The sequence below is a fragment of the Allobosea vaviloviae genome (genome assembly GCF_001298265.1).
Lineage (GTDB): Bacteria > Pseudomonadota > Alphaproteobacteria > Rhizobiales > Beijerinckiaceae > Allobosea > Allobosea vaviloviae_B.
The window spans coordinates 109,088-166,758 of the sequence record NZ_LGSZ01000078.1; the positions used below are offsets into that span (position 1 = coordinate 109,088).

Annotated in this window: 47 protein-coding genes and 3 tRNA genes (1 of these 50 cut by a window edge); 24 read left to right on the forward strand and 26 right to left on the reverse strand. The window is 67.4% G+C overall.

The window, feature by feature from the left end; genetic code table 11:
* The 8 genes from AE618_RS24570 to AE618_RS24605 form a co-directional block, all read right to left on the reverse strand.
* On the reverse strand, positions 1-30 hold the beginning of the coding sequence (locus AE618_RS24570; protein ID WP_054211699.1) for a DUF7684 family protein. 402 nt of this gene lie to the left of the window's left edge; the window shows 30 of its 432 coding nt (coding positions 1-30); the start codon lies at positions 28-30; its stop codon lies beyond the left edge, outside the window.
* A gap of 81 nt (positions 31-111) precedes the next feature.
* Entirely contained in the window at positions 112-498 is a 387-nt protein-coding gene (locus AE618_RS24575) for a type II toxin-antitoxin system VapC family toxin (protein ID WP_054211700.1), read from the reverse strand.
* Positions 498-752, reverse strand: a complete 255-nt coding sequence (locus AE618_RS24580; RefSeq protein ID WP_054211701.1) for a type II toxin-antitoxin system VapB family antitoxin — start codon at positions 750-752, stop codon at positions 498-500. The genes AE618_RS24575 and AE618_RS24580 overlap by 1 nt, the downstream gene beginning before the upstream one ends.
* A 149-nt stretch (positions 753-901) precedes the next feature.
* On the reverse strand, positions 902-1,675 hold the full coding sequence (locus AE618_RS24585) for an NAD kinase (protein ID WP_054211702.1): 774 nt from the start codon (positions 1,673-1,675) through the stop codon (positions 902-904).
* A 156-nt stretch (positions 1,676-1,831) separates the two neighbouring features.
* Positions 1,832-2,815, reverse strand: a complete 984-nt coding sequence (locus AE618_RS24590) for an MBL fold metallo-hydrolase (protein WP_054211703.1) — start codon at positions 2,813-2,815, stop codon at positions 1,832-1,834.
* Between the two features lie 133 nt (positions 2,816-2,948).
* Positions 2,949-3,377, reverse strand: coding sequence for a hypothetical protein (locus tag AE618_RS24595; protein ID WP_054211704.1), 429 nt, complete (start codon positions 3,375-3,377; stop codon positions 2,949-2,951).
* 174 nt (positions 3,378-3,551) lie between these two features.
* A tRNA-Thr gene (locus tag AE618_RS24600) sits at positions 3,552-3,626 on the reverse strand.
* A gap of 205 nt (positions 3,627-3,831) precedes the next feature.
* The gene (locus tag AE618_RS24605; protein WP_054211705.1) at positions 3,832-5,505 is read right to left on the reverse strand and encodes an MFS transporter; all 1,674 of its coding nucleotides are present in this window, start codon (positions 5,503-5,505) and stop codon (positions 3,832-3,834) included.
* Between the two features lie 381 nt (positions 5,506-5,886).
* Between AE618_RS24605 and AE618_RS24610 the strand changes: the two genes are divergently transcribed.
* The gene (locus AE618_RS24610; protein ID WP_054211706.1) at positions 5,887-6,474 is read left to right on the forward strand and encodes a hypothetical protein; all 588 of its coding nucleotides are present in this window, start codon (positions 5,887-5,889) and stop codon (positions 6,472-6,474) included.
* A gap of 55 nt (positions 6,475-6,529) precedes the next feature.
* Here the strand turns inward: AE618_RS24610 and rlmB are convergent, their stop codons facing one another.
* Positions 6,530-7,333: a 23S rRNA (guanosine(2251)-2'-O)-methyltransferase RlmB gene (gene rlmB / locus AE618_RS24615; protein WP_156330473.1), complete on the reverse strand. Its 804-nt coding sequence runs from the start codon at positions 7,331-7,333 to the stop codon at positions 6,530-6,532.
* Between the two features lie 213 nt (positions 7,334-7,546).
* Between rlmB and AE618_RS24620 the strand changes: the two genes are divergently transcribed.
* Positions 7,547-7,631: transfer RNA gene (locus AE618_RS24620), tRNA-Tyr, on the forward strand.
* A 44-nt stretch (positions 7,632-7,675) separates the two neighbouring features.
* On the opposite strand, the gene nanR is transcribed toward AE618_RS24620, so the two are convergent.
* Genes nanR through AE618_RS24635 form a run of 3 tightly spaced genes read right to left on the reverse strand, consistent with a single transcriptional unit; the run spans position 7,676 to position 11,081 of the window.
* Positions 7,676-8,425 (reverse strand): transcriptional regulator NanR, encoded by a 750-nt coding sequence (gene nanR / locus AE618_RS24625; protein WP_197280879.1) that lies wholly within the window; start codon positions 8,423-8,425, stop codon positions 7,676-7,678.
* A complete protein-coding gene (locus AE618_RS24630; protein WP_054211707.1) occupies positions 8,422-9,798 on the reverse strand; it encodes a four-carbon acid sugar kinase family protein in 1,377 nt (458 codons plus the stop codon). Before AE618_RS24630 ends, nanR begins: the two co-directional genes overlap by 4 nt.
* Entirely contained in the window at positions 9,795-11,081 is a 1,287-nt protein-coding gene (locus AE618_RS24635) for a ribulose-bisphosphate carboxylase large subunit family protein (RefSeq protein WP_082365561.1), read from the reverse strand. Before AE618_RS24635 ends, AE618_RS24630 begins: the two co-directional genes overlap by 4 nt.
* An 82-nt stretch (positions 11,082-11,163) precedes the next feature.
* Between AE618_RS24635 and AE618_RS24640 the strand changes: the two genes are divergently transcribed.
* From AE618_RS24640 to AE618_RS24655, 4 genes are all read left to right on the forward strand, one after another.
* A complete protein-coding gene (locus tag AE618_RS24640; RefSeq protein ID WP_054211709.1) occupies positions 11,164-11,991 on the forward strand; it encodes a phosphogluconate dehydrogenase C-terminal domain-containing protein in 828 nt (275 codons plus the stop codon).
* Positions 11,992-12,080: 89 nt separating this feature from the next.
* The gene (locus AE618_RS24645; protein WP_054211710.1) at positions 12,081-14,612 is read left to right on the forward strand and encodes a heavy metal translocating P-type ATPase; all 2,532 of its coding nucleotides are present in this window, start codon (positions 12,081-12,083) and stop codon (positions 14,610-14,612) included.
* Positions 14,613-14,691: 79 nt separating this feature from the next.
* Positions 14,692-14,765 (forward strand) — tRNA-Gly (locus tag AE618_RS24650).
* A 97-nt stretch (positions 14,766-14,862) separates the two neighbouring features.
* Positions 14,863-15,246: a hypothetical protein gene (locus AE618_RS24655; protein ID WP_054211711.1), complete on the forward strand. Its 384-nt coding sequence runs from the start codon at positions 14,863-14,865 to the stop codon at positions 15,244-15,246.
* Between the two features lie 40 nt (positions 15,247-15,286).
* On the opposite strand, the gene AE618_RS24660 is transcribed toward AE618_RS24655, so the two are convergent.
* The 3 genes from AE618_RS24660 to AE618_RS28965 are packed head-to-tail and all read right to left on the reverse strand — an operon-like array spanning position 15,287 to position 18,970.
* Positions 15,287-17,152, reverse strand: a complete 1,866-nt coding sequence (locus tag AE618_RS24660; RefSeq protein WP_054211712.1) for an SUMF1/EgtB/PvdO family nonheme iron enzyme — start codon at positions 17,150-17,152, stop codon at positions 15,287-15,289.
* Between the two features lie 46 nt (positions 17,153-17,198).
* Positions 17,199-17,687, reverse strand: coding sequence for a DUF4399 domain-containing protein (locus AE618_RS24665; RefSeq protein WP_082365553.1), 489 nt, complete (start codon positions 17,685-17,687; stop codon positions 17,199-17,201).
* Entirely contained in the window at positions 17,684-18,970 is a 1,287-nt protein-coding gene (locus AE618_RS28965) for a DUF4399 domain-containing protein (protein WP_082365554.1), read from the reverse strand. The genes AE618_RS24665 and AE618_RS28965 overlap by 4 nt, the downstream gene beginning before the upstream one ends.
* A 164-nt stretch (positions 18,971-19,134) precedes the next feature.
* On the opposite strand from AE618_RS28965, the gene AE618_RS24675 reads away from it, so the two are divergent.
* The 6 genes from AE618_RS24675 (at position 19,135) to AE618_RS24700 (ending at position 26,384) form a co-directional block, all read left to right on the forward strand.
* Complete coding sequence (locus AE618_RS24675; RefSeq protein WP_054211713.1) at positions 19,135-20,694, forward strand: caspase family protein; 1,560 nt, start codon at positions 19,135-19,137, stop codon at positions 20,692-20,694.
* A gap of 110 nt (positions 20,695-20,804) precedes the next feature.
* Positions 20,805-21,968, forward strand: coding sequence for an OmpA family protein (locus AE618_RS24680; RefSeq protein ID WP_248311011.1), 1,164 nt, complete (start codon positions 20,805-20,807; stop codon positions 21,966-21,968).
* Between the two features lie 143 nt (positions 21,969-22,111).
* A complete protein-coding gene (locus tag AE618_RS24685) occupies positions 22,112-23,668 on the forward strand; it encodes a class I SAM-dependent methyltransferase (protein ID WP_197280880.1) in 1,557 nt (518 codons plus the stop codon).
* A gap of 126 nt (positions 23,669-23,794) precedes the next feature.
* Positions 23,795-25,453, forward strand: coding sequence for a transglycosylase SLT domain-containing protein (locus AE618_RS28265; RefSeq protein WP_054211715.1), 1,659 nt, complete (start codon positions 23,795-23,797; stop codon positions 25,451-25,453).
* Between the two features lie 83 nt (positions 25,454-25,536).
* The gene (locus tag AE618_RS24695; protein WP_054211716.1) at positions 25,537-25,815 is read left to right on the forward strand and encodes a hypothetical protein; all 279 of its coding nucleotides are present in this window, start codon (positions 25,537-25,539) and stop codon (positions 25,813-25,815) included.
* A 119-nt stretch (positions 25,816-25,934) separates the two neighbouring features.
* A complete protein-coding gene (locus AE618_RS24700) occupies positions 25,935-26,384 on the forward strand; it encodes a hypothetical protein (RefSeq protein WP_054211717.1) in 450 nt (149 codons plus the stop codon).
* A 31-nt stretch (positions 26,385-26,415) separates the two neighbouring features.
* Here AE618_RS24700 and AE618_RS28970 read toward each other — a convergent pair whose 3' ends face one another.
* From AE618_RS28970 to tssK, 6 genes are all read right to left on the reverse strand, one after another.
* On the reverse strand, positions 26,416-28,371 hold the full coding sequence (locus AE618_RS28970) for a serine/threonine-protein kinase (protein WP_054211718.1): 1,956 nt from the start codon (positions 28,369-28,371) through the stop codon (positions 26,416-26,418).
* Complete coding sequence (locus AE618_RS24710; RefSeq protein WP_054211719.1) at positions 28,368-29,165, reverse strand: PP2C family protein-serine/threonine phosphatase; 798 nt, start codon at positions 29,163-29,165, stop codon at positions 28,368-28,370. Before AE618_RS24710 ends, AE618_RS28970 begins: the two co-directional genes overlap by 4 nt.
* Complete coding sequence (gene tagF / locus AE618_RS24715) at positions 29,162-29,857, reverse strand: type VI secretion system-associated protein TagF (protein WP_248311012.1); 696 nt, start codon at positions 29,855-29,857, stop codon at positions 29,162-29,164. Before tagF ends, AE618_RS24710 begins: the two co-directional genes overlap by 4 nt.
* A gap of 16 nt (positions 29,858-29,873) precedes the next feature.
* Entirely contained in the window at positions 29,874-33,482 is a 3,609-nt protein-coding gene (tssM, locus tag AE618_RS24720; RefSeq protein ID WP_054211721.1) for a type VI secretion system membrane subunit TssM, read from the reverse strand.
* 167 nt (positions 33,483-33,649) lie between these two features.
* The gene (gene tssL, locus AE618_RS24725; protein ID WP_054211722.1) at positions 33,650-35,074 is read right to left on the reverse strand and encodes a type VI secretion system protein TssL, long form; all 1,425 of its coding nucleotides are present in this window, start codon (positions 35,072-35,074) and stop codon (positions 33,650-33,652) included.
* Entirely contained in the window at positions 35,071-36,408 is a 1,338-nt protein-coding gene (gene tssK / locus AE618_RS24730; RefSeq protein WP_054211723.1) for a type VI secretion system baseplate subunit TssK, read from the reverse strand. Before tssK ends, tssL begins: the two co-directional genes overlap by 4 nt.
* Positions 36,409-36,628: 220 nt before the next feature.
* Here tssK and AE618_RS24735 point away from each other — a divergent pair, with 220 nt between their 5' ends.
* Together AE618_RS24735 and AE618_RS24740 are read left to right on the forward strand one after the other, a co-directional pair.
* Positions 36,629-37,129, forward strand: coding sequence for a PAAR domain-containing protein (locus tag AE618_RS24735; RefSeq protein WP_054211758.1), 501 nt, complete (start codon positions 36,629-36,631; stop codon positions 37,127-37,129).
* A 75-nt stretch (positions 37,130-37,204) separates the two neighbouring features.
* Positions 37,205-37,567, forward strand: coding sequence for a RidA family protein (locus AE618_RS24740; RefSeq protein ID WP_054211724.1), 363 nt, complete (start codon positions 37,205-37,207; stop codon positions 37,565-37,567).
* 166 nt (positions 37,568-37,733) lie between these two features.
* Here AE618_RS24740 and tagH read toward each other — a convergent pair whose 3' ends face one another.
* From tagH to AE618_RS24755, 3 genes are all read right to left on the reverse strand, one after another.
* Positions 37,734-39,131, reverse strand: a complete 1,398-nt coding sequence (tagH, locus tag AE618_RS24745) for a type VI secretion system-associated FHA domain protein TagH (RefSeq protein WP_054211725.1) — start codon at positions 39,129-39,131, stop codon at positions 37,734-37,736.
* A 114-nt stretch (positions 39,132-39,245) separates the two neighbouring features.
* Positions 39,246-39,800, reverse strand: a complete 555-nt coding sequence (locus AE618_RS24750; protein ID WP_054211726.1) for a DUF6931 family protein — start codon at positions 39,798-39,800, stop codon at positions 39,246-39,248.
* Positions 39,801-39,808: 8 nt separating this feature from the next.
* Positions 39,809-41,662 (reverse strand): type VI secretion system Vgr family protein, encoded by a 1,854-nt coding sequence (locus AE618_RS24755; RefSeq protein WP_082365556.1) that lies wholly within the window; start codon positions 41,660-41,662, stop codon positions 39,809-39,811.
* 134 nt (positions 41,663-41,796) lie between these two features.
* Here AE618_RS24755 and AE618_RS24760 point away from each other — a divergent pair, with 134 nt between their 5' ends.
* From AE618_RS24760 to AE618_RS24805, 10 genes are all read left to right on the forward strand, one after another.
* The gene (locus AE618_RS24760; RefSeq protein ID WP_248311013.1) at positions 41,797-42,330 is read left to right on the forward strand and encodes an OmpA family protein; all 534 of its coding nucleotides are present in this window, start codon (positions 41,797-41,799) and stop codon (positions 42,328-42,330) included.
* Positions 42,331-42,397: 67 nt separating this feature from the next.
* Positions 42,398-43,840 (forward strand): ImpA family type VI secretion system protein, encoded by a 1,443-nt coding sequence (locus AE618_RS24765; protein ID WP_054211729.1) that lies wholly within the window; start codon positions 42,398-42,400, stop codon positions 43,838-43,840.
* A 121-nt stretch (positions 43,841-43,961) separates the two neighbouring features.
* Positions 43,962-44,495 (forward strand): type VI secretion system contractile sheath small subunit, encoded by a 534-nt coding sequence (gene tssB / locus AE618_RS24770; RefSeq protein WP_054211730.1) that lies wholly within the window; start codon positions 43,962-43,964, stop codon positions 44,493-44,495.
* 15 nt (positions 44,496-44,510) lie between these two features.
* Entirely contained in the window at positions 44,511-46,016 is a 1,506-nt protein-coding gene (gene tssC / locus AE618_RS24775) for a type VI secretion system contractile sheath large subunit (protein ID WP_054211731.1), read from the forward strand.
* A 143-nt stretch (positions 46,017-46,159) separates the two neighbouring features.
* Positions 46,160-46,642, forward strand: a complete 483-nt coding sequence (locus AE618_RS24780; protein ID WP_054211732.1) for an Hcp family type VI secretion system effector — start codon at positions 46,160-46,162, stop codon at positions 46,640-46,642.
* Between the two features lie 180 nt (positions 46,643-46,822).
* Entirely contained in the window at positions 46,823-47,371 is a 549-nt protein-coding gene (locus AE618_RS24785; protein WP_248311014.1) for a type VI secretion system baseplate subunit TssE, read from the forward strand.
* A gap of 5 nt (positions 47,372-47,376) precedes the next feature.
* On the forward strand, positions 47,377-49,338 hold the full coding sequence (gene tssF / locus AE618_RS24790; protein WP_054211733.1) for a type VI secretion system baseplate subunit TssF: 1,962 nt from the start codon (positions 47,377-47,379) through the stop codon (positions 49,336-49,338).
* Between the two features lie 83 nt (positions 49,339-49,421).
* Complete coding sequence (tssG, locus tag AE618_RS24795) at positions 49,422-50,381, forward strand: type VI secretion system baseplate subunit TssG (RefSeq protein ID WP_082365562.1); 960 nt, start codon at positions 49,422-49,424, stop codon at positions 50,379-50,381.
* A gap of 23 nt (positions 50,382-50,404) precedes the next feature.
* Positions 50,405-53,155, forward strand: coding sequence for a type VI secretion system ATPase TssH (gene tssH, locus AE618_RS24800; RefSeq protein WP_054211735.1), 2,751 nt, complete (start codon positions 50,405-50,407; stop codon positions 53,153-53,155).
* A gap of 43 nt (positions 53,156-53,198) precedes the next feature.
* Entirely contained in the window at positions 53,199-54,521 is a 1,323-nt protein-coding gene (locus AE618_RS24805; RefSeq protein WP_054211736.1) for a M23 family metallopeptidase, read from the forward strand.
* 131 nt (positions 54,522-54,652) lie between these two features.
* Here the strand turns inward: AE618_RS24805 and glpD are convergent, their stop codons facing one another.
* Entirely contained in the window at positions 54,653-56,161 is a 1,509-nt protein-coding gene (glpD, locus tag AE618_RS24810) for a glycerol-3-phosphate dehydrogenase (protein WP_248311015.1), read from the reverse strand.
* 8 nt (positions 56,162-56,169) lie between these two features.
* A complete protein-coding gene (locus AE618_RS24815) occupies positions 56,170-57,534 on the reverse strand; it encodes a nucleotide sugar dehydrogenase (RefSeq protein WP_082365557.1) in 1,365 nt (454 codons plus the stop codon).
* Positions 57,535-57,671: the final 137 nt, after the last annotated feature.

Consider the following 57,671-nt stretch of genomic DNA (forward strand, 5'->3'; position numbering starts at 1 on the left):
CTTGAGGTGAAGGTAGCCGATCTCGTCCATAGCTTTGATCCTAGCACCTTACGCAACGCGGTCGGGGCCGACGCTACCGATCCAAGTTGCACCTTCCGGATGCGGACAGGCTCACGCCGCCTGAATATCGGTTTGTGAGAAATCGTTCCCCTTGAACAGGAGCGGCTCCTGTCTGGTCGCGGCGAGGGCGTAGGAAAAACAGTCGCCAAAGTTGAGACCTGCGGAATGGCGGCCCTTCCCGAAGCGCCGCCAGGCGCGGCGTGCGAGATCGACCTGTTCTGCGTCGACGGCGACGATCTCGACGCCGGCCCTGTAAAGCCAGAGATCCAGTTCGCTGCCGCCGGCCTCGCCGAGGCGCGTCTCGATGACCATGGCGGTTTCCAAAACCGTCGCCGCTGAGATCAGCCGGATCGGATCATCGGCAATCCGGCTTTCGAAGTCGGCAGCTTCGGGCTCGTCGAACGCGATGGCAACCAGCGCCGAGGAGTCGATAACCATCAGCGTGGCAAGCCCGTCTCGTCGTAGCCCAGGATTTCCTCCGCACTGCGGCTGTCCAGTACAGGCAGGGAACTCCAGCGACGCCGGCTGGCTGCGAGGTCTTCGAGAAGCGACGCCTTACGCGGCGCGCCACCGATACGACGCAGGCGTTCTTCCAACGCCAGCTTGGTCGCGGTCGTAATGCTCTCGCCGGTTCGATGCGCCAGTGCGCGGGCGAGCCGCTCCGTCTCCGCGTCCTTTATGCTCAATGCCATTGCGTGGTTGGTTCCTGTCTACCTTATCAGGGGCATTCTACCTCGATTGTGTCGCCTTGCCACGTTTTTCCGGCGCAGCCAGCCTGGAACCTGAGTTGGCGTCGGACATGTCGATACCTGACAGATGTCCGCCAGACGCAACACGGTCCTCAATACCCGAACTGCTCCCGCAAGATCCGCTCGTCGAGGCTGTGGCCGGGGTCGTGCAGCATGACCAGGTCGATCGTGCGGTCGATCTCGATCTCGACGCGCAGGACATTGTCGATCTGGACGTGGTCGGCGACCGCGCTGACCGGGCGCTTTTCAGCTTCGAGCACCTCGATCGTCACCTTGGCGTGGTCGGGCAGGAGTGCGCCGCGCCAGCGCCGGGGGCGGAAGGCCGAGATCGGCGTCAGCGCCAGCAGGGGGGCGTCGAGCGGGAGGATCGGGCCGTTGGCGGAGAGGTTGTAGGCGGTCGAGCCGGCCGGCGTTGCCAGCAGCACGCCGTCGGCGACGAGCTCGTTGAGGCGGACCTGCCCGTCGATCGAGATGCGCAGCTTTGCCGCCTGATAGGAGCGGCGCAGCAGCGAGACCTCGTTGATCGCCTCGGCGCTGACCTCGGTGCCGTCTTGGTCGATGGCCTTCATCGCGAGCGGATGGACGACGCTGCGCTGCGCCTCGGAGAGCTTCTTGCGCAGGCCGCGTTCGCGGAACTCGTTCATCAGGAAGCCGACGGAGCCGCGATTCATCCCGTAGATCGGCGTGCCCGTGCCGATGAAGCGATGCAGCGTCTGCAGCATCAACCCATCTCCGCCGAGCGCGACAATGACGTCGGCGGTCGCGGTATCGGCATTGCCATAGCGCTCGGTGAGCTTGGCCAGCGCGGCCTGCGCCTCCGGGGTCTCGCTGGCGACGAAGGAGATGGCCTGGAAGCGCTCGGTCATCGCTGGTCCTGAAGCGGCGCGCCGTGGCGGCGCAAGGCCGTGCCTTTAGCACGGGCGGCATGAGGATCGCGAGCCGGCAGGCCGGGAAATCAGCCATGAAAAAAGGCCGGGGTCGCCCCCGGCCTTCTTGGAATGCGTCGATGGGAGGCGCGATCGTCAGATCGCGGTGCTCCACTGCACCGGGACCAGCTCGAAGCCATTGCCGGACTTGGCGATGTAGCCGGTCGCGGGGAAGGGCGCATGGTAGAAGGCCACCTGCATCTTGTCGGCCGAGACCATGTCGAGCAGCTTGCGGCGCGTCGCAGCCGCCTGCGGGCCATCCATGTCGAAAACGGCCGACCAGTCCGGATTGCGCACGAACAGGGCAGGGTGATTGGTGGTGTCGGACATCACCATCATCCTGCCGGCGCCGGAGGCGACTGCGAAGACCGTGTGGCCCGGCGTATGGCCCGGCGCGGCGATCGCGGTGATGCCGGGCAGGATCTCCTTGCCGCCCTCGTACTGCTTCACATCCTTGGCGATCGGCGCAAAGACGCGGCGCACTCCGGCGAAGGCGCCCTTCATGGCCTCGGGCGCAGCGCCCATCTTGGCGTCGTCCATCCAGAAGGCCCATTCGGCTGCCGGCACCATCACCTCGGCATTCGGGAACCTGGCGGTGCCGTCCTTCGTCCGGAAGCCGTTGATGTGGTCGCCATGGAAATGACTGAACACGACGGTCGAGACGTCCTTGGCGTCGAAGCCCGCCGCCTTGAAATTCGTCATCCAAGTGCCTGAGGTCGGCGCGCCGGAATCGCCGTTGCCGGTGTCGATCAAGGTCAGCTTGCCACCCTGCTGGATCGCCAGCGTGGTGAAGGTGATGTTGAGCGCGTCGGGCGGCAGGAAGGCCTCGGCCATCGCCTTCTTCACATCGGCGAGCTCGGCATTGCGGACGAAACCTTCGAGCGGCCGCTTGGCGAAGCCGTCATTGATGGCGGTGACGGTGATGTCGCCGATCTTGTAGCGGTAGAATCCGGGGGCCTGGTTCACGGGAGTTCCTTGCGCATAGGCCGGGCCGAGCCCAGGCAGGTCCAATGTGGCGGCAGCGGCGAGGGCGCCGGCACCAGCGATCACGCCGCGGCGTGACAGGTTGAAATCCGTCATTTTTGTCTCCCTCGGCTCGGGTGGAGCCTGCGCTGGACCCTAGCTGGCGCCGCCGGGGGCGCAATCGGTCGGCGCTCCCGCAAGGTCATGGGCGGGGTCAAGTTTTCGTGAGCGGCCGCCTCCGACCCGGGCCTCAATCCTGCATCGGTGGCGGACTGGCTCGTCCGGTCGTGCTGTCCCTGTCGGCGAAGGCGCGCAGCATCGCCGCGCAAAGCGCGAGCGCGCCGACCGTGCCATTGCCCGAACACTCTGCGACGAGCGCCTGGAAGGCGGCGGCATCCTCGCCCACCACGCATTGCACGCTCCAGCTCCAGCCGGGAGCCTTTTGCCTGAGCAGGCCGACCGCGACGTCGATATTGGCGCTGACGGAGCCTAGCGCCTTCCAGAGTGCGCCTTGCTGGTAGATCCCGCCCGCGGGTGTCCGCCGGTTGATCAGGTGCCTGGGTTTGCGACGGACGGTGAAGCCCAACGCCTCATAGATATCGGCGTCGAGCGCCCGGTCTGGCTTGCCAATGGCTTCGCAGCGATCAGCGAGGGCAAGGAGGTTGTCGGGGCTGTCCATGGTCGCTTCATATCGCAAGGCGAGGCGCCGATCCGCTTTCCGGACGCGTTTGGCCGCTGTCCGAGCGCGTTTAGCAAGATGCAAGCCGGATGGCACGGCCCGCAAGCCGCGCACCGCTTCCCTGACAAAGGGCCGCCACCGCTGCGTCTGCTGTCGCCGCCCATATGGGGAAACTGGTGCCGGCGGAGAGGATTGAACTCCCGACCTTCGGTTTACAAAACCGCTGCACTACCGCTGTGCTACGCCGGCCCCTGAATACCGGTTGTCAAATCCGGCATCCATCCCAGCGGTTACCAGCAGGGCGCGGCCAGAGCAAGATCGGTCGGGGCACGATCGACGTGAGGGATCGTCGGGATGCCGCGCGGGAGAGGGGCGTCGACTGCCGCCACCAAAGAAAAAGCCCCGCCTTCTCGAAGGCGGGGCTCGTGTCGTCGCTACGGAGTGAGCCTCAGGCTCAGTTCTCGTGGGTCGTGATGTCGCGATCCTTGGTCTCCGGGACCAGCAGCATGCCGATCACGAAGGTCGCGAGCGCGAAGACGATCGGGTACCAGAGCCCGTAATAGATGTCGCCGGTGCCCGCCACCATGGCGAAGGCGGTTGCCGGCAGGAGGCCGCCGAACCAGCCGTTGCCGATGTGATAGGGCAGCGACATGCCGGTGTAGCGGATGCGGGTCGGGAAGAGTTCGACCAGCGCCGCCGCGACCGGGCCGTAGACCATCGTGACATAGATGATCAGGATGGTCAGGATGCCGATGATCGTCAGCGACTGACCGCCGAAGAGCGCGCCGAAGAAACCCGTCTTGACGATGCGGGCATCGCCGGGAGCGGGATATCCGGCCGCGACCGCTTCCTTGGCGACAGTGGCGGCAAAGGTCGCGTCGACGGCGAGTTCCTTGCCGTTGACCGTCACCTTGGTCGGGGTCCCGGCCGGTGCCGGAGCCGAGGTGTAGACGATGGCCTGCGTCGCCAGCGTGCGGCGAGCGATGTCGCACGGTGAGGTGAAGGTGCGGATGCCGACAGGATCGAAGACCGATCCGCAGGTGGCGGGGTCCGCGACGACCTGGACCTTGACGTTCTCATGCGCTGCAGCGAGGCCCGGATTGGCGGCCTTGGTCAGCGCGCCGAAGAGCGGGAAATAGGTCAGCGCCGCGATCAGGCAGCCGGCCAGGATGACGGGCTTGCGGCCGATCCGGTCCGACAGCGAGCCGAAGAAGATGAAGCCACCGGTTCCGATGATCAGCGCCCAGGCGATCAGCACGTTGGCCGAGTAGAGATCGACCTTCAGGATGCTCTGGATGAAGAACAGCGCGTAGAACTGTCCGGTGTACCAGACGACGGCCTGACCCATGGTGAGGCCGAACAGCGCGATCAACGCGATCCTGGCGTTCTTCCACTGGCCGAAGGCCTCGGTCAGCGGGGCCTTGGAGCCGGTGCCCTCTTCCTTCATCTTCTTGAAGGCCGGGGATTCCTGCATCTGCAGACGGATCCAGACGGAGACGGCGAGCAGGAAGATCGACAGCAGGAACGGAATGCGCCAGCCCCAGGCGGCGAAATCGGCCTCGCCCATGTTGACGCGGATCACCAGGATGACGATCAGCGAGAGCAGCAGGCCGAGCGTCGCGGTGGTCTGGATCCAGGAGGTGTAAAAGCCACGCCGGCCGGGGGGGGCGTGCTCGGCGACATAGACCGCGGCACCGCCGTACTCGCCGCCGAGCGCCAGGCCCTGCAGCATGCGCAGCGCGATCAGGATGACCGGCGCGACCCAGCCGATGGTGTTGTAGCTCGGCAGCAGGCCGACCAGGAAGGTCGAGGCGCCCATGATCACGATGGTCACGAGGAAGGTATATTTGCGGCCGATCAGGTCACCCAGGCGGCCGAAGAACAGCGCGCCGAACGGGCGGACCAGGAAGCCCGCGGCGAAGGCGAGCAGCGCGAAGATGGCGCGGGTGTTGGGATCGAAAGCCGAGAAGAAATGCGCGCCGATCATCACGGCCAGCGAGCCGTACAGATAAAAGTCGTACCACTCGAACACGGTGCCGAGCGATGATGCGAGAATGACGCGCTTTTCTTCCGTCGTCATGGGGCGTGGCGCGACTTTCGCCCCCGGTGCGTTTGCTGCCATGCTCATGGCGTATCTCCCCTGCGATTTCCCCGGCAGCGGGACGATCCGCGCTGCCTATTCGTCCAGCTCGCCTTCTGTCGACGCGATGCCAGCGTGCCGGTTGCAAGGCCTTGAGGCCCGATGCTCCGGTCTGGCGTAAAGCAATGCTCGCGAGTGCATGGCTCGGCAATCAAGCACTTCGTCTAACGGCGCGGTGGGAGAACCTTGCGGTATCGGCGCCAGTGCTCTGGGCAAACGGGCCGTTGTTCCAAACCGTCCAGCCTTTTTTGTGCGCGATGGCGTGAGGCTCCGGTTCGAAAAGAAGCTGCCGCCACGGCTTCCCAAGGCGGGCGTTGCGCCTATACTCGAAAGGCGGAGGCCTATGATGCGGAAAAGGGAGGAGCGCCGATGTCGCGCGCCACGATGATTCGCTTCGGCCTGCTGCTGACGGCACTGCTCTTGCCCCTCGCTGCTGCCGAAGCCGGCGGGGGCCGGGCCGGCGCCCACGCCGATGCGCCCAAGGCCTCGAACTTCTCGACCGCCACGAGCCCGACCGCCACGAGCATCCATCAGCGCGTCTCGCATGCTGCGGCCGTCCGCCATCCGGTGTTGCAACATCCCGGGATTCGCCATTCCGATCTGCGGTTTGGTGGCGAGCCGCGCTGGCGCCGCTTGGGGCGCGGCCTGTTCACCTCGGCGGGCTATCTCGGCCCCTGGACCTATCCTGCCGGCGCCGGGGGAGGGCAGACAGTCTCGACCGATGGCGACGCCTCGCCGGGTTGGGTCGATCGCAACGCGTTCGAGACGATGCCGGTTCGGCCGGGCATCATGCGCTCGCCGACGCCGGAGCCGACGATCTACCGGCTCGAGGGCCGGCGCGACCGGCCGGCCACGCGGGTCATCCGGATCAGCGAGGCGGAGCCGCGTGGAGCCAAGCGCAGCCGCTTCGCCCATGCCGAGACCGGGGCGCTGCTGCTGGTCGTGCCCGGGCGCTGAGGCCCGACCGCATCAGCTTTATGTGAAGGCAGGCTCTCGCGTTCCGGGGCAGCTCCTAGCGCCGCCGGCTCGCCGCATAGAGGGCGATCGCGGTCGCGTTCGAGACGTTGAGGCTGGTGATCGTGCCCGGCACCTCGAGCCTCGCGACCTGGTCGCAGAGCTCGCGCGTGCGCTGGCGCAGGCCCTTGCCCTCGGCGCCCATCACCATGACGAGCGGACGTTTCAGTTCGACGTCGTCGAAAGCGACCTCGCCATCCGAATCGAAGCCGATTCGCTGGAAGCCGCGCTTGCCGAGTTCGTCGAGTGCATCGCCGAGATTGCGCACCGCAATGAGCGGCACGTGCTCCAGCGCACCAGATGCCGATTTCGCCAGCACGCCGGTTGCTGCCGGCGAATGGCGGATGGTGACGATGACGGCCGCGGCGGCGAAGGCGGCTGCCGAGCGCAGGATCGCCCCGACATTGTGCGGATCGGTGATCTGGTCGAGCGCCAGCACGATCGCGTCGTCGGGCAGGCTGTCGAGATCGGGCGAATCCAGGGGATCGCAGACGAGATAGAGGCCCTGATGCACCGAATCGGGCGTCAGCAGCCGGTCGATCTCGGAGGGGCGCACGAGTTCGGCCTGGAGCGGCAGCTCGCCGACCTCCTCCTGCAGACGCTTCAGTGCGTTTTCCGTGGCGAGCAGGCGGCGATGGCGCCGCTTGGGGTTGCGCAGCGCCTCGATGACGGGATGCACACCATAGAGCACCGCCTCGTCGATATCGCCGGGACGATGATGGAGCGTGCCATCGGCGCGTCGCGGGCTGGTCTGGCGCGGCCGATCGCTTCGATCCGATTTGGGGCGAAACGGTGAAGGCATCGGGTTTCTCCTGGGGCGCTGATCCATGCCCTGACATGACAATCCCGGCTTGGCCAGCCTCGAATTGACGCAACGCGGTGCGATGCCCTTGGGGCAGCGGGCTTTTAGGCGTTGACAGGGCGCTGCCCCGTCACCATAAGTCCGGCCGCGCCTGTCGCCGTCACGCAAGTGACACGGGAGATTGCCTGCGGCCTGGCCGCAAGCAGCGCGGGCGGGGGAATGTCCCGAGCGGCAAAGGGGGCGGACTGTAAATCCGCTGGCTATGCCTTCGCAGGTTCGAGTCCTGCTTCCCCCACCACCTCCTTTCAGCCTCACCGAACCGTTTCCGCGAACCTCGTGCGGTCAAGCGCGGTCGGGCTGGTCATCGCCTTCCGAAAATCGCCGGTACAGGGCGTTCGCGCGGTTGAGATGGTCGGTCATCGCCTGGGCTGCCGCGTCGGGCTGGCCTGCGGCGATCGCGTCATGGATGCGCTGGTGCTCCTGCAAGGTCAGGCTCTCGGCGCCGGGCGCCCGCACCAGCGAGCGGTAATAGGCGCCAAGCCAGGCCAGCATGCCCTCGACCGCGGCCGGGAAGACCGGGTTGCCGCTCATCGCCGCGATCTGGCGATGGAAGGCGATGTCGCGCTGGAGGAAGTCGTCGAGGCTGGCCTGGCGATGCTCGTCCAGCCTCTGGCGCAGCAGAGCGAGGCCCTGTGCATCCGCCCGTTGCGCTGCGAGCCTGGCGACGCCGGCCTCGAGCAGGACACGGGCCTCCTTGAGATGGTCGAGCGTGCGCGGCTCGACGCTGAGGAGATAGCGCGCGGCACCGGTCATCTGTTCGACGACGGCGTGGGCCGTCGGCAGCAGCATGCGCGCCCGCTCGCCATGGCTGATGCCGACGATGCCGGAGCGCTCCAGCTGTTGCAGCGCCTCGCGGATCGACGGGCGGCCGACGCCATAGGCCTCCATCAGCTCGCGCTCGGAGGGCAACTGCTCGCCGGGAGCGAATTCGCCCGCCTGGATGCGGGCCATCAGCCGGTCCAGAACCTCCTGATGCAGCTTGCGGCGCGGGATCGGCTCTGTCGTCACGGCGTGCTCGCTTTCGACCATCATCGCGGCGCGATCGGGCCGCCGGCGCGGACGGCGCTGAAATAGTCGACGCCACCGATCTGCCCGCCTTTCAGGGCGAGCTCAAGGCCGTCGCGGCGGGTGTCGTCGGCATGGGCGCGGCACAAGGGCGAGCCCGGCGCGATCTCCGCGATGACCGAGAGCGCATCGACGCCGAGCGCCAGCGTGGCATGACCGGAGGTGTCGCCGCCGGCGATCAGGGCGCGGCCGAGCCCGGATGTGTCGAGGATGGCGCCCAGGATCGCGCCGAGTCCCGCCCCGATGCGATCGTTGACCTCCGCCATGTCTGACCCGGCGCTGCGGCAGGCCTCCGTCAGGGCCGCCACCGCTGGATCGTCGGGACCTTCGGCGGTGAAGACCAGCGGCGAGGCGCCCCTGCCCAAAGCCTTGAGGGCAGCGTCGACCGCCCGCCCGCATTCGGCCGCCCAGGCGGCGGAATCGACAGCGCGGGCAGCATTGAGCCTGATCGCTGCGAAGCCATGCCGTTGCGCATAGGCGATCTGGCCTGCCGTGACGGGCGAGCAGGAGCCGGAGACGACGGCGATACGATCGACCGGCGCCACCCGCATCACTGGCGGCGCGTGCGGGATCAGCCCGGCCTGCCGCCAATGGGCGACGAGCGCGTATTCGATGCCCTGCGAGCCCGCGACGAAGCCGCAGGCCTGCCGGTTCTCCCAGATCAGCGTCCCGGCTGCCGCCAGGCTCGGTTCGTCGACGCCGTCGATCGCGATGACGGGCGCATCGGAATCCCGCAGGGCGGCCAGCGCAGCCTGCGCCTTGCCTTGGTGGAGCGTCGGAAGATCGATGAGGCCGATCCGCCGCTCGGTCTGGCGCGCGAGGTGGCGGGTGAGATCAGCCTCGTCCATCGGCGTCACCGGATGGCGGGCCATGACCGGGTGGCGGTCGAGCCTGTGGCCCGCACCGCCGACGACCGCGAAGAGATTGCCGAAGAGCTGGTAGCGGCCGATGGCGGGCGCCGCGACGAGGAGCGGTACGAAGGCGGGCGCCAATGTCGCGACGCCGAGGTCGATGGCCCGGCCGATCGAGCCGATCCCGGGCGCGGAATCGAAGGTCGAGCAGACCTTGTAATGGATCAGCGGAGCGCCGATGCCGGCAAGCGCTGCGAAGATCGGCGGCAGATGCTCGTCCATCCAGGCCGGCGACTTCGCGCGCGCGATGCCGGCAATGCCAATGCAGCGCCGGTCGGCGAAGGCGACCAGACGCTGCGGCGAGGGCGGCCTGAGGAACATTACCGAGTCGAGCCCGGCGAAGCTCATCACCTCCATCACGGCGGCCGAGCCGGTGAAGTCGTCGCCGTAATAGGCCAGCAAGGGGCCGGGCGGCAGGGCCTGCGTCATGCGTAGTGGCCCAGTGCGGCAGCCAGCGCCGGGCTGGCGAGCGCCTTGTCCGCCAGCGGTATGCCCTCGACGGCCGCCGCCCATGCGTCCCGCAGCGCGGTCACGCCCGCTGCCGGACCGTCGGGATGGGCGAGGATGCCACCGCCGGCGGCGAAGATCAGGTCGGTCGTCCCCAGCGCGCGAAAGGTGCCTTCCGCCTGGCGGATCGTCTGCCCGGAGGAGAACACCGGCATGATCGCATCCGCCCGATGGGGGAAGAGCGGGGCGAGGCAGGCCTTGGCCGAGGCGATGATGCTGTCGTCGGGCTCGCTGAACTTGTTGGCGAGGCCGTTGACATGCATGTGGTCGGCGCCCGCCAGCCGCCAGAGCTTGTGCCAGGCGGTGTAGTCCCAGCCCAGCGCCAGGCTGCGCGAGAGATAGCCCCAGCCATTGCGATGGGCGTGGATCGGCAGTTGCGAAAAGCGGCCGAGCTCGATCATGCCGACCAGCCCGACCGAATTCAGGCTGGCCATGACGCAGGTTCCGCCCGCCTTCAGGACATGGTCATGGCGGCGCTTCATCTGGTCGAGATCGCCGGTCAGGTTGAAGGCGACCATGGTCTTGCGGCCGCTGCGGTCGGCCTGTGCCTCGACCACGCGCATCACAGCGTCCACCCGCGCCTCGAACGGACAGAGCGCGCCGTCCGACTGCAACTCGTCGTCCTTGATGAAGTCGATGCCGGCGCGGCAGAGCGTGTCGACCAGCGCGGCCGTCTCCTGCGGGCCGAAGCCGACGCTCGGCTTGATGATGGTGCCGATCAGCGGGCCGCTCGCCACCCCGGCCAGTCGCCGCGTGCCGGCGATGCCGAAGCGCGGGCCGGCATAGGCCTGCGCGAAGGCCCTGGGCATGCGGATGTCCATGAGCTTCAGGCCGCTGACCTGCCGCAACTCGAAGAGATTGCCCGCGACCGTGGCGACGAGGTTGGGCAGCGAGGCGCCGATGGTCCCGATCGGCCAGGACAGGGTGACATGGGCGCGCCGATAGCCTTCCTGCGGGGTCGGCATGTCAGGGCGCGCGCCGGGCAGGGCAGGGCATTCGGCTGCGTCGAGCAGCTCCAGCCGCTCGATGCGGGCGGCGGCGCGCGCGGTCAGTTCCGGCGTTTCGCCGGGCACGGCGATGAAGGTGCCGCTCGATTGCTCGCCCGCCATCGCCTCGGCCGTGCGGCGCGGGTCGCCGGGCGTCTCCAGCCAGTAATCTGCTTCGACGCGCTCACCCGTATCCACGGCCGCTCCCATCAAACTCATGAGGTCATCATACCAGATTGACAGCATGAAAACTGCGTGTGATCAACTCATCATACCAGTTTGTCGCCGATGGAGATGCAGCATGACGGTGGTCGCCCTGTTCGGTGCCGGCGGAAAGATGGGCATGCGGCTCGGCCGCAACCTCGCCAAATCCCGCTTCACCACGCGCCATGTCGAGGTCAGCCCGGCTGGCCAGGAGCGCGTGCGCGAGGCCTTCGGCGTCGACTGCATCGAGGCCGATGCCGCGATCGAGGGCGCCGAGGTCGTCGTTCTGGCCGTGCCGGATACCCATGTCGGTGCGGTCGCCAAGACGCTGCTGCCCAAGCTGGCGGCTGGGACGATCGTCGTCATCCTCGATGCCGCCGCGCCCCATGCCGGGCATCTGCCGGAGCGGGCCGACATCACCTATTTCGTCACCCATCCCTGCCATCCGCCGATCTTCAACGACGAGACGGACCCGGCCGCCAAGGCTGACCATTTCGGCGGCATCGCGGCCAAGCAGCACATCGTCAACGCGTTGATGCAGGGGCCGGATGAGCACTACGCGCTGGGCGAGGAGGTCGCGCGGGCGATCTGGGCGCCGGTGATGCGCTCGCACCGCGTGAGCGTCGAGCAAATGGCGATCCTCGAGCCCGGCCTGTCGGAGACCGTCTGCGCGACGCTGCTCGACGCGATGCGCGAGGCGATGGAGGAAGCGATCGCGCGCGGCGTGCCGCGCGAGGCGGCGCGCGACTTCCTGCTCGGCCATATGAACATCCTCGCCGCAGTCACCTTCGAGCAGGTCCAGGGCGTGTTCTCCGACGCCTGCAACAAGGCGATCGTCTTCGGCAAGGACACGATCCTGAAGCCGGACTGGAAGCGGCTGTTCGAGCCCGAGGAAATTGCCGCCAGCGTGCGCCGTATCACCTGAGCGAAAACGGTCAGCGCTCCCCTTGACCTTCCCATCGTGGGAAGCCCCACCTTTCAGCCTTGTCGGACGATGCAAGGCTTGAAGGCGAGATGACCATCACTGAAGCAAGGACGCCGGCGAGCGCGACCCGGATCGCGGTCGCCATCGACGGAATGAGCTGCGCATCCTGCGTCGGGCGCGTCGAGAAGGCCGTTCTGGCCGTGCCCGGCGTCGCGGCGGCATCGGTCAATCTCGTGACCAGCCGCGCCAGCGTCGATCTCGGCACGGGCGGCGAGGCGCAGGCTGTTTTCGATGCCATCCGACAGGCCGGCTACGAGCCTCGCGAGGACATCGTCGAGCTCACTGTCGAGGGCATGAGCTGCGCCTCCTGCGTGGGGCGGGTCGAGCGGGCGCTGAAGGCTGTGCCCGGCGTTCTCGACGGAACGGTCAATCTCGCCACCGGCCGGGCTCATGCGCGCTATCTCGGCGGAGAACCAACGCTGGCCGCGATGACGGCGGCTCTCGCGCAGGCCGGCTATCCCGGCCGGACGATCGTCGATGCCGCCGCCCAGATCGACCGCGACCGCGAGGCGCGCGAGGTGGAGCTGTCGGGCTTGCGGCGGTCGCTCGCCATCGCCGCCATCGCGACGCTGCCCATCGTCGTCGTCGAGATGGGCGGGCATCTGTTTGACGGGCTGCACCATGCGCTCGCCGCCTCGGTCGGCGAGGACACTGTCCGTTACCTGTCGTTCGTGCTGGCGAGCCTCGTCCAGTTCGGGCCGGGACTGCAATTCTACCGCAAGGGCGGCCCTGCGCTGCTGCGCGGCGCGCCCGACATGAACTCGCTGGTCATGCTGGGCACGACGACGGCCTATCTCTATTCGGCCGTCTCGACCTTCCTGCCGGGGCTGCTGCCGCCGGGGCTCGACTACACCTATTTCGAGGCGGGCGCCGTGATCGTCACGCTGATCCTGTTTGGCCGCTATGCTGAGGCGCGCGCCAAGGGCCGCACCGGCGATGCGATCCGCCAGTTGCTGAGGCTCCAGGCCAAGACCGCGCGCATCCAGCGCGACGAGCGCGAGCAGGATGTTCCCATCGCGCAGGTCAAGCCCGGCGACGTCGTCGTGATCAGGCCGGGCGAGCGGCTTCCGGTCGATGGCGAGGTGATCGCGGGCTCGTCCTTCATCGATGAATCGATGATCACCGGCGAGCCGATCCCGGTCCAGAAGGGTCAGGGCGATGCCGTCGTCGGCGGCACCGTCAACAAGACCGGCGCATTCCGCTTTCGCGCGACCAAGGTCGGCGCTGATACGCTGCTGGCGCAGATCGTACGAACGATGGAGGCGGCGCAGGGCTCGAAGCTGCCGATCCAGGCGCTCGTCGACAAGGTGACGATGTGGTTCGTGCCTGCCGTGATTACGGGGGCTGCGCTCACGTTCGCCATCTGGATGGTGTTCGGGCCGAGCCCGGCGCTGTCGCTGGCCATCGTCAACGCGGTCGCGGTGCTGATCATCGCCTGTCCCTGCGCGATGGGGCTGGCGACGCCGACCTCGATCATGGTCGGCACCGGCAAGGCCGCGCAGATGGGCGTGCTGTTCCGGCGCGGCGAGGCGCTGCAGGCGCTGCGGGATGTCGCCGCGATCGCGCTCGACAAGACCGGGACCATCACCAAGGGCCGGCCGGAACTGACCGACATCGCCGTGGCCGACGGCTTTGACGAGGATGAGGTGCTGCGCCTCGTCGCGGCAGTCGAGACGCGCTCGGAGCATCCGATCGCGGAGGCCATCGTAGCGGAGGCACGGAAGCGCGGTCTGGCCTTCGCTGAGCCGACGGCCTTCGCAGCGGAGCCCGGCTTCGGCGTCTCGGCCATGGTCGAGGGGCGTGCCCTGCTCGTCGGCGCCGACAGGCTGTTGGTGTCGAAGGGCATCGACCTGTCGCCTTTCGCGACTGTCGCGGCACGGCTTGGCGATCAGGGCAAATCGCCGCTCTATGCCGGAATCGACGGCCGGCTTGCCGCCGTGCTGGCGGTGGCGGACCCGCTCAAGGAGACAAGCCGGGAGGCATTGGAGGCGCTGAGCGCGCTCGGGATCCGGATCGTCATGATCACCGGCGACAACCGCCGCACGGCCGAGGCGATCGCCCGCAGCCTGCCGATCGACGAGGTCGTCGCCGAGGTCCTGCCGGCCGGCAAGGTCGAGGTGATCAAGCGGTTGCAGGCGGGCGGGGCGCGCGTCGCCTTCGTCGGCGACGGCATCAACGATGCGCCGGCGCTGGCGCAGGCCGATGTCGGGCTCGCCATCGGCACCGGCACCGACATTGCCATCGAAAGCGCCGACGTCGTGCTGATGTCGGGCGATCTGCGCAACGTGCCCAATGCGGTATCGCTCTCGCGCGCGACGATCCGCAACATCACGGAAAACCTGTTCTGGGCCTTCGGCTACAATGCCGTGCTGATCCCGGTCGCAGCAGGCGCGCTCTATCCGGCCTTCGGAATCCTGATGTCGCCGATGTTCGCCGGCCTCGCCATGGCGCTGTCGAGCGTCAGCGTCGTGACCAACGCCTTGCGGTTGAAGCGCTTTCGCCCGCCGCTTGCGGCCCATGCCGACCGGGCCAAGTCAGCGCAGCCTGCGCTTGCGGCATAGAGGGCAGACGCAGTATCACCACGGCCCTCTGCACGCGACGGGTTGACTTCCGCGCGCTGGTGGGGAATTTCGGGATTACGCGGGTGTAGCTCAATGGTAGAGCAGCAGCCTTCCAAGCTGAATACCAGGGTTCGATTCCCTGTACCCGCTCCAACCCCTTTTCCGTAGAATCGAGACGCTGGTCGCGACGAGCGGTCTTGCCGCCCTCGGGCGTGGTGATAGGCTGCCCAGCGGCATCGGGAGCGGCGGCATGCGGATGATCCGCGGGTGGATGGCGATCCTGTCTCTGATCGGCCTCGTCGATGCGGCGTCGGCGCGCGACCTCGTCGGGCGCTTCGGCTATCTCGGCGAATGGGACGTCGCGGCGAGGCTCACCGAGGAGAAGGCGGCGCCCAGCTCCGCGCCCGCCTTCGCCGGATCGCTCTCGATGAAGCATAATGCGGTATGCGGGCCGGGCGAGACGCCCGAGAAATCCGGCCATATCCAGATGAGCGTGCGCGGCACGCGCTACACGGCGCAGATGACGCTGGCCGGCACATCATGCGACTTCTCGGGCACGCTCTCCGAGAGCGTGCATGTCTTCGTGACATGCGGCGGCGAGGGCCGGATTCCGCTGCGGCTCTGGTTCAAATAGGCGACAGGCGCTCGGGCCAAGCGCCGGCATGCGCTTGGCCTTAGGGTTCGCGCACGACCCTGAAGCCATTGGTGTAGAAGCGCACATCCGCCTCGTATTTGAAGCGCGCGGCCGAGCGCAGATAGCGCGGATCGTTGTTGAAGGAGCCGCCGCGCAGCACGCGCTCGCGGCAGCCCGGCGCGGTGAAGGCGCTGCCGTCGCGCGGCGTGGTGCGATAGCTGTCGCTCCAGCAATCGGCGACCCATTCGGCGGCGTTACCGGCCATGTCGAACAGGCCGAAGCCATTGGCGGGATATTGCCCGACCTCGACAGCCTGACGGCGCGTCGGGTCGTTGCAGCCGATGCAGTTGGCGCGCTCCTTCACCATCGTGGCGCCCCAGGGATAGATCGTGGTGGCGCCGCCGCGCGCGGCATATTCCCATTCCGCCTCGCTCGGCAGCCGGTATTTGCGGCCGGTTTTGGTCGAGAGCCAGGCGAGATAGGCGTTGGCGTCGTTCCAATGGATATCGGTGACCGGGCGCTTGCCGCGGCCGAGATTGCGGTCGTTGGGGCGATGCGTGCAGCCGCCCTGATCGACGCAGGCGTCCCATTCCTCGAAGGTGACCTCGCGCAGGCCCATATAGTAGCCGCTGCGGATCGTGACGCTGTGGACCGGCTTCTCGAATTCGTAGAGTTCGTTGGCGCCCATCTCGAAGCTGCCCGGCGGAATCAGCGCCAGTTCCGGACAGTTTTCGCAGTCGCGCGTCGTGCGGGCGCTGGATGGGGCAGGGGCGGGTGCCGCCACGGGGGCAGGAGGCGCTGGCGTCGCGGCCGGCTGTCGCGCGGATGCAACCGTGGCAGCCGGGGCGGGCGGCTGTGACGGCTGGCGTGGTGGCGGCGTAGTCGGCGGAACGGCAGCGGTCACGGCAGGCGGGCGCGGTGCGTATTGCTGCTCGCGCGTGCGCGCCAGCGGCGCGAAGAGCCCGTTGGGATAGGCGTTGAGATAGGCGCGGTACTCGGCCGGGTTCTCGCTCGCGCGGATCGATTCCCAGAAGGCGAGCTCATAGGCGTCCTGCCGCGCGGCCGGCGATTCCATCGGCGGCAACGGGATGACCGCTCGGCTGGTCTGCGCGATCTGGGCCGGACGCGCCACAGGCGTCACGATCAGCCCGGCGGGAGGCTCCGAGGAGGTCCAGATCTGCTGGCCGCGCCGCGTGACCCGTGTGACCGCCTCGCGGGTGCGGGCAAGGGCGGCGGTCATGTCGAGGCCCGGCGTCCTGATCGCCTTCAGCCATTCGTCGACCGCCGGATTGCCGCGCGCGCCGGTGTCCGCGACCGTGCGGCCGGGCGCCGCGGTGAACATCACGCTGATGGTCTCCATGCGCTCGATCGCGAGCAGGCCCTTGGCGTTGGCGTTGCCGGCGATCTCCGCCTGCCAGGGGTTGTCACGGCTGGCATCGAGCACGACGAGCGCGCTGGCGGGCCTGGCCACGATCAGCGCGTCGAGCAGCATGTCGAGATCGACCGCCGCCTGGGCGACCTCCGGGGCGGACCGGACCCGCGCGTCGACCGGCACGAGGAAGTTGCGGTTGCGCAGCTGGACCGCGTGGCCGGAATAGAACACCACCGCCTGGACGCCGTGCCTGAGCTTGCTGGCGAAGGTCGCGATCGCGTCCTGCAGCGCCGGGCCGCCCGCCTCCTCGGCGGTGACCACGTCGAAGCCGCCCTCGCGCAGCACGCTCGCGACGGCGCGCGCATCCGACGCAGCATTGCCGATCGGCGCCAACGGATAGGCGGAGTTGCCGATGACGAGCGCGACCCGGCCCGCATTCGCCTCAGTGACCTGGGCAAGCCCCGGCGTTGCCAGCAGCGAGGTGGCCAACAGTACGGCGCACAGGACGGCGGCCAGGCATCGCAACAAGGACATCGCGTTTGTCATCCCAACCGGGGTCCCTCCAGCGACCAGCATCATCTCACCGAACATACACGGTAATCTTGCGCGACATCACCGGGGGACTATGCGGTGTATGCGTGTAATCGCCGAGAAGCAGCTGCAAGGTGTGCGTGCCCTTGGGCAGTGTCACCACCACCTCGGTCTGGCCGTTGCCGAGATGGATGTTATTGTAGTCGGACGGGATCGGCTGGTCGGGCGGACCGGGATCGGTGTCGATCAGAAGGTGATGGTGCCCGGTCAGCGCCTTGTCGATTCCGGCCGGCGCGACGCCCATTTCCTTCAGACCGATGCGGACTGTGAAGCGCTCCGGCACGCGCAACCCGTCGAGCGGGTAATGGAAATAGACCTGCGCGCCCTTGGGAGCCGATTGGCGCGCGGGGGACTGGGCCCAGGCGGTGCCGGCCGGCAGCGCCCATGCCGCGGCGAGCAGGGCGATGGCGCGCCACAGGCGCTGCGACGCGATGCGCGGCGGGGTGGGTTGGGTCGCGATCAGGGTGTCGTGTTTCATCGACGCCTCGCCGGTTTCCTGCCATTCGGCGCGACCAGCACCGTGATGCGCTCCGACATGACCGGTGGATCATGCGGGATGTGGTTCTCGTCCGCGAGGATGAGCTGGAGCGTGTGCTCGCCCATCGGCAGCGTGACTTTCCGCTCGGTCTGGCCGTTGCCGAGATGGATGTGGTTGAGATCGGCGGGGATGGCCTGGTCGAGCGGCGGGGTCGGTGCGTCGATGATCAGGTGGTGGTGGCCGGTGTTCGGCTTGGCGATTCCGGCTGGAGCCACGCCCATGTTGCGCAGGCCGAAGCGGATGGTCGAGTTCGGGAAGATCGCCTCGCCATTGCGCGGATAGATGAAATACACCACCGCGTCGTTGGGGGCCGGCGTCAGCGCGGGCGCGCCGCTCGCCGGGGGGGCGGCAGGTGCAGCGGGCTGAACGGCGGAGGCGACCTGGCCGCCCTCGACCACGCGAACGCGGATGCGCGGCGACATCAGTGGAGGATCATGCGGGACATGGTCGTGGTCGCCCAGCAGCAATTGCAGCGTGTGCTCGCCCGGCGGCAGCGTCAGTTCGGCTTCCGTCTGCGCGCGGCCAAAATGCAGGTGGTTGAAGTCGCTGGGAATTTCGCGGTCCAGCGGCGGCAGCTCGGTATCGACGAGCAGATGGTGATGGCCGCCATTGTCGCTCTTCGTCCCGGCCGGCGTCAGCGCGATGCCCTCGGCTCCGAAACGGATGCGCGAGCGGGTCGGGATCGTCGCGCCGTCCGCAAGATCGACGAAGAACACCTTGGCCCCGGGGGCTGCTGCGGTGCGCGGCTTTTCATCAGCCTCGGCGGTGACCTCGACGGTGATCTTCTGCGACATCACCGGCGGGTTGTGCGGCACGTGGTCGTGATCGGCGAACAGGAGTTGCAGCGTATGCTTGCCGGGGGTGAGGGCGATCTCGGCCTCGGTCTGGCCGCCGCCGAAATGGACATGGTTGAAATCGCTCGGAATCGGCTGGTCGAGCGGCGGCAGTTCGGTGTCGATCAGGAGATGGTGGTGGCCGGCATTGCGCTGCGGCGGGCCGGCGGGAGCGACGTCCATGCCCGTCAGCGAGAAGCGGATCATCAGTTTGCCCGGTACGCGGGCATTGTCGGGCAGGTCGATGAAGCCAAGCTTCACATTGGCGGGGGCCGGGCTGCGCGGCCTCCCGCGTTCCTGGGCGAAGGCCGGGCCCACCACGATGCCGACAGGAGCCGCGAGACCCAGCGCCACAGCGGCCGATACGAGCCAGAGCCGAATTTTTTGCATCGGCTTGTCCCTTTCCGTGTCCCGGTAGGCCGAAAGCTACCAGCGCAGTGCCTTAGGGGCAAGCCGATAACCGGGCCTGCGCTGCTGCCTGTCCCTTGCGGAACAGCTTGTTCGGTCTGGCTTTTCGCAAGGTGCTACGGTACGTTTCCGTAAGGAAGGGCCTCATGATCCTCGTCGCCAGATTTTATGCGCTGATCGGTGTCGCGATGCTGTTGCTAGGCTTGCCGGTGATAGCCTTGCCGGCGATGGCATCGGAGCGGCGCGTCGCGCTCGTGATCGGCAATTCCAGCTACAGCAATGCCCCCGTTCTCCCCAACACCGTCAACGACGCGCGCGACATGGCCGCCTCGCTGCGGAAGGTCGGCTTCGAGGTGGTCGACGGCGTCAATCTCGACAAGCGCGGCATGGACCAGGCGGTGACGCGGTTTGCCCGCCTGGCTCAGGATGCCGATGCGGTGATGTTCTACTATGCCGGGCACGGCTTCCAGTTCAACGGCGAGAACTATCTCGTGCCGGTCGAGGCCCGGGTCGAGGACGAGATCAGCGTCCAGTACGAGACGACGCGGTTGAACGACGTCCTGACCGCCCTGAACTTCTCCAAGGGCGTCAAGATCATGGTGCTCGACGCCTGCCGCAACAATCCGTTTGTGAGCCAGCTTGCCAAGCGCCAGGCGACGCGTGGCTTCGCGGTCGGCAGCGGCCTCGCCCCCGTGGCCCGCGCGCAAGGCATGGTGATCGCCTATGCCACGCAGGCGAACGACGTCGCCGCGGACGGCATCGGCCGTAACAGCCCCTTCACAGCCGCGCTGGTGCGCGAGATCGAACAGCCCGGGCTCGAGGTCGCGACGATGTTCCGGCGTGTCCAGAAGAGCGTCTATGACGCGACCGGTGGGCGCCAGACCCCGGAATTGTCGCTGTCGCTGCTCGGTGATTTCTATCTCAACCGGGAGGAAACCGACAGCGACGTCTGGCGGCGCATCCGGGCGAGCGACGACCCCGAAGCCTACAGGGATTTCGTCCAGCGCTATCCGGCCAGCTTCTTCGCCGTCGATGCCCGCACGCGGCTGGATCTGATCGAGCGCCGCGCGACGGAGATTAGGGAACGTGATCTGCTGGCACGCGAATTCGCCGAACGCGAGAAGGCGCTGCTGGAGCGGGTCGAGCGCGCCGAGACGATCCGTCAGCAGGCCGCGACCGATCTGGCCCGGCGCCAGAGCGAGCCCGCCTCGGCCGCGCCGACGGTGGCCCAGCCCAACGCTGCGACGCGGCCGCAGGCGCCGGCAGTCGGCACTGTCAGGCCCGCCGATGTCGCCGCAGGCGCGGTTCGGGACAAGGCCGAGCGCGAGCGCCTGGCGCAGGAGGTCGCGCGGCGCGAACGCGAGCTGGCCTCGCTCGAGACCGAGAAGCGCCGTCTCGCCGATGAGCGCGCTTTGCTGGAGCAGGCGATGGCGGCACGCATGGGCACGCTGACGATGTCGGGCCTTGCCGTCCAGCCGAGCCTTTCGCTGAATGCGCCGCCGCCACCCGCTGAGCGCTCCCTGACCGATCGCCCGGCCGGCGTGCCTGCCGTCGTCGCTCCGCCGGCTGCCGCGCCACGGCCTCAGACGGCGCGGACGCAGAATCCGAGGGCGCCGAGCGCGGCGACCTGCAGCGAGATTCTGCTGCGGGCGCAGCTCGGCGAATTGACGCCTCAGGCGAAGGAGCAGTTGCAGCTGTGCCGCTGAGCCTGCGACCGTCGCGAACTGACTTGCCGGCTCGTCCGGCCACGCCCGCTGAACCGACTGGCAGACGAACCATGTGGTCGATGATCCGCCTCCGCGATGCCCGGACGTCCGTGACAGGGATTGTCCTTGGGGCGATCGCCCTGATCGTGATCGCCAGCTCCGGAGGTGCGCAGGCGCAGCCCGTACCGCCGACGCCCGTGCCCTATGCGGAAGCCCTGCAGCGGGCCGCGAGCGATCTCTTCGGCAAGGCCAATCTCCGCGGGGACCGGGTCGAGCTGGTGATCGATCCGCTGATCGACGGTGCGTCCGGCGCACAGTCGGCCGCGACGCGCGCGATGCAGAAGACGCTGACCGAGATGGTCCAGGCCGCCTATCCGCGCTTCGTCGTGCAGCCCTTCAGCGCCGAGGTGCTGGCGCGCGATCCAGTCGTGCTGGTCGGCACGCTGACGGCGATCACCAACCAGGGCGGCGACGGCCCGCGCGACGCCTATCGGATCTGCCTGACGCTTGCCGATCTCAAATCCCGCACAGTCGTCTCGAAGGGCGTGGCGCGCTCGACGCTCGACAATGTCGATGTCACCCCGACGCAGTACTATCGGGACTCGCCGGTCTGGGCCAAGGACCAGGCGACCGACGCCTATGTGAAGACCTGCCAGGGCACGCCGCTCGGCGGTACGATCGATCCGGCCTATGTCGACCGCTTGACCGCGAACGCGCTGATCAACGACGCCATCGTCGAATATGAGTCACAGCGTTTTCGCGAAGCCCTGGCGTTCTACCGGACGGCCCGGCGGCTGCCCGGCGGGGACCAGCACCGCGTCCGCATCGGCACCTATCTCGCGAATGCGAAGCTTGGGCGGCGTGACGACTCCGTCGAGGCCTTCGGCGACATGGTCGACTACGGGCTGAGCACCGACCAACTCATGGTCAAGCTGCTGTTCCGGCCCGGTACGACGCAGTTCATCGACAATCCGCAGACGACCGAGCCCTATCCGATGTGGCTCAGCCAGATCGCGACACGTGTGCGGCAGAAGGGCGCCTGCCTCGAGATCGTCGGCCATACCTCGCGCACCGGCATGCCGCATCTGAACGAGCGCCTGTCGGTCATGCGGGCGCAGTTCATCATGGATCTGCTGACGACCGGCATGCCGGACGGGCGCAGCCGGATGATCGCCACCGGCCGGGGCTTCAAGGAAAACCTCGTCGGCACCGGCAAGGACGACGCCAGCGACGCGCTGGACCGCCGCGTCGAATTCAAGGTCGTCGGCTGCTGAGCGAGGCCGTCCCCGTCCTTTTCGACGCTGATGCGGTGCCCTCAGGCTGGCGGTCCTTCAAATGAAGGAAGCGCGGCGGCCGATGTCGCGCTCGGATGGTGCCGATGCGATGGCGCGGGCGACGAGGCGACGAGGCGACGACGATGAACGACACGGCCACCAATCCCTATGATGCCGTCGCCTATCCCGGGCATTCCTTCTCGCAGACGCATCCGGCCAAGCTTTCGACGATCGCGCATTTCCACGGCATGGAGGCCGCGCGTCCATCGGCCATGCGCGTGCTCGAGCTGGGCTGCGGACGCGGCGGCAATCTGATCCCGATGGCGGCGCAATATCCCGACAGCCGGTTTGTCGGCATCGATCTGAGCGGCAGCGCGATCGCTCATGCCCGGATCGCCGCCGACGAGATCGGGCTCGGGAACCTGATCTTCAACCACCGCGACATCATGGATGTCACGGCCGAACTCGGCCAGTTCGACTATATCCTGGTCCATGGCGTCTATTCCTGGGTGCCGGATGTCGTGCGCGAGAAGATCATCGCGCTCTTCGGCGAACTGCTCGCCCCGCAGGGTCTGGCCTATGTCAGCTACAATGCGCTGCCCGGCTGCCGCCTGCGCGACCTGTCACGCGACGTCATGCTCTATGCGACACGCGACATTTCGGACCCGGTGGAACGCGTGCGCGTGGCGCGTGCCTCGCTGAAGGCCTTTGCCGAGGCCAGCGATGCCTCCAGCTTCCATGGCGCTGCGCTGCGGCAGCGGCTCGAGCAGCTCACCGATCTCCCCGACAACGTGCTCTATCACGACGATCTCAATCCGGGCGCGAGGCCCTTCGCCCTGCACGAGGTGCTCGGCCAGGCCGAGCGCCATGGCCTGCAGTTTCTGGCGGAGGCTTCCTTCCCCAACATGTATGGCGCGGCCAAGGGGCCGGCCCAGGCGATGCTGGCGGAGATTCCGATCGAGGATGCGGCACACCGGGAACAGTCGCTCGACCTGCTGATCGGGCGCGCCTTCCGCGAGACGCTGCTCTGCCGCTCGGAGGTTTCGCTGCGGCGCGGCATCAAGCCCGGCGCGCTCAAGCCCTATCATATCGCCGCTCATGCCGAGCTGGTGAAGGAGAAGGACGGCGAAGAGCAGAAGCCGGGCGTCGACCGTTTTGAGTTCGACCAGGGCGTGCGGCTGTCGGTCGATCTGCATCTGTGCAAGTCGGCCCTGCGCCAGCTCAGCGCGGCCTGGCCGGCCAGCATCGCCTTCGACGAGCTCGTCGCGCGCGCGGTCGCCGATGTCGGCGAGGAACTCGGCCCCGATGTCGCGTCGCAGATCGAGCGTCTCGACGAGGCGCTGATCGCGATCTTCAAGGCGGGCCTGCTCGACATCACGCTGGAGGCGCCGCCCTTGACGACGGTCGTCGCCGAGCGACCCAGGGCGAGCGAAGTGGCGCGCTGGCAGGCGACAACGACGCGCGAGGTCACCGATCTGCGCCATCGCATGGTGGCGCTGGATGGCGTCATCGTGCGCAAATTCGTCTGTCTGCTCGACGGATCGCGCACACCGGAGATGCTGTTGGCCGATCTCAACGCCTTCCTCGACGAGGCCCATGGCTCGGGCGCCGATGTCGGAAACCTGCCCAGGTGCGCCACGGCGGAGGAGGTCGCGATGCATCTGAAGGATGTGGCGCGGCTCGGCCTGCTCCATGCTTGACGGGTAGGGCTCCAGATTGTGCCAGCCATCCCAGGGGCGTATCCTGACGCTGCGGTATGCGATGGCGATGCCGTGTCGCGGAGGCGTCGGCACAACCGGCGACGCCGGCCTGCTGGGTGATGGCCGATGAGCGAACGCTTCAAGCAGTTCCAGGCCGTGTTTCCGGAAGAGGCCTGCCTCAACGCGCTGATGCGGGCGCGCCATGGCGGCAGCGGCATGACCTGCCCGGCCTGCAGCCGGCCCTCGACCTTCGAGCCCCGCCCCAAGCTGCGCGCCTTCTCCTGCGGCCACTGCAACTACATGATCCAGCCTGGCGCCGGCACGCCGCTCGACAACCGCCGCACGCCCCTGCAGCTCTGGTTCTTCGCGCTCAAGCTGATCTCGGAGCAGGGCGCCAAGGCGGCCACCGGCCTGATCGAGCGCGAGGCCAGGGTGCCGGGCATCACGGCGCGCCGGCTGGTCGATGATCTCGTGGCTCTCGAGAGCCAGGGCCTTGGCTGGTTCGAGACACTGCGCCGGCTCGTCGCGGGCGAGAAGGCCGTGCCTGCCGTGCCGGTCGTGGCCAAGGCACCGGAACGGGCGAAACCGGAAGCGGAACCCGCCAAGGGAAGGGCGACCGAAGCAAAGCCGCCGCCCTCCAGCTTCGGGCAGGCGCCTCCCGGCGCGCGGCAGGGCTCCGGGCGGTTGATGCTGATCGGGCTTGCCGCTGGCACCGTTTGCGTGGTCGCGGCCGTGCTCGGCATCGCGATGGCCAAGCTGAAGCAGGAGGAGACCCCGCCGGACCCGGAGATGGTCGCGATCCTGGCCGCGCCCGCGCTCCAGAACGCGGCGCGCCCGTCGCTGATCCTGTCCTCGGTCGAAAGCGATCTGGAGGCGGCGCGGCAGGCGACGGAGTTCGCTCTGAACAACGATCCGACGTTGGCGGCGATCAAGGAACAGGCGGGAGCCGTTCAGGATGTCCCTGTCGTGCCGCTGGCGCTGCCGCCGTCGAACATCCTGCTGGTGCCGCCGAAGCTGTCGCCGGGGCAAGCCCTGCCGGGGCCGAGGTCGCAGGTTCCGAAGGCGCCGATCACCAGCAGCGGCGATCCCGAACAATTGCTGACCTTCGGGCCGATCAAGATCCGCCGCCACCTCGTCGACACGATCGTGCGGGCCGGAAAGGTCGTCGGCGCCGATCCGACGCTGTTGATGGCAGTCGCCGACAAGGAGTCCTCGTTCTCGACCTCGGTCCAGGCCAAGACCTCGTCGGCGACCGGGCTGTACCAGTTCATCGAGCAGACCTGGCTCGGCGTCGTCAGCGAGTTCGGCGTCAAGCACGGGCTGGCGGCGGAAACGAAGCTGATCGGGCGCAATGGCCGACAGTTCTTCATCTCGGATGCGGCCGAGCGGCAACGCATCCTCGACCTCAGGCGCGAGCCTTATCTCTCGGCCCTGCTCGCCGGCGAAATGCTGAAGCGCGACACGCTGCGGCTGGAGAAGGCGATGGGGCGCCATTTGACCGGCGGCGAGATCTACCTGATCCACTTCCTTGGGCCCGATGCGGCCCAGACCTTCATCGAGACGATGGAGGAGAAGCCCGACATCAAGGCGGCCGATCTGCTGCCGCGCCCGGCGCAAGCCAACCGGCCGATCTTCTATGCCGAGGCCGGGGGCGAGACCAAGACGCTCTCGGTTTCCGAGGTTCACAAGAAGTTCAACGACATGATCAAGATCCGCCTCGACCGCTACAGCACGGTACGGCCGGGCGCGGCACAGGCCAGCGCCCGGCCGCCCGTCAAGAAGTGATCGGGGCGGACGGGCATTTTTTGCAGCAAAGGATGCCTTCGGCGATGGCCGCGGGCCCAGGATCAACAGGGGAGAGACAGGCGATGGCAGCCAACCGTTTCGAGCAGGTCGACGAGGCCCAGGCCGATGCGATCACATTGACGCTGATCCAGCGGGACGGCGAAACGCTCGGCCGTATCGCTTGCCCGGCGGAGTTGGCCGGCGGCCATCTGGTCAACGACTTCGTCAGCGACGAGATGGAGCCGAAAGAGGCCTTCCGCTCGGCGGTCCGGCTCGCCAACGAAATCCAGGCACCGATCGTCGTCGAAGATGGGGCAGGCCTGTGGCAGGACGAATGGGGTGTCCTCTACCGCGAAGACTGAAGCGCCCGAGCCCTCGCGACGGACTGTTCCACCGGGAACAGCCGCCAACTGCTCGCATCTCTACACCTGGGGACAACGGCGGGGACGATTGTCCGCTTCCCCCGGGTGTGGAGAACATCATGGTCAAAGTCATCAAGGGCAGAGACTCGGTTCATCTCGGCGTCAGCTTGGGCGTCGGCCCTGGCAGGGCCAACAACATCGATGACGTGACGCTGGTGCAATACATGCTCAACCTCTGGCTCCAGCACCCCGAGACCGCGTTGGTGAAGTCGAATGCGGGCGATCGCGGCAAGCCGCTGGCGACCGATGGGATCATCGGCCCCAAGACAAAAGCGCAGATTTTGCTATTTCAGGAAGATCAGAAATACAGTGGTTTCAGCTTCATCTGCGACGGTCGCATGGACAGATACGACTCCGACTTTGCGAGCAAGCGAATCTACTACAGCATGTATTTGCTGCATATCTCCTTGATGGCCCTCCATGGCGTTCCCGTGCATGAAATGCGGTATTTTCCGGGATTTCCAAAACGCATTCTGGCGATGGCCAGGCGGGCGAGCCAGGCGGCCTGAAGTCCGGCCCGCCCGTCTGCGGATGCGGACTTCAGTCGATCCGGAAATACCTCACGCCGATGCCGAGCTTGCCGCCCAGCCGTGCGACATCCTGCTTCAGGCTGGCGAAGAAGTCGCTCGAGGGCGTCGGGTTGGGGCCTGACAGCGCCGGCAGTGGCGCCTGGCTGACAAAGGTCAGGACCGTCTGCGGGCGCGTGCCGCCACCCGCCGATTCGAGCTTGAGGTTGAAGCTCGACCGGCGCCCGTCGCGTCTGAGATAGCTCGCCAGATTATAGACCAGGCCGTCGTCGCCGATCAGCACGACCGCGACATTGCGGCCGCCGTCGTTCTCCACCGTGCCGCTCAGGATATCCCCGCTCTTCATGTTGAAGGCGTTGATCTGCAGCCGCGGCGTGCGGTCGACGTTGTCGCCGAGCTGGCGCAGGAAATCCGCCATCGGGCATTGCGCGGCGGTGACCGGGCGCAGATGGATCTGGGCCTCGAAGCCGTGCGCGCTCTTGAAGGCGGTGTCGAAGGCGACGAAAGGCTCGGTCGCGTTGCCGAAGCCTTCGAGCACGGCGCGTCTTTCGGTCAATTCCGTTGGCCAGAGGAAGAAGCAGGGGCCGCCGTCATAATTGGTGATGTAGCGCTGGATGCGCTCGGCCGGCGAAGCCGGGGGCTGTTCCGTCGGCTGCGGCGGCGTGAGCGGCGGAGCGACGGGTGGTGCCACAGGAGGCGTGACGGGAGGTGCCACAGGAGGCGCCGCCGGCGGAATGACCGGCGGCGTGACGGAGGGCACCACCGGAGGCGTGATGGGAGGCGCCACGGGAGGAGTCGCCGGCGGTGCGACAGGCGGGGTCGCCGGAGGCGTGACGGGCGGTGTTGCCGGAGGCGTCAGCTGCGGCACGGCTGGCGGGGCTGCGGGTGGCGTGACGGGTGGCGCGACCGGCGGGGGCGTGGGTGAGTCGTCGACGAGCGAAGGCGGCTCCTCGATCGGGGCGATGCGGCCGCCTTGCGGGTTCAGGACGGTCCAGAGATAAAATCCTCCGCCTGCGAGGACCAGCGCGGCGGCGATGCCCGCCACGAGCCGGACGGGCGAGCCGCTCTTCGTCTGGCCGGCTGCGGCGGCCGCTTTCGGCTTGCGGTTGAAGGCGGTCTTGGGCTCCCAGCCCGCGACCTCGGACATGTCTGAGAGGCGATCGGCGGGGTCGGCCGCGAGCATCCTGGTCAGCAGAGGCTTGATGCGGGCATCGACGGCCGAGAGATCCGGCACGCGGCGGCGCTTGTCGAGGATCTGGACCTGGGTGCCGCCCATGTCGAGCGGCTTGCCGGCGAGCGCCTCGGCAAGCACCAGCCCGAAGGAGTACATGTCGGAGCGGCCGGTGACGTCGCCGCCATAGAGGCCGAGCTGCTCGGGCGAGACATAATTGTATTGGCCGGCGAAGCCCGAGCCGATGACGGTTCCCTCGCCGAGGATGCTGGAGCGGGCGATGCCGAAATCGATGATCTTGGCACGAGCCAGATTTCCGCCCGGCAGGATGATGTTGTCAGGCGAGACGTCGCGGTGGACGATCCCTAGCAGATGGGCGGCATGGAGACCGGGCGCGATGCGCTTGCGCAGGATATCGACCTCGTCGAGGCTGAGCGGGCCCTGCTTGATGCGTTCCGACAGCGGCTGGCCGTCGACGAACTCCATCGCGAGATAGGGCGACTGCGTCACCGGGTCGATGGTGAAGACGTAATAGCGGACGATCGCCTCGTTATAGAGGTTGTGGAGCGCCGCCGCCTCGCGCCGGAACAGGGCCAGCGCGGCCTCGTCACGCGCCATCTCCGGGCGGATCATCTTGATCGCGACGGCGTCGCCGGTCTGGATGGCGCGGCCCTTGTAGACCTCGCCCATGCCGCCGACCGCGATCAGGCGCTCGACCTCATAGATACCGTTCAGCGTCGTCCCGGCGGAGACGGCGCCCGCGCGCAGGGCGAAGACGGTGCGATCGGCATCGCTCATGGCGCGTCGCTCCCCTGCATGCGCATATTGGGCATCCACTGCGTACTCCGGCTGTCGTCCTCATGATAGCGGACGATGATGACCGTGACATTGTCTCGCGCGCCGCGCTGGAGCGTCAGCGCCAGCAGGGCGTCGCAGGCCTCTTGGGCGCCGGCCTCGCCGACAGCAAGCAGGATCTCGTCGTCCTGGACATGCTCGGTCAAGCCGTCCGAGCACAGCACGAAGACATCGTCGCCGGCGATCTCGCCGGAGTCGAGATCGAGCTCGGGGGTGTCGTGCACGCCGATGGCGCGGGTGATGACATGGCGGCGCGGCGAGCGCTTCGCTTCGTCGGGCGTCAGCACGCCGCGCTCAACCATGTCCTGCACCTCGGTGTGGTCGCGCGACATCTGCGTGATCTGGCCTGAGCGGACGAGATAGATTCGGCTGTCGCCTGACCAGACGCAGGCGAAATGCCTGTCATGGACGAGGAGCACGGCCAGCGTCGAGCCCATCGGCGCGCCGCCATTGTCGCTGATGCGCTGGCGCAGCTCGGCATTGGCCTGGAGCACACCGTCTTCGAGCCGCGCCAGCAGATCGGGAGCCGACTGGGCCGCGCCGATGCGCTCGATGGCGGCGGCGACGGTCGCGCTCGCCAGAGCGCCATTCTCATGGCCGCCCATGCCGTCGGCCACGGCCCAGACGCCGAATTCCGGCCGGACGACCAGATTGTCCTCATTGGCGCTGCGGACGCGGCCGACATGGCTGATCGCACCGGTCTCGAAGGGGGCGGTCGCCCGGCTGAGGTCGTTCATGGTCCGGCTCGCCCCTGTTGGAGGAACGCATCGAAACGGCCGGTCAGCAGGCCGCTGAACAGATAGGGGTCAGGCAGGTCGTGGCCGACCAAAGCGAGCGGCTCGAAACTATCCCCGCCGACCGTCCAGAAGCAGGTCGCATGCGCGTAGGCGCGGGCATGGTCCTCGACGCGCAGCGCCGCCAGCCGCTCGGGAAAGCCCGAAGCCGAGCGGGCGGTAACGATGGTGCAGTCCGACAGGCGCACCATATCGGCCGGCGGCGCCGCGAGCAGCGCGTCATTGGGCACGCGCAATTGCGACAGACGCAACGTGACCGCCTCGAAACTCGCCTCCGCATCGAGCGCCTGCAACAGGAAATCCTCGATCTCGGCGAACCAGGCGTCCTGTGGGTCGAGCTCGGGATGGGGGATGGCGCCGCCTGGTTCCGCCACCGCGAAGGCCGTCAGCGGGAAATAGCGGCCGACGCCGTCGACCGAGGGCATGAAGGCGCCCGCGACCGTCTGGCCGCAGAAGGCCTGGCCGATCCAGAAGCGCCAGATCGGCGCATTGAGGAAAGCCTGTTGCCAGGCCGCACCCATCTCCAGCCGGCTCGCGGTCAGCCCGCCCTGGAGCCAGGCCTCGTAGACCTTGAGAAAGGCAGCGGGAGCGTTCACCGCGATGAAGTCGCGCTTGCCCGGAAGCTTCCCGAACAATCCGCACGCCATCGCCTCAGATCCCGGCCGGGCAGCGGATGTCCCGCAGGGCGGGCAGGACCAGCGGATTCTTCAGCGAGCCGACGCCGAACTGGTAGCCGACCTGGCGGCCGCCGCCCGACAGCGTCAGGCCGACATTGTCGCCCTGCTTCAGCATCGCGCCGGCATCGAGCATGCGGAAGAAGGACCAGACGCCGTTGGCCTCGAACAGCTTGGCCTCTCCCGAGGGGGCGCTCGGTCCGCTGGAGAAGAAGCCGCCGCCGAAGGCGCCGCCACCGCTCGCGCCGCCGAGCGTCAGCGTCACGGCCGTGCGGCCGATGCCGGCACCCGGCCACATCACCGGCACCGGCGTGTTGACGCCCTGCTGGCTCGCCACGGTGAAGCCGTTGATCTCGAGCTTGGCGCTGGCCGCATCGGCCGAGAGCGCGGTCGGCACCACGATCATCTGGAAGGAGGGCAGGTTGCCGCCGGTCGGGAAGAAGGCCTCCTTGATCTCGCTGGCGCGCTGGAATTCGCGCAGCGTCGTCGGCGACAGCGAACGGGCGACGCGGCTCTCGACGCGCCAGTTCCACTGCGCCTTGGATGAGTCGACATAGGGCTCGAGCCGCTCCTTGTAGAACTTGTCCAAGATGCCGCCGGGCGCGAACAGGCGGGCGAAATCCGCCAGCGGCACCTCGCGCGCGCTCGCCTTCACGAAGGGGTAGCGGTTGGCCAGGATCTCGGTGCAGACGCGGCTGACCTGGTCGCCCAGCGCCTGCCGCAGCAGCGCGACGGTGGCGCCGGTGGCGTCGCCCTCGAAATCGTTGACGGCGGAGATCACCATGCCGTCGAAGGGCGCCGGATAGCGCGAGGAGTTGGCGCGCAGCGAGGCGATCAGCGGCACCAGCGCCGCATTGGCCGCCGCCGACTGGGCCGGATTGGTCGCGGCGATGGCGAGGTTCTGGTTGATCTCGGCCAGGATCTGCAGGAGCTGGTCGACCGGCCTGCGTCCGAGATCGCCCTCGACCAGCACGTGGTATGGTTTGAACTGGCTCTCGATATTCGCGCCGAGCGCCTCGTTGCCACCGCCGCCGAGCACGCGCTCGACGCCGGGCGCGCTCAAGGGAAGGTTGGTGCCGAGCCGGCTCAGTGCCTCGCTGGCGCGCTTTTCCAGCACGTCGGTCGCCGCTGCGGCTGCCTGCTTCCGGGCCGAAGGGCGCTCCTTGGTGAGCTGCGTCTCGTCGCGAACCGATTCCAGGATCTGCTTGAACGGCGAGGTCGGCGCCGCCATGGCGCTGAGCGCGACATATTGCGGCTTGTCGGCATTGAGCGGGCGCAGCTTGAGGCGGCGCAAGCTGCGCTGCCAGGCGGCGACATAGTCGCGGCTGTAGAGCTTGAGCAGGTCCTGGAACAGCGTGGCGTATTGCGCGATGATCGCCTGCTGGTCGGTGTTCTCGCCCAGCACCCAGCGCTCCTTCTCGATGCGCTCGCCGATGTCGCCGAGGCGATCGACGAAGGCGTTCTGGAAGCCGTCATAGGTGTAGAAATAGGGCACGCGGATCGCGTCGAGATCCTCGCCGCCGACGCCCTCGAAGGCGAGCCTGACATCGGAGCCGCCGCGCCGCGCCGCGACCCAGTCCTTCTGGCTCTGCGAGCGGGCCTGGGTGCGCAGCAATTCATAGGCGCGCTCGGCGATGCTGAGGCGGCGCAGCGTGCGCTGGCTGTTCTCGATCAGGGACTGGTTGAGCCGGACGATCGGCTCGCTCGCGCCGTCGTCGAGATCGAGCATGGCGACGAGGTGTTCCTCCAGCGCCTCGCGGCCCTTGGCGTTGGCGGCGCCGGGGAAGAGGTTCTCGGCCCAGTCGAGCCGCATCCAGGAGATGACCAGGTCGCGGTCGATCTTCGCCTGGCCGCCGACCATCATGTAGACCTTGAGGCCCTCATAGACGAAGCCCGGATTGTTGGCGTTGGCCTCGAGTTGCTCCTCGAGCCGGAAGATGATGCGCGAGCGCAGCATCCGCTCCAGCGCCTGCTGATAGGTGATCTCGCCGGCGTTCTGGAGCCGGTCGCGTTGGCTCAGCCCGAAGGTGGCGGGGATCGGGGTCGGATCGGAGCGCGTGGCGTAGCCGGCCGGCAGGTTGCGCAGCTTGTGCAGCAGCGGCAGCACGCGGCTGAAATTGCGCTCGGAGATCGTTGTCTCCTGCAGCACGGGGGCGGCGCTGCTGCGATAGTCGGAGAGGCCGTAATTGGTCGCGGTGATGAGGTCGCTGTTGCGCGAGAAGCTCGTCCACCACAGGCCGAGCGCCGCCAGCGAGACGATGGCGACGGTGGCGAAGCCGGCGGCCCGCCATAGCGTGGTGCGGCGTGTCGCGCCGAGATCGGTCGAGACCCAACCGGCCTCGCCGATGATGACCTTCTGGATCAGGTCGGTGAGGAAGTAGCTCTTGCCGCGCCCGGAATAGGCGCCCGCGCTGGCATGCTCGCTGCCGAAATTGCGCGAGAGCGCGCCGATCAGCTGGTCGATCGGCGTGCCTTCCTGCGTGCCGGAGGTGAAGTAGAAGCCGCGCAGCGTGGCGTTGGCGTGGTAGCGCGTCGGCTCGAAGACGCGGTCGAGAAAATCGACGACCGAGCGCTTCAGCGTCGCCATCTGGCTCGGGAAGCCGAAGATCTGGGCACGGGCGGTCGGGTTGGCCTCGTCCTGGAGCCGGTCGGGCAGGCGCTCGTTCAGGCGCTCGATCAGCGCGTCGTATTCGGGCGCGACGTCGCCAATCATGTTGCGGGTCTTGTCGGTGGTCTGGAAGGAGTGGCCCCAGACCATGCGGCGCTGCGGCTCCGAAAGCGCGCCGAAGAACTCGTTGAAGCCGGCGATCAGGTCCGATTTGGTGAAGACCGCATAGACCGGGAAATCGACCTTCAGCCGCTCGTTCAGCTCGAGCAGGCGGTTGCGGATCGCGTCGGCATGGGCGGCGATCTCCTCCGGCGAGGAGGTCAACAGGTCCTCGACGCTGATCGCGACCATGACGCCGTTGATCGGCTGGCGCGGCCGGTTGGTCTTGAGCAGGTCGAGGAAGGCGAACCAGCTCGCCTTCTCCGCTTTGACGTCCGTGTCCTGCGTGGTGTAGCGGCCGGCCGTGTCGATCAGCACCGCTTCCTCGGCGAACCACCAGTCGCAATAGCGGGTCCCGCCGACGCCCGCGACCGCCTCGGGCGTCGTCCCCCGCGCGAGGGGGAACTTCATGCCGGAATTGATCAGCGCCGTGGTCTTGCCGGCGCCGGGCGGGCCGATGATGACGTACCAGGGCAGGTCGTAGAGATAGTCGCCGCCGTCCTTGCCCCGCGCGCGGCGCAGCGTCGCCAGCGCGTCGCGCATCGAACTGGACAGGGCTGCGCCGTCGCCGGTCGGCTCCTGCTTTTCGAGTGCGTCGCTCAGCGCCGCGGTGGCCTTGCGGCGACGGATGACGATCACCGCCATCCAAGCGATGCCGCCGAGCGCCAGCAGCGCGACGAGCGGCAGGCGCACCCAGATCGACTCGAAGGGCCTAACGTCGCCCACGGCCAGGAACGGCGTGCCGAACCAGATCAGCAGGCACAGCGCCAGCGTTCCGACAAAGATCGCGCCGATCCTGAGCCAGGTCGCGAGGTTCATGCGCGCCTCCCGGATGGTGCCGATTTCATGAGGAACCGCGCGGTCATCCCGGGCTTGACCCGGGATCCATTCCGGAACGTGCCCGATTGAGGTTCAGGCATGGATCCCGGCTCTCCGCTTCGCTCCGGCCGGGATGACGCCGCGTTTTTGCAAAAGTGCAGCATGCATCAGCCCTGACGCTGGATCACGATCTCGACGCGCCGGTTCTTGGCGCGCCCCTCGCGGGTGGCGTTGGGCTCGATGGGAACATCGGCGCCCTTGCCCTCGAAGCTGATCCGGTCGGGCTTGCTCAGCTTCGTCTGGAGCAGATCGCCAACGGCCTTTGCCCGCGCCTGGGACAGCTGGAGATTGGACGGAAAGCGCGCCGTGCGGATCGGCACGTTGTCGGTATGGCCGAGCACCTTGACCGTGCCGCCCTCGGATTCCAGCACGCTGGCGATGCGCTCGATCAGCGGTTTGAACTCGTCGCGCACGGCGGCCTGTCCTGGCTCGAACAGCGTGATGCCGACGAGCCTGACCACGATGACGTTGGGCGTGACCTGGCAAACGATCGGCGGCTGCACCGCGCCGCAGACCTTGGGGGGGACCGGTGGCGGCGGGATCGGCGGCGGCGGGGCCGAGAAGACCTTTCGCACGATGCCGATCTCGCCCTTGGGATTGACGCTCAGCAGCGCGGTGGCCGCCGCTTCGGCATTGCCCGAGAGCAGGAAGCGGAAGACGAAATAGAGCCCCAGCACGGCGACGGCTGCGAGCGCCGCGACCGACCAGACCGGGATCTTGAAGCGGGCGATCTGCGAGGCGACCGCCTGGCCACGCCAGCGCGGCGAGAGTTCGGGGTCAGGCTGCTTCACCCGCCGCAGCGTCTCGAACAGGTTGCGCTGGATCATCTGGAGATTGGCGGCACCGCCCGACGAGGTGCGGTGGATGCCCTGGAAGCCCAGCGCCAGGCAGGCATGCATCATCTCGAGCAGGTCGTAATTGACCGAGGGGTCGGCCTTGGCGCGGTCGAGCTCCTCGAAGAAGCGGACGCCGCCGACGCGCTCGCCAAAGAACTTCGAGAGCATGCTGTACTGGGTCCAGACATGCCGGTCCTCGCCGGGGATGTTCTGGACGATGTCGTCGGCCGCCGCGCAGAGGATGTATTTCGCGATGCGGGTCGTCTCGGCCGAGGCACCGGCGCCGCGGACCTCATGCTCGAAAGCCTCGATCGTCTCGGTGACCTGGCCGAGGAGCTGCGCCGGCGGAGCGCTGCTCAGCGAGGAGCGCAGACGCCCGAGCAGCAGCAGCAGCGGCCCTGCGGCGCGCAGCAGCGGGTTGGTGTTGGGCGTCAGGAGCTGGTCGCGTCGCGGCATCGGCCCACCCGAGGGGGCCGGCTGCGGAGGCGGGCGTGGCGCCATCGGCTGCGGCGTCGAGAGCCATTCGTCGCCGGTGCCGGGCACTCCCGGCGAGGGTACGGACGGCGCGGCATAGGGAGAGGGCGCTGCCGGGGCCGACGGCGCCGGGCGCGAGGGCGGCGTTGCGCGGCGCCCGGCCGGGTTCGGCCTGATGATGGTCCGGTCCGAGCGTCCGAACGGATCGGAGGGTTCGCTCATCGCCTGCCCTCGAGCACGGCCCAGAGTTCCATTTCGAGATCGGGCCAGTCACCGGAGAAATGCATGCCGATCGAGCTCGCGGTCGAGAATTCCGGCCAGAGCGGCGAGGTCCGGTCGAGATAGAAATAGACGTGGTCGGTCAGCGCGCGGATCTGCGGCGGCGGGGTCGGCAGATGGACGAGGCTGATGCCCGGCAGATGGGCATGGACGATCTCGTTCATCTTGGTGTTGGGGCCGACCTTGAAGAGCTGCGGGAACTGCGCCTGGATCTCGGTCAGCGGGCGCCGCGCCGCCACTTCCAGAACGAGCGTCGCGTTGCGCACGAGGCTGCGGTCGCGAATCGTCGACATGAAGGCGTTGGGCGCGCGCTCGGTGATCTCCAGCCGGATGGCGCGGCGGCCGAGATTGGCCGAGAGGAAGTCCTGGATGTCGCGTACGACGGGTGAAAAGCAGGTCTCCAGATCGTCATGGTCATAGGCCGGATAGTCGCGGGCGCGGCGCTCGGCGGTGGTGAAGGTGGCGAGTTCGCCGGCCAGCGCGACGAAGGTCACGAACAGCCGCTCGGGATGGACGTAGCGCGACTGGCGCAGATGCTTCAGCACCGGGATCTGCCGGTTGAGGAGCTGCAGCATGAAGTAGTCGGCGCTCTGCAGGCCGCCGCCCGCCGTCGGGTCGGCGGCGTAGCGGGCAAGCTCCTCCAGCTTGTTGTCGATCCAGCCGATGACGCGGTCGAGCCAGCCCTCGATGACCGGATAGGCCGAGCAGACCAGCACGGGCGGGGCGAATTTTTCGTCGAACAGAATCGCCCGGTCGCGGACCTCGAGGATGCGGCCGAGCGCCAGGCCGACATAGCCGGCCTTGGCGGTCTTGCGCAGCTCCAGCGTCAGGCGCGGATGGGCGATGTCGATCTCCTCCTCGATGCGCAGCGAGGCGGTCGAATCGATCAGCATCTCGGTCGAGGGCAGGTAGCGGCTGGCGCTGCCGTTCAAAGCATCCTCGACCTCGCGGGTGTTGGCCGAGGCGAGCGGCAGCGAGAGCCAGACGATCTGGCCGGCAGCATTCTCGGGAACCTCGATCGCCAGCGGCAGCGGGCTGTTGTCGGGCATGGCGAAGGGCGTGCCGTCAGGCATCACGCCGACGGCGCGGCGCAGGCCTATCCGGCTTTGCTGGGCGAGATCGCGGTCGATCTCCAACACCGAGAATCCCCACGGGTAAGGGGTGACGTGCCGGACGCGGTTTTCCAGCAGGTTCTCAAGATACCGATCGTTCTGCTGGAAGTGATGCGGCCGTAGAAACAGCCCTTCCGACCAGACGACCTTGCTGTACCACGACATCCGGGTCTCGCTCACTCAAGGGCATGTGGGCAACCTTATACGGGTCACCAACAAGCGTCACCAAGCGAATGCTAGACGTCTGGAAAGCGCCTGCCGTCATTGACTTGAATGATGCGCCGTTGCGCGATTGCATGCAGTCGATCAGGATCGAATCCGTTGCCTGTCCCGTTCGCCGCCTGTGCGGACGCTGACCGGCAGCGACGGCAAGCAGGAGCCGCCCATGCCGACTGGCCCAGCCGCGCGAATTCTCGATCTGGTGCTGCACCCGCTGCCCGGCATTCTCCAGCCCGGTCCGGGCAGCCCCAACGTGCTGATCGGCGGGCTGCCGGCCTGGCGCGGCGTGTCGGCCGCCGCAGCCGCCGCGATTCAGGCGGCCCGCGCGGTCTCGGATGCCGCGATCACCACGGCGGAGGCCGCGACGGTCGCGGCCGCGCCGACCCCGGGTGCGGCTGCCGCCAAGGCGGCGGAGGAGACGGTCAAGGCGACCGCCGCGACCACGATGGGGTCGATGATCACCGGTGCCGCCGGTGGAGCCGACATCCACAATTGCCTGACGCCGCTGCCGATTCCGCCTCATGGCCCGGGCGTCGTCATCGACGGGTCGCAGACCGTGCTGATCAACAATCTGGCGGCCTGCCGCGTCGGCGACACGATCATCGAGGCGGTCGGTCCGCCCAACAAGATCGTCATGGGGATGATGAACGTCATCATCGGCGGCTGACGGGCACCGCATCCTCGGCTAGGACCGGCGGCGCGGAGAATCCGCCCGACCAGATCTCACCGAAGGATATCGACCATGCCCATCGAACGCATCGGAGTGACGCAGCGCTGGTGCGATGCCGCGATCTTCAACGGCGTCGTCTTCCTCGCCGGTCATGTCGCCGAGAAGACCGAGGGGCGCCCGCTGGCCGAGCAGACCGTCGAGGTGCTGGCGCTGCTTGATGAGACGCTGGAGGCCGCCGGCAGCGACAAGACACGCATCCTCAGCGTCCAGATCTTCCTGACCGACATTTCGAAGATCGCCGAGATGAACGCGGTCTGGGACGCCTGGGTCGCGCCGGGCACCGCGCCTGCCCGTGCCACGGTCGAAGCCAAGCTGGCGACGGCGGGCCACGACATCGAGATCACGGCGGTGGCGGCAAAGCAGGCGAGCGCCTGAGGGGCGTTGGCCTCCGCCGTCATCCCGGGCGACCGCAGGGAGACCCGGGATCCATGCCTGAACCTCTCCAAACAGCGTTCCGGCATGGATCCCGGATCTCCGCTACGCTGCGTCCGGGATGACCAGCGCTTGATTCGTTGAGATGCCTAGCGGACCAAAGCCCCCGCTACTTCCCGCCGCGGTCGTAGCATTCCGCGAAATAGAGCATGAAGGCGTCGACCAGACCGTCCTCATAGGGGGCGGTCTTGGCGTCCCAGCGGGCGACATAGGCGTCCCACATCTTCGCCTTGCGCGAGCCGAGCAGCGAATCGAGGCCGCGTTCCTGGGCGGTGCTCTCGGCGATGGCCTGCGGGTCGAGATCCTCGACCAGCATGCGCAAGGCATGCTGCATCGCCGAATAGGTCTTGATCTGATGGGCCTTGAGATCCTTGAAGCTCTCGTCGAAGGCCTTCTGCGCGCTGAGATAGCCGCTCTTGGGCCTGCCGAAGATCAGCTGCAGCGCGTCGTCGACGGTCGGCGAGAATTTCAGCGGGTTGTTGTCCTGCGCCTGGATCATCGTCTGATTGGCGCTGCGCGCGATGCGCTTGCTTTCGGCGCGGGCGGCGAGCAACTGCTTCAACTCGATCGCGACCAGCCGCATCAGCCCGCCGAGCTGCTCGGCGAAGGCGCCTGGATCCTGCCAGCCAAGATCGCTGGTCGAGACACCGGCGCCCTTGGCGAAGCGCTGGACGAATTCGCCGGCCGAGATGGCGGGCATGCCCGCCGGCAGCGGTGGCGGCGGCGCGAAGGGTTGCGGCGGTGCCTCGAAGGGCTGCGAACGCTCGACCGGGGGCGGGTTGGTGAAGGGCAGCGGGGCGACCGGCTGCGACGGAGCGGCTGCGGACGCTTCGCCCCATGGGTCTCCCGCGGGCAGGTCGGCGGTGATCGGCCGGCGCGGCGTCGGGATCGGCGCGACGGGTTCGACCACGGGTGCGGGCGGGACCTGGTAGGGCGCCCAGGCGAAGTCCTCGCTGCCCGGGGCCGGTGTGAAGGCCTGTGCGGGCGGCGGCGCGACCGGCTCGGCCGTGGGCGTCGGAATATCCGCGGCCCAGTCGATGAACCCGTCATGGACCGGACGATGCTTGTTGGGGGGCAGCAGGTCGCGGCGGGGAATCGGCGGAGCCTCGTCGCCGCTCGACGACCAGAGCGATTCCGGCTGTGGGGCGAAGGCCGGCATCGCAGCTTTCGCCGGCTCCTGCCGCGAGGCGTCGTCGATCGTGACGGCGATGATGTAATGGCCGATCTCCAGCCGGTCGCCATTCTGGAGCTGGTAGGGTGACTGCACGCGGTTGCTGCCGCCATTCACATAGGTGCCGTTGGTCGAGACGTCGCGCAGCCAGTAGCCGCCGTCGCGGAAGCGGATCTCGCAATGGCGGCCCGAGATCGCCCGCGTCGGATCGGGCAGGGCCCAATCGAGATGCTGGTCGCGGCCGATGTCGAGCCCACGGCCGCCGCTGAGCGTGACGCTGAGCGGCCCGCCATCGGGGAGCGCGGTTTCGTTCTCGATCGTCAGCGTCAGAGGCATCGCAACACTCTTGGCGGAACGTCCGGGCATGGTCGTGGCGCGGTGCGGTGGCGCGCGCGACCGGTTTTCCCGTCCGCCGTGCGAACGGGCATGCGCGGCTCGGCCGGCACGCGCTCAGGAACTGGTCTTGCCGTCGTCATCGGCCAATCGAATGCATGCTTCGACGCAGTTGCGCAATGCGGCGTCGTGGTCACGGCCCGACAGGCGTCCGAGCGCGGTCATGACGGCGATGCGGGCGGTCTTCGCCGTCAGGTCGGGTGGGCAGGGGACGTTGTGCGTGGTCACCATGCTGCCGCCCGAGTAGCCGGCGGCGAAAGCGGCCCAGGTGCCGGGCAGGGCCGTATCGCCGGCTTCCGCCAGCGCCAGCGCCGCCCGGCGCGTCTCGTCGCGCGGGTCGCGGACCCAGGCTTCGGCCGCGGCGATGGCATGGTCTGGCGGTGCGCCCGGAGCCTGCATCGCACGCAGCGCCTGCGTCGCCCACCAGACCGCTTCGCGCCGCGGCAGGACGAAGGCACAAAAACCGATCGCTTCCGTTGGGGCAGGGCCCTGCGCGAGACGCCTGAGAAAGGCGAGCGGGTGCTCCCGCGTCGGCGGTGTCCTGATCACCTTGCCGGCCGCGGGATAGGTCTCGAACACCTCTTGGGCGGTACTGAAGCGAAGACGCGACATGCAGGCTCTCAGTTGATCTTCACCATGGCGCCGTTGATGATCACCAGCGCGTCGCTGAGCACCTCCGTCTTGGCGACGCTCTTGATCGTAATCGTCGGCGAGGAGATCTCGATGCTCGCCGGCAGCATCTTGATGGTGCTCTCGCCGACCTTCAGGTTGATCTCGGTCAGGGCCTCGACGTCAAGCTTGCCCTGGTCGATCTTGAGCTTGTCGTTGCCCTGCTTCAGCGTGGTTTCGCGCGAATAGCCGCCGTCCTTGTATTCCGGCCCGATCTCGCGCGTTTCCTTGCTCTTGACCAGGATCTTGTGGTCCTTCTGGGCCTGCATGCTGAAGACCTCCTGGCCCTTGCGGTCCTCGAACTTGATCTCGTTATAGAGCTCGGAGAACCCCTTTCCATCGGTCGATTCCGATTTCAGGCCGGATTGGGTCTTGTTGTCGGGCAGCGCATAGGGCGGCTTGTGCTGGTCGTTGACCACCGTGCCGGTGACCAGCGGCAGGTCGGGATTGCCCTCGAGGAACTCGACCACGACCTCCTGGCCGATACGCGGGATGACCTGCCCGCCCCAGGCCTTGCCGGACCACATCTGCGCGACGCGCGTGCGGCAGGAGGTCGACTCGTCCTCGCGATCCCAGTGGAAGCGCAGATAGATGCGGCCGAACTCATCGACGTCGATGTCGCCTTCCTCGCCCTTGTTCTTGTCGCCGACGACCTTGGCGGTGTGGGGGCCATAGACGGTCGGGCGGGGGGTGGTGAGCGGGGCCCGGAAGCGTCGGTCGCTCTTCTGGAGTTCGTAGGAGCCGCTGTAGACGGAATCATTGGCGTTGCCGGAGCGGTAGCTCTGCCCGCTGAAGCCATGGCTTGCCCTGACGACGAGATATTCGATGTTCTCCGAGTCGAGCTGGTGGGCCGACAGCGTCATCAGCGAGCCCGGATAGAGGCTGGGCGCGTCGCCGGCCGCGTGGCGGCGATCGTCCTGGGCCTGTGTGGCCTGCGCTCGGACGCGGGCGAAATGCTCGCCTTCGTCGCGCTTGATGTAGGTGCGAGGGTAATCGTAGGCCTCATAGGATTTCGCCTTGTCGAAGCCTTCCTCGGCCCGCGCCGTCAGGTCCGAGCCCGACTGCTGGAAGTCGTAATCCTTGAGGGCGAACTTGCCCGTCCGCAGCCGCCGCATCGTCGACCAGTGCGACATGTGCTCGATATGGCGCGGCATGCGGCTCGACAAGGGCATCAGCGGATAGCTCGTCCCGGCGCCGAGGAAGGTTGGCTGGGCAGCGGCCTTGACCTGGTCGTGCGATGAGCGGGAATCCGAGAGGATCAGCTTGTGGTCGTCCGCGCTGTGCTTGAAATAATAATAGACGCCGTATTGCTCCATCAGCCGCAGGACGAAGTCGAGATCGGTCTCGCGATACTGCACGCAGTAGTCGATCGTCGCCAGGCTGTCGCTGGTTCGGTCTTCGAAGCTCGCCGTCTCCTCCTTGCCGAAGATCTGCTTGATGATGTCGACTGCGGTCTTGTTCTTGAATATCCGGCAATCGGCGCGCTGCGAGAGCAGCCACAGCCAGGGCCGCAGCGTGAAGCGGTAGACATAGAGGTCTTTGTCCTTGCCGACCCATTGGGCGTCGACAAGGGTGCCGTTGAACACTCGCTCGCTGCCGTTCTTCAGGATCATCTTCACGGAGCATTTCTGGCTCATGATGCTCTGAAGGTCAGCATTTTCAGTCTTGCTGCTGGCTTCTATCTCATAGGTAAACAACTCGCTCAAAGCTTCATGAGCCTGAAACTGCATAAGTGAAAATTCATCTTGACCCAAAGGCGTCGTAAACGACGCAGTTCTTTGAGACTGTCGAAGATCAGCGGCCATCAACGAAACCTCACGGTTCTAGATGCTATTTTTATATTGACGTAGCGGATGTTGCGAGTCATAGTTCGCGCATTCAATCTTCATCCGCCCGCGCGAAGTTAAAGAGGAGGGGGACCATGCGCAAGCAGCCCGCTATGACAGCCATCGCCATCTTTTCCGCCGGTTTTTACGTGTTCCAGGCGTTGCCTGTGCAGGCGCAGACCTACAAGGCTGATGATATCGTCAAGCATTTCCAGCCGGCGACGCCGGCTCCGAGTGCGACGCGCGGCCTGTGCATCGGCACCGAGGCCGACTGCGACAAGGCCGGTCATGCCGTGAAGCCGGCGCCGGTGGCCGCTTTCGACCTGGTCGTGCGCTTCAAATACAATTCCGACGTGCTGGAGCCCGATGCGAAGATCAATCTCGACGAGTTCGCCAAGGCGCTGAAGACCCCGCAGCTCGCAAAGAGCAGCTTCCTGGTCGAGGGGCATACCGATGCAGCCGGCAGGCCCGGCTACAATCTCGATCTCTCCGAACGACGGGCCCAGGCGGTGGTGCGCTATCTGAGCGAGCGCGGCGTCGATACCGCCAAGCTCGCCGCACGCGGCTATGGCCAGAGCAAGCCGGTCGTCGCCGACCCGTTCTCGGGCGACAACCGCCGCGTCGAGACGCGTCTTAAGAGCGAATGAGCGACGACGCGCTTCGGAGGCGGGGCGCCCCGTCGATGAGGCGCGACATGCGTGACCGGTGAGTGCTATGGCAGCCTTGAACTTCGCTGAATTTGCGAGCGCGATATCCGACGACGATCCTTGCGGGCCGGATCTCGAGGACGATACCGACTTCATGAACACGATGGCGCGGCTCGAAGTCGCGCTCCCGACGCAGTATTTCCGACGCGACGACGATGGCCGGCAAGTGGCGTTCGATCGCAGCGGTATCGAGTTCCCGGCTGCCTTCGCCGACATCGCCAAGCTGCTCAAGCGCTCGCGGGACCTGCGGGTCTTCGTGCTGGCCGGCAAGCTGTCGATTCTCAACCGCGACGTGTCGGCTTTCGCCGCTTGCCTAACGGCCATGGCCACCCTCCTGTCCGAGCATTGGGAGGAGGTGCATCCGCGCGCCATGGACGGCGATTTCATCATGCGCGAGGTCGCGCTGCAAAGCCTCGACGAATTGCCGACCGTGGTGCTCCCGCTGCAGCACGCGCCGCTGTTCGTGAGCCGGCGCATCGGGCCGTTCGCCTTCCGCAGCCAGCTCGTCGCCACGGGCGAGACGCGGCTGGTGGAGGGCGAGCAGCATCCCGACCAGGGCGCAATCCAGGCCGCGCTCGGCGATGCGGATATCGACGACCTGACGGCGACGCTCGGCCGTGCCCGCGCGATCAGCGAGGCACTCGGGGCGATCCGCGCGATTTGGCTCGAGAAGGTCGGGGCCGATCATGCGCTCAGCTTTCCGCGCCTCTCGGCGCTGGTGGATCAGATCGTCGCCTTCGTCGACGCGGCGGTCGCGCGGCGCGTACCCGGCCATGAGGCGGTTCCGGGGGCTGTGATCGCACCCGGAACCGCCGCTCCGGCTGGCGCCATCAGCTATGCGCCAGGGGCCTGCAACAGCATCCTTCAAGTGAAGGATACGCTCGCCTCCTGCCTCGGCTATTTTCGCCGCATGGAACCTTCCAGCCCGGCGGTCCTCCTGATCGGCCAGGCACAGCAACTGATCGGCAAGTCCTTGATCGAGGTCATTCAGATCATGTTCCCGGAACATCTGGAGAGAGCGGTCCTCGAGATCGGCGATCGTCCGCGGTTCCGGCTGCCGCTGGAGCGTCTGAGCGTGTCGGACGGGTCCTACGGGGAGGACAGCTCGTATGAGGAGGAGACCTCCGACGAGGAGACGTCCTATGACGAGCCGTCCGATGAGATCGACGCCGACCTGAATGGAGACGCATCCGATGAGGATGGCTCCGGGGAAGAGGCTGCCGAGCCGCAACGGGTCGCTGCACCCGAGAAGCCTGTCCTGAAGATCGAGAGCCGCGCCGCCGCGGTCGCGGGGATGAGGGCGGTATCAGCGTTCTACCGCCAGATCGAGCCGTCGCATCCGACGCCGCTGCTGATGGACAAGGCCTGCGCGCTTGCGCAACATGATTTCATGGCGCTCCTGGGCAATATCCTGCCCGATGTGGCGCAGATGCCCGACACCGACAGCTAGGGCAATTTTTGTATTCCGATTGAACCGGGTCACAGGTTGGCGCGACTATATCGGTAGAGACCAGGAACGATTAGGATGTCACGTTACGTCGCGTGACGCATTGTGCAGAGGGGCTGACATCATGGCCGGGGATTCAGGGCAGAAGTTCATCCGCCGCAACAGGCCGCCGCGGGTCCACATCACCTACGAGGATCCGTACAACGCAGAGCAGAAGGTCGAGCTGCCCTTCGTCATGGGCGTCATGGCCGACCTCTCGGGCAATGCCGCGGGTGTCGAGAAGGCCGAGATCTCCCAGCGCAAGTTCCTCGACTTCGACATGGACAATTTCGACCAGCGCATGGCCGCGATCAACCCCGGCGTCGCCTTCAACGTCCCCAACAAGCTGGGCGACGGTGGCGACAAGCTCTCGGTGGCGCTGAAGTTCTCGAAGTTCGACGATTTCAACCCGGCTGCGGTGGCCCGCCAGATCCCGGCGATGGCCAAGCTGCTGGAGGCGCGCGAACAGCTCGCCAACCTCGTCCGCTTCATGGACGGCAAGATGGCGGCGAGCGACCAGATCAAGGCGCTCCTGGCCGATCCCCAGCTCATGGCGGCACTCAAGGACAAGCTTGGCGACAAGCCGTCCGACAGCGCTCCCGCCGAAGACACCAAGTAAGCAAGCGAGGCGGCAATGGCAGCGGAAGCACAAACCCAGCAGCCCGGCGGGGCAGTCGCCGAGACCCGTGATCTCGACGAGTTCGCAGCAGTCCTCAAGGGCTCCTTCAAGCCCAAGACGGAGCGGGCCGCGACCGAGGTCGAGGCCGGCATCGCGACCCTGGTCAACCAGGCGCTCGCCGACTCGACGCTCATCAAGAACGACGTGCTCGACACGATCGAGGAGATGATCGCAAGGCTCGACGCGAAGTTGACCGAGCAGATGAACGAGGTGCTGCACGCCCCGGCGTTCCAGCAGATCGAGAGCGCCTGGCGCGGGCTGAACTACCTGGTCTTCAACTCTGAGACCGACGCGCAGCTCAAGATCAAGGTGATGAATGTCTCGAAGAACGAGCTTTATCGCAACCTCAAGACCTATCCCGGCGCGCGCTGGGACCAGAGCCCGCTGTTCAAGCAGGTCTATGAGCAGGAGTTCGGTCAGCTCGGCGGCCAGCCCTTCGGCTGCCTGATCGGCGACTACCACTTCAGCCATGTCGCGACGGATGTGCAGCTGCTGCGCGATCTCTCCAAGGTCGCCGCCGCCGCCCACGCTCCCTTCTTCGCCGGCGCCGAGCCGACGCTGATGAGCATGGACTCCTGGACGGAGCTGTCCAACCCGCGCGATCTCAGCAAGGTGTTCGACACGCCCGACTACGCGGCCTGGAAGGGCCTGCGCGACGCAGCCGACTCCCGCTATGTCGGCCTGTGCCTGCCGCGGGTGCTGTCGCGGGTTCCCTACGGCGCCAAGTCGGAGCCGGTCGAGGAGTTCGCCTTCGAGGAGGATACCGACGGGCACAAGGGCGAGAACTACGCCTGGATGAACGCGGCCTATGCGATGGCCGTGAACATCAACCGCGCCTACAAGGAGTATGGCTGGTGCACCCGCATCCGCGGCGTGCAGTCCGGCGGCGAGGTTCTCAACCTGCCGACCCATACCTTCCCGACGGATGACGGCGGCGTCGACCTGAAATGCCCGACCGAGATCGCGATCAGCGACCGGCGCGAGGCGGAACTGGCCAAGGCGGGCCTGATCCCGCTGATCCACCGCAAGAACACCGACAAGGCCGCCTTCATCGGCGCCCAGTCGCTCTACAAGCCCAAGGCGTTCTCGGGCCCCGACGGGGTGGCGGCGACGGCTTCGGACAATCTGTCTTCGCGCCTGCCCTACATGTTCGCGGTGTCGCGTTTTGCGCACTACCTGAAGTGCATGGTGCGCGACAAGGTCGGTTCCTACAAGGAAAAGGAGCCGCTGCGGCGCTGGCTGCAGGAGTGGATCACCGACTATGTCGATGGTGACCCGGTCAATTCCAGCGAGGATACGAAGGCCCGGCGCCCGCTTTCCGATGCGCGCATCGACGTCTTCGAGGACGAGGAGAACCCTGGCTACTACTCGGCCAAGTTCTATCTCCGGCCGCACTTCCAGCTCGAGGGCATGGATATCGGTCTGAGCCTGGTCTCACGCCTGCCAGCTCCCAAGACGTGATCGTCACCTGACCAGCATGTGACGTTGCCAAGTAAGACTTCGGCGCTTCGGTCGATCGAGACCGGGCGCGCAGGAGAACTGCGTCCAGTATTCGGGTTCTACCAACCAAATCCTCCCATCAAACTCAACCGTTGGAGATTGTCATGGCTACCGACTTCCTGCTCGAGATCGAAGGCATCAAGGGCGAAAGCAAAGACGACAAGCACAAGGATACGATCGAGGTCGACTCGTTTTCCTGGGGTGTCAGCAACGCCGGCTCGCATGCCGCCGGTCATGGTGGCGGCGCCGGCAAGGCGAGCTTCCAGGACATCCACTTCACCTGCAGCGTCGGCAAGGCCTCGGCCAACCTGGCCATGTCCTGCGCCAGCGGCAAGCACATCAAGAAGGCCGTGCTCTTCGTCCGCAAGCAGGGCGAGACCCAGCAGGACTACTATGTGGTCACGCTCGAGGATCTGCTGGTGTCGAGCTACCAGTCCGGCGACGCCGCCGGCGGCTCGAGCGTCCCGACGGACCAGTTCTCGCTGAACTACGCCAAGATCAAATACGAGTACAAGCCGCAGAAGGCCGACGGCTCGCTCGATGCGCCGGTCACCATGACCTGGGACATCAAGGCCAACAAGAAGTAGGCTTCAAGGCGGGCCGGCCTCGCGAATGCGGTGCCGGCCCGCTGTTCTTCACGGTGGCCGTTGCGGAGAAGCGCCGCGACGGCCATCGTGCTTGCCTGGGACACCGCCACGAGCGGGCCCGTGACCGAGATGCGACCCGAGGCGCCATGAACGGCCCGAAGCCATGAACGGCTTGATGTCATGAACGGCCCGATCTCCAGGAAGCGGCTGCGGCCGCCTTTGATGTTTGCGTTCCGCGAGGCGCATCTCGAAAAGGATGCGAAGGTCTCGCTCGATCTGCGCGATGCCGGAGGCGAGCGCGTCATCGCCAACCGCCGCGCGGCGCCGCGCGCCGCCATCACCGAGCCCAAGCTTCGCCGCGAGATCGCGATCGACCTCGAGGCGCTGGTGAACACGATCAACCTCGGCTCGTCGCTCGACCTGTCCGGCCTCGATCAGGTCCGGAAGTCGATCCTGAACCACGGCTTCCCGGACCTGACGCGGCTTTCGATCGACGAGCATCGCGTCGATCTCATCCGAGAGGACATGGCTGCGGTGCTGCTGGCCTACGAGCCGCGCCTGATCAAAGAGTCCATTGCCGTCGAGCGTGACGACGGGCTCGATGCGGCCGAGCTCAAGGTGCGCTTCCTCGTCAAGGCGGACCTCAATTGCGAGCCGCTCAACGTGCCCGTGCAGTTCGTCGCCGATCTCGAACTCGACACCGGCAAAATGGCGATCAGGAGCCGATAGGGGCGATGAACCAGGAGTTCCTCGACTTCTACAATCAAGAGCTCCGGCTGTTCATGGAGCATACGAAGGAGTTTGCCGAAGAGTATCCCGGCATTGCCGAAAGGCTGGGCGGGCTCGTCGGCGAACGCATGGACCCGATGGTCGGCGGGCTGCTGGAGGGCGCCGCCTTCCTGGCGGCGCGCGTGCAGCTCAAGCTCAAGCATGAGTTTCCCGAATTCACCAACAACCTGCTCGAACAGCTGATCCCGAACTATCTGGCGCCGACGCCATCGGCCTTGCTCGCCGGCATCAGGCCGCCCTTCGCTGATCCCGGCCTGCGCGAGGGCATGCGGATCCCGCGCGGCTCCTATATCGACGCGACCTATCTCGAACGCGAGCGCCGCGTCGCCTGCCGCTACCGGCTCGGCGCGGATGTGACGATGTGGCCGTTCGACGTCGCGGCGGCCGAGTATATCCCGGCACCGGGCCCGTTGCAGGCGCTGGGCCTGCGCACCGATCACCGGGTTCTCTCGGGACTGCGGCTGTCGCTGACGCACCGGACCATGGCCGATCCCGATCAGGAGCCGTCCGCCGCCGAGGCTCTGAAGACGCCGACGAGCTGGTTCTCGGGCTGTCGGTGCAAGGATCTGACGGTCCATCTGCTAGGGGCGGAGGCCGACGCGGTTGCGCTCTACGAGCAGCTCTTCTCCGATTGCGTCGGCATCTATTTCCGCCATCTCGACGAATTCGGCGATCCCGTCATCACGCCCGGCGACGGCGTTTCGCTGGAGCAGCTCGGCTTTTCAGAGGACGAGGCGCTGCTGCCGGCCGACACCCGCATCTTCCGCGGCTTCGACCTGCTGCGCGAGATGTTCTGGTTTCCGCGTAAATTCCTCGGCTTCAAGCTCGACGGTCTCGCACGGATCATGCCGCGGCTCACGGCCAAGGCCGTCGACATCATCTTCGTCTTCGACGAGGTCAACACCAGGCTGGCCGCAGCCGTCCAGAAGCCAATGTTCGGGCTCTACGCCGCGCCCGCGATCAACCTGTTCGAGAAGACGGTCGATCGCATCCCGGTCAAGTCCAATCAGCACGAGTTTCACATCGTCCCGGACCGCAGCCGCCAGCTCGACTACGAGCCGCACAGCATCCTGTCGGTCAATGCGCATTATGTGGGCGGGCGCGAGAAGCAGCCGGTGCATCCGCTCTATTCCTCTCCAGAGGGCGCCTCGCCGACGCATGGCCTGCTCTACACGCAGCGCAGGCTGCCGCGCCGCCGCTCCGTCGCCGAGCGGCGTACCGGCCGATCATCGGACTATACCGGCACCGACATGTTCATCTCGCTGGTCGAGCCCGCCGGCGTCTCCGATACCGTTTCCGTGGCCGAGCTCAGCGTGCGCGCGCTGTGCTCGAACCGGCATCTGCCGGAGCATCTGCCGACAGGCGAGGGCGGCGCCGATTTCCGCCTGATCGACAATGTCGCACTCGACGTCGCCTGCCTGTCGGGGCCGACGCCGCCGCGCGAGCCGATCGTCTCGCAATTGCGGCTGCGCTCGGAGACGGCGAGCACCGGCGTCGTGACCTGGCGGCTGATCAACCTGCTGAGCCTGAACCATCTCGGTCTCGTCCAGCGCGGCGCGGGCCAGAACGGCGAGGCCTTGCGGGAGCTGCTCTCGCTTTTCGCCGATCTCGCCGACAGCGCCACCGAGCGCCGCATCCGGGGCATCAAGAGCGTCGACAGCCGGCCGGTTGTCAGGCGCTTCCCGCAGCGGGCCGGGACGGGGGCGGCGCGCGGGCTCGAGATCACCGTCGTTCTCGACGAGAAGGCCTTCGAGGGCTCGGGCGTCTTTCTGCTCGGGGCGATTCTCGACCGCTTCTTCGCCGAATACGCGGCGATGAACCATTTCACCCAGACGGTGATCCGCACTGTCGAGCGTGGCGAGGTCATGCGCTGGCCGCCGCGCGCCGGATCGAGGCGGATCCTGTGAGCGACGGTCCTTCCCTGCAGCGCGACCCGAGCTATGCGCAGCAGCTCCAGGACGAGCCCTGGCGCTTCGACTTCTACGCCGTCATGCGCCGGCTCGAACGCAGCTTTCCGGACCGGGCGCGGATCGGCGACGTCGCGGCGCGGCGCGACGAATATGTCGCGCTGGGCGAGCAGGCCTATCTCGATTTCCCGGCCTCTACGATCTCGGACGCCGACCGCGACCTGCAGGGGCGCCTGAGGGTCTTCGTCAAGTTCCTCGGCCTGCTCGGGCCGCAGGGCGCGCTGCCCCTGGCGACGACCGAGGAGAGCTATCACTGGCAGCTTGCGCGGGACGACGCCTTTCCGCGCTTCCTCGACGTCCTGAACCATCGCTTCCTGCAGCTCTTCTTCCGGGCCTGGGCGGATTCCAGGCCGATCGCGCAGCACGACCGGCCGGAGCGCGATCGCTTTGCCGCCTATGTCGGCAGCCAGATCGGGCTCGGCTCGCCGCCTTTCCTCAAGCGCGATACGGTGCCCGACGCCGAGAAGCTATCCCATGCCGGGCTGATCGGCGCGCAGGCCAAATCCGCCTCGCGCCTGCGCGGCCTGTTGTCGGGGCTGTTCAAGGCGGAGGTCGAGATCGAGCAGTTCGTCGGCATGAGGCTGGTCTTCGACCCCGCCGACCGGACCCGGCTGGGCGGCAGCCATTGCACGCTCGGCGGCGATGCGCTGCTCGGGGCCAGCGTCTACAGCGTCGAGGACAAGTTCCGAATCTGCATCGTCGCACGGAATCTGGACGAGTTCTCACGCTTCCTGCCCAATGGCGACCGCTGCGAACCGCTGGCTGACGCGGTCTTCTTCCATCTCGGCGAGCAGTTCGAATGGGATGTCGAGCTCGCCTTGCCGGTCGGCGAGGTCAAGCCGGCGCGGCTCGGCCAGTTCGGTCAGCTCGGCTGGACGAGCTGGATGTCGCCGAACTGGGATGCCTCCGCCGGGGGCTTGCGTCGCGACGCCCGTTTCCATCCTGCCGAGCGCATGCGCCTGAAGCGCAGCCGGCCGACCTGAACCTGACGACAAAGGGGACCATCATGGCCGACATCAGTCTCGAAGCCGTCACGGGCAAGCTCAACCGGGTCGGCTATGAAGCCTTCATCCAGGCACTGCGGCAGGCCAAGGGGGCCGGCAACCGCAATGTCGAGCTCGCCCATTGGCTCGCCCAGATCCTGCTGCGGCGCTCGACCGATATCGGCCTGACCGCGCAGCATTACGGCCTCGACATGGCCAGGCTCGCCGCCGACATCGGCGGGGTGATCGAAGGCTTCCGCAAGAACGAGACGGAGATGCCGGGCGTCGCCAACAACATCGTCGATTTGCTCGATCGCGGCTGGCACTACGCCACGCTGTTCTTCGGCGAGACGCAGATCAGGACCGGCCATGTCCTGGTCGCGGCGCTGAAGTCGCTGGAGCTGCGCCGGGCGCTGACGGGGATCTCGAAGGAGTTCGGCAAGATCCCGGTCGACGAACTCGCCGCCGGCCATGCCAAGATCTGGGAGGGCTCGGAGGAGGAGAACCTGCGGCCGATGGACGGCTCGGGACTGCGCGCGGCGGGCACGCCGGGGGCAGAGCAGGCGGAAGGGGCAAAGGGCACGACCGCGCTCGACCGCTTCTCGCAGGACCTCACCGTCAAGGCGCGCTCGGGGACGATGGACCCGATCCTCGGCCGAGACGACGAGATCCGGCAGGTCATCGACGTGCTGATGCGGCGGCGCCAGAACAACCCGATCCTCACCGGTGAGGCCGGCGTCGGCAAGACCGCGATCGCCGAGGGCTTTGCCCAGCGCGTCGCGGCGGGTGACGTGCCGCCGCCCCTGAAGAACGTCAGGGTCGTGGCGCTCGACATTGGCCTGATGCAGGCCGGCGCCTCCATGAAGGGCGAGTTCGAGCAGCGCCTGCGCTCGGTCATCGACGAGGTCCAGTCCTCGCCGACGCCGGTGATCCTGTTCATCGACGAGGCGCATACGCTGATCGGTGCCGGTGGCGCAGCCGGCACGGGCGACGCCGCCAACCTGCTCAAGCCTGCGCTGGCGCGCGGCACGCTGCGCACGATCGCGGCGACGACATGGTCGGAATACCGCCAGTATTTCGAGAAGGACCCGGCGCTGACCCGGCGCTTCCAGCCGGTGCAGGTCGACGAGCCCGATGTCGCGCGCTGCTGCACCATGCTGCGCGGGCTGATCGGCCCGATGGAAAAGCACCACAAGGTCCGCATCTCCGATGCCGCGATCGTGGCGGCGGTGACGCTGTCGCATCGCTACATCCCGGCGCGTCAGCTGCCCGACAAGGCGGTGAGCCTCCTCGACACGGCCTGCGCCCGCGTCGCGATCAGCCAGACCGCCACGCCCGCGGCGATCGAGGATGCCCGCGTCGGCATTTCGGCGCTCGAGCAGGAGAAGGCGGCGCTGGTCTCCGACCAGGATCTCGGTGGCGAGACCTCCAAGCGGCTGGCCGAGATCGATGTCGAGATCGCCGAGCGGCAGGAGAAGCTCGCCGCGCTCGAAGCCGCCTGGGCGGGCGAGCTTGCGATCGTCGAGGAGATCAAGGCGCTGCGGGTCAAGCTCGGCGAGAAGCCGCCCGAGCCGCTCGCGGATCCCAAGGCCGATGTCGCCCGCGAGGTGGCGGCCGGCGATGCCGGAGAGGCGGCTCCCGAGGCCGTAGCCGCAGCCGCGGCCGAGCCTGCCCCAGTTGTCGATCCCGCCGCCGCCCGCATCACGCTCGCGGAGAAATTCGCGACGCTGGGCGAGATCGATCCCGCCCAGCGGATGATCTACGCCCATGTCGACGAACAGTCGGTCGCCTCCGTCGTGTCGGACTGGACCGGCATCCCGGTCGGCCGCATGGTCGCCGACGAGATCGAGACCGTGCTGAAGCTCGCCGAAACGCTGAACAAGCGTGTCGTCGGCCAGGATCACGGGCTCCAGATGATCGCCCGGCGCATCGAGACCAACCGCGCCAAGCTCGACAACCCCAACAAGCCGATCGGCGTGTTCATGCTCTGCGGCCCTTCGGGCGTCGGCAAGACCGAAACGGCGCTGGCGCTGGCCGAGCAGCTCTATGGCGGCGAGCAGAACGTCATCACCATCAACATGTCCGAGTTCCAGGAGGCGCACACCGTCTCGACGCTGAAGGGCGCGCCTCCCGGCTATGTCGGCTATGGCGAGGGCGGGCGCCTGACCGAGGCGGTGCGGCGCAAGCCCTATTCGGTGGTGCTGCTCGACGAGGTCGAGAAGGCGCATCCCGACGTCCACGAGCTGTTCTTCCAGGTCTTCGACAAGGGCGTGATGGAGGACGGCACCGGCCGGCGCATCGACTTCAAGAACACGCTGATCATCCTGACCTCGAATGTCGGAACCGACGAGATCATGCGGATGGCGGCCGATCCGGTCGAGCGCGCCGATCCCGAGGCGATGGCAGTCGCGCTGCGGCCGGCGCTGCTCAAGGTCTTCCCGCCGGCGCTGATCGGGCGCCTGGTCACGATTCCCTATTATCCGCTGTCGCCGGACATGCTGGGCGGGATCGTGCGGCTCCAGCTCGGCCGCATCGGCAAGCGCATCGCGGAGAACCACGGCGCGGCCTTCGTCTATGACGACGCCGTGGTCGCGCACATCGTCGCGCAGTGCAACGACCCCGATTCCGGCGGCCGCATGATCGACAACATCGTCACCAACTCGATGCTGCCGGCGCTGTCGCGCGCGATCCTCGGCCTCCAGCTCGAAAAGAAGCCGCTGACCGAGGCGAAGGTCTCGGTCGAGAACGACGCCTTCGCCTACGCCGTGTCGTGACCCCGTTCGGGCGGTTCGGGGTGCTCTGCCAAGGGAGCGGCCGATGATGCAGCCAGCGCGTCTGAAGAGCCGGTCCGTCGCGCCGGTCGGTCCCGGCGAGCCGTCGCGCCAACCCGAACCGCGCCGGAAGCGGCCGTCGCGGGTCGGCAAGTTCGGGCGGCTGCTCGTGTTGCTGCTGGCGGTGTTCGGCACCGGCTGGGCGGCCATCGCGAGTTGGCTGCTCTGGCAGGAAAAGGCGGCCGTTGCCACGCTCCAGCAGGAACAGCAGGTTCTGCAGGCGAGCTATGACGAGAAGATGCGGGCGTTGACGCGAAGGCTCGTCTCCTCGATCGCGACCCAGCGAGCGCCGGGTGCCGTCACCAAGGAGGGCGGCGGTGGTGGCGACGATCAACTCGCCGACCTGATCACGCGCCAGATCGAGCTCGAGGCCCGCCAGAACCTGCTCGGCATGCTGACGGGCCAGGCGGTGGCGCCGGTTCTGCCGGGCAATGGCGCGCAGGCGCCGGGCGGGGCGACCGGCTTTGCCGCCAACGACCCGTTCCAGGGCAATATCCTCGAACGGATCAATCCGGCGGTGGTGGCGCCGCAGAAGCGCCAGATCGCCGCCGCGCTGCAAGCTGAGGACCCTCTGCCGCTGGCGCAGCGCGTCGCGGTGTTGCAGCGATCACTCGATCGCGTCGATCTCGCGCAGGGTCAGCAGGTTTCGGCGCTGGGCCTGAAGCTCGTCGGCCGGGTGCAGGAGATCAAGGCGTCGCTGACCGATCTCGGGCTCGACGTCGCCAAGGTCCGGCTTCCGCCGGCGCGACAGGCCATGGGCGGTGCGCTAGTGCCGCTCTCCGTCACGATGCGGCCGGGCGGCTTCGAGCACAGGATCGTGCAACTCGGCGATGGGCAGGCCACCTTCGGCCGCTGGCGCGACCTCGCCCAGATCGTGCCGCTGCGGCGCCCGCTCGACGGCGACGACAGCACGACGAGCAATTACGGCATGCGCACCGATCCGTTCACCGGTGTCGCGACGATGCATGCCGGCATGGATTTTCGCGGCGAGACGGGCACGCCCGTGCATGCAGCTGGCGCGGGCAAGGTGCTGCGTGCCGAGGTCGCCGGCGGATACGGCAACATGGTCGAGATCGACCATGGCAACGGTATCACCAGCCGCTACGCCCATCTCAGCGCCTTCGACGTCAAGGCCGACCAGATCGTGCCGCCCGGCGCCGTCGTCGGCCGGCTCGGCTCGACCGGCCGCTCGACCGGGCCGCATCTGCATTACGAGACGCGGCTCGCCGGCGAGGCCAGCAACCCGCTGAAGTTCATCGAGATCGGCAACCGCCTGTCGCAGCCGGCGCTGCCGGCGGGGGTTCGCTAGGATCCGCGTCAACGGCCGTTGAGCAGACGGCTCCGTCCATTCCCGTCATTGCGAGCGCAGCGAAGCAATCCAGAAGGTCTCGCTCGACGTCCCCCTGGATTGCTTCGCTGCGCTCGCAATGACGTGGGGGGTCAGGCCGCGACCTGGTCCGCCATGAAGGCCTCCAGCGCCTCCTGTTGCTCCGGCGTCAGGCGCAGGCCGAGCTTGCTGCGGCGCCAGAGCACGTCGGCTGCGCCCTTGGCCCATTCGGCCCGCATCAGGTAGCGCACCTCGCGCTCGAAGAGGTCGGCGCCGAAATGACGGCCGAGATCCTCGACGCGGCCGGCGCCGGCCAGGATGTCGCGTGCCTTGGTGCCATAGGCGCGTGCTAGCCGCGTCGCCGTCTTCCTGGCGAGCCATGGACAGGACGCGACAATGGCATCGACCTGCGCCTCGAAACCATCGACCGGGAAATCGCCACCGGGCAGGGTGCCGGTCACGGTCCATGTCGGGCGGGCGGCCCAGCTCGCATGGGGGCCAAGCTTCTCCAGCGCCGATTCCGCCAGGCGGCGATAGGTCGTGATCTTGCCGCCGAAGACCGAGAGCAGCGGTGCCTGGCCTTGCGGCGCATCGAGCGTCAGGACGTAGTCGCGCGTCGCCTCCTGCGCCTTGGAGGCGCCATCGTCATAGAGCGGCCGTACGCCGGAATAGGTCCAGACCACGGATTGCGGCGTCACCGGCTCGCGGAAGTACTCGCTGGCGGCGGCGCAGAGATAGTCGATCTCCTCCGGCGTCGCCTTCGCAGCCGAGGGGTCGCCCTGGAAGTCGCGGTCGGTGGTGCCGATCAGGGTGAAATCGCGCTCATAGGGGATGGCGAAGATGATGCGACCGTCGGCGTTCTGGAAAATGTAGCAGCGGTCGTGCTCGTAAAGGCGGGGCACGACGATGTGGCTGCCCTGGACCATGCGGACGGCCGCCTTGGTGTTGGAGCGTACCACGCCGCCGAGCACCTCGCCGACCCAGGGGCCGGCGGCGTTGACGAGCGCCTTCGCCAGCACGGTCTTGCGGGCGCCGCCGCTCTCGCTGGTGATCCGCCAGAGCCCGCCCTCGCGATCGGCCGAGACGACGCGGCTGCGGGTGTGGATCGCTGCGCCCTTCGCGGCGGCGTCCATGGCGTTCAGCACGACCAGACGCGAATCCTCGACCCAGCAATCGGAGTATTCGAAGGCCTTGGCGCCATCGTCCTTGAGCGGACGCCCTGCCGCGTCATGCGCGAGGTCGAGCGTGCGCGTCGCCGGCAGGCGCTTGCGGCCGCCGATATGGTCGTAGAGGAACAGGCCGAGCCGTAAAAGCCAGGCCGGACGCAGGCCCTTGTGATGCGGCAGCACGAAGCGCAGCGGCCAGATGATGTGCGGCGCGATGGCCCAAAGCCGCTCGCGCTCCATCAGGGCTTCACGCACCAGCCTGAACTCGTAATGCTCGAGATAGCGCAGCCCGCCATGGATCAGCTTGGTCGAGGCCGATGAGGTCGCGCTGGCGAGGTCGTCCTTCTCGAACAGGATGACGGAGGCGCCGCGCCCGGCGGCGTCGCGGGCGATGCCGCAGCCATTGATGCCGCCGCCGATGACGGCGAGGTCGTAGACGGTCTCCGAATCGCTCATGGGCGCCATCAGGCCTTGAAGATGGTTTCGCCTGCAAGCCCGTGGCGGGCGCAGGCGTTTCGTGTGTCGACGACGAGCTTCGCATGAGCCACGATCAGCGTGTAGTCGACCTCGTCATGGTCGGTGGCGATCAGCACGGCGTCGAAGCCGGCGAGGCTTTCCGCCGTCAGCGGCGTGCTGGCGCGGGCCGCGAGCGCGCCGTGCTTGCGGCTCTTGCGGATCGCGGGGATATGCGGGTCGTGATAGGCGGCTTGCGCGCCCCGGCTCTCGATCAGCTCGATCAGCTTGAGGGCAGGGCTCTCGCGCATGTCCTCGACATTCTTCTTGTAGGCGAGGCCGACGACCAGGATCCGGGAGCCGCTGAAGCTGCGGCGCAGCCTGGAATCGACCAGTTCCGCCAGCCTGTCGACGACACGGTAGGGCATCTCGGTGTTGATCTGGCCGGCGAGTTCGATGAAACGCGTGGCGATGTCGAATTCGCGCGCCTTCCAGGTCAGGTAGAACGGGTCGATCGGGATGCAGTGGCCGCCGAGCCCCGGGCCCGGATAGAACGGCATGAAGCCGAAGGGCTTGGTCTTGGCGGCGTCGATCACCTCCCAGATGTCGATGCCCATCGCCGCGTAGACCTGCTTCAGCTCGTTGACGAGCGCGATGTTGACGGCGCGGAAGATGTTCTCGGTCAGCTTCACCGCCTCGGCGGTGGCGGTAGAGGAGACCGGCACGGTCCTGACGACGAGGGCGGCATAGAGCGCATCCGCCATGGCGAGCGCGTCGGGGCCGTCGCCGCCGACGACTTTGGGGATGTCGGAGGTGCCGAACTGGGCGTTGCCGGGGTCCTCGCGCTCGGGCGAGTAGGCGAGGTAGAAGTCGGTGCCGCTGGCGAGCCCCGTCGCCTGTTCGAGGATCGGCCGCATCAGCTCATCGGTGGTGCCGGGATAGGTGGTCGATTCCAGCACGACGAGCTGGCCCTTGCGCAGGCGCTTGCCGATCTCCTGCGTGGTTTTCACGACATAGGAGAGGTCGGGCTCGCGATGGCGCGAGAGCGGCGTCGGCACGCAGATCAGCAGGGCATCGGGCTCGGCCATGCGGTCGAAATCGGTCGTCGCCTCGAAGCGGCCATTGGCGAGGCCTTCGACGATCAGATCCATCGGGATGTGCTTGATCGTCTCGCGGCCGGCGTTGATCTGGTCGACACGGGCCTGGTCGATGTCGAAGCCGACGACCCGGATGCCCTGGCGCAGCGCCGCGAGCGCCAGCGGAATGCCGACATAGCCGAGCCCGACCACGCCGATCACGACCGAGCGGTCGCGCACTCTGGCGATGAAATGCTGCGCCGCCTGGGCAATGAAATCCTGCGCCGCCTGCGCCGTCATGAGCTCGCACCTTCTCGCAATGACCGGGATCGTCCCGACCATTCACGGCTTTGCCGGTCCCATGCGGTGTTCACCACGTGGATGCTCGCCGCCAGGGCGAGCATGACGAGAACGACTCCCGCGCTATACGGATTGGA

Coding starts and splice junctions, on each gene's coding strand:
- AE618_RS24575 (WP_054211700.1), bottom strand. CDS start 498: ATGGTTATCGACTCCTCGGCGCTGGTTGCCATCGCGTTCGACGAGCCC.
- AE618_RS24580 (WP_054211701.1), bottom strand. CDS start 752: ATGGCATTGAGCATAAAGGACGCGGAGACGGAGCGGCTCGCCCGCGCA.
- AE618_RS24585 (WP_054211702.1), bottom strand. CDS start 1,675: ATGACCGAGCGCTTCCAGGCCATCTCCTTCGTCGCCAGCGAGACCCCG.
- AE618_RS24590 (WP_054211703.1), bottom strand. CDS start 2,815: ATGACGGATTTCAACCTGTCACGCCGCGGCGTGATCGCTGGTGCCGGC.
- AE618_RS24595 (WP_054211704.1), bottom strand. CDS start 3,377: ATGGACAGCCCCGACAACCTCCTTGCCCTCGCTGATCGCTGCGAAGCC.
- AE618_RS24605 (WP_054211705.1), bottom strand. CDS start 5,505: ATGAGCATGGCAGCAAACGCACCGGGGGCGAAAGTCGCGCCACGCCCC.
- AE618_RS24610 (WP_054211706.1), top strand. CDS start 5,887: ATGTCGCGCGCCACGATGATTCGCTTCGGCCTGCTGCTGACGGCACTG.
- rlmB (WP_156330473.1), bottom strand. CDS start 7,333: ATGCCTTCACCGTTTCGCCCCAAATCGGATCGAAGCGATCGGCCGCGC.
- nanR (WP_197280879.1), bottom strand. CDS start 8,425: ATGATGGTCGAAAGCGAGCACGCCGTGACGACAGAGCCGATCCCGCGC.
- AE618_RS24630 (WP_054211707.1), bottom strand. CDS start 9,798: ATGACGCAGGCCCTGCCGCCCGGCCCCTTGCTGGCCTATTACGGCGAC.
- AE618_RS24635 (WP_082365561.1), bottom strand. CDS start 11,081: ATGAGTTTGATGGGAGCGGCCGTGGATACGGGTGAGCGCGTCGAAGCA.
- AE618_RS24640 (WP_054211709.1), top strand. CDS start 11,164: ATGACGGTGGTCGCCCTGTTCGGTGCCGGCGGAAAGATGGGCATGCGG.
- AE618_RS24645 (WP_054211710.1), top strand. CDS start 12,081: ATGACCATCACTGAAGCAAGGACGCCGGCGAGCGCGACCCGGATCGCG.
- AE618_RS24655 (WP_054211711.1), top strand. CDS start 14,863: ATGCGGATGATCCGCGGGTGGATGGCGATCCTGTCTCTGATCGGCCTC.
- AE618_RS24660 (WP_054211712.1), bottom strand. CDS start 17,152: ATGTCCTTGTTGCGATGCCTGGCCGCCGTCCTGTGCGCCGTACTGTTG.
- AE618_RS24665 (WP_082365553.1), bottom strand. CDS start 17,687: ATGAAACACGACACCCTGATCGCGACCCAACCCACCCCGCCGCGCATC.
- AE618_RS28965 (WP_082365554.1), bottom strand. CDS start 18,970: ATGCAAAAAATTCGGCTCTGGCTCGTATCGGCCGCTGTGGCGCTGGGT.
- AE618_RS24675 (WP_054211713.1), top strand. CDS start 19,135: ATGATCCTCGTCGCCAGATTTTATGCGCTGATCGGTGTCGCGATGCTG.
- AE618_RS24685 (WP_197280880.1), top strand. CDS start 22,112: ATGAACGACACGGCCACCAATCCCTATGATGCCGTCGCCTATCCCGGG.
- AE618_RS28265 (WP_054211715.1), top strand. CDS start 23,795: ATGAGCGAACGCTTCAAGCAGTTCCAGGCCGTGTTTCCGGAAGAGGCC.
- AE618_RS24695 (WP_054211716.1), top strand. CDS start 25,537: ATGGCAGCCAACCGTTTCGAGCAGGTCGACGAGGCCCAGGCCGATGCG.
- AE618_RS24700 (WP_054211717.1), top strand. CDS start 25,935: ATGGTCAAAGTCATCAAGGGCAGAGACTCGGTTCATCTCGGCGTCAGC.
- AE618_RS28970 (WP_054211718.1), bottom strand. CDS start 28,371: ATGAGCGATGCCGATCGCACCGTCTTCGCCCTGCGCGCGGGCGCCGTC.
- AE618_RS24710 (WP_054211719.1), bottom strand. CDS start 29,165: ATGAACGACCTCAGCCGGGCGACCGCCCCCTTCGAGACCGGTGCGATC.
- tssM (WP_054211721.1), bottom strand. CDS start 33,482: ATGAACCTCGCGACCTGGCTCAGGATCGGCGCGATCTTTGTCGGAACG.
- tssL (WP_054211722.1), bottom strand. CDS start 35,074: ATGAGCGAACCCTCCGATCCGTTCGGACGCTCGGACCGGACCATCATC.
- tssK (WP_054211723.1), bottom strand. CDS start 36,408: ATGTCGTGGTACAGCAAGGTCGTCTGGTCGGAAGGGCTGTTTCTACGG.
- AE618_RS24735 (WP_054211758.1), top strand. CDS start 36,629: ATGCCGACTGGCCCAGCCGCGCGAATTCTCGATCTGGTGCTGCACCCG.
- AE618_RS24740 (WP_054211724.1), top strand. CDS start 37,205: ATGCCCATCGAACGCATCGGAGTGACGCAGCGCTGGTGCGATGCCGCG.
- tagH (WP_054211725.1), bottom strand. CDS start 39,131: ATGCCTCTGACGCTGACGATCGAGAACGAAACCGCGCTCCCCGATGGC.
- AE618_RS24750 (WP_054211726.1), bottom strand. CDS start 39,800: ATGTCGCGTCTTCGCTTCAGTACCGCCCAAGAGGTGTTCGAGACCTAT.
- AE618_RS24755 (WP_082365556.1), bottom strand. CDS start 41,662: ATGGCCGCTGATCTTCGACAGTCTCAAAGAACTGCGTCGTTTACGACG.
- AE618_RS24760 (WP_248311013.1), top strand. CDS start 41,797: ATGACAGCCATCGCCATCTTTTCCGCCGGTTTTTACGTGTTCCAGGCG.
- AE618_RS24765 (WP_054211729.1), top strand. CDS start 42,398: ATGGCAGCCTTGAACTTCGCTGAATTTGCGAGCGCGATATCCGACGAC.
- tssB (WP_054211730.1), top strand. CDS start 43,962: ATGGCCGGGGATTCAGGGCAGAAGTTCATCCGCCGCAACAGGCCGCCG.
- tssC (WP_054211731.1), top strand. CDS start 44,511: ATGGCAGCGGAAGCACAAACCCAGCAGCCCGGCGGGGCAGTCGCCGAG.
- AE618_RS24780 (WP_054211732.1), top strand. CDS start 46,160: ATGGCTACCGACTTCCTGCTCGAGATCGAAGGCATCAAGGGCGAAAGC.
- AE618_RS24785 (WP_248311014.1), top strand. CDS start 46,823: ATGAACGGCCCGATCTCCAGGAAGCGGCTGCGGCCGCCTTTGATGTTT.
- tssF (WP_054211733.1), top strand. CDS start 47,377: ATGAACCAGGAGTTCCTCGACTTCTACAATCAAGAGCTCCGGCTGTTC.
- tssG (WP_082365562.1), top strand. CDS start 49,422: ATGCGCCGGCTCGAACGCAGCTTTCCGGACCGGGCGCGGATCGGCGAC.
- tssH (WP_054211735.1), top strand. CDS start 50,405: ATGGCCGACATCAGTCTCGAAGCCGTCACGGGCAAGCTCAACCGGGTC.
- AE618_RS24805 (WP_054211736.1), top strand. CDS start 53,199: ATGATGCAGCCAGCGCGTCTGAAGAGCCGGTCCGTCGCGCCGGTCGGT.
- glpD (WP_248311015.1), bottom strand. CDS start 56,161: ATGAGCGATTCGGAGACCGTCTACGACCTCGCCGTCATCGGCGGCGGC.
- AE618_RS24815 (WP_082365557.1), bottom strand. CDS start 57,534: ATGACGGCGCAGGCGGCGCAGGATTTCATTGCCCAGGCGGCGCAGCAT.